Here is a 54,071-nt window from a genome sequence, read left to right as displayed (position 1 = left end):
CCACGAGATCAGCGCCACCACGGCGCCGGCCCCGATCTCGATGAGCGGAAGCGCGCGCGCCGCGCCGCTGCCGCCGGCGAACTGGGCGAGCGTCCCCTCGCGCATCGTCACCGCCGCGACGGCGACCGCCACCGTCACGCTCGCCGTGCCGAGCGCCATCGCCACCGCCCCCGCGACGCCCTGCCAGACGAGATCCATGCGCCAGGTGAGGATCAGCAGGAAAAGCGCGCCGGTGCAGGGCCGGATCGCCACCGCGGCCACGAGAAGCGCGGCATCGCGGAGGTTCGACACCTCGCCCGCCTCTTCCATGCTGGGGCCGTGGCGGTGCCCGCAGGAGCTGCAGGCGCCCTCCGGCCCGTGGCCCTGGCGATGGTGGCCGTGATCGTCGCCCGGCCGGGCCTGCGGCCGGCGCCAGAGCTTGCGCGCCCCGCGCGCCACCAGCCAGAGGCCGATCAGCCCGATCGCGGCGTAGGACAGCGGCGCCATCCACGCCTCGGCCGCGCCCACCATCTGCTGGCGCGTCCAGCCGAGCGCCCAGACACCCGCATAGACCAGCGCGACCGCCGTGCCCGCCTGCGCTAGGCTCGAGGCCAGCGCGAGGCCCGAAAGGCGCAGGACCGGCACCCGCCGCGCGACCCCGTAGCCGCCGATCAGCAGCTTGCCGTGGCCCGGCCCGGCGGCGTGGAAGAACCCGTAGGCGAAGCAGAGCCCCCAGAGCGTGGCGAGCGCGCCGGGCTCGCCCGCGCGGAGCGCCCGAAGCGCCCCGGCCATCGCGCGCTGCGCCTCCTGCTGGCCCGCGGCCGCCCAGCGCGCGACGTCGTCCGCCCCGCCCCAGAGCCAGAGCCACGCGGCCAGCGCGGCGATGGCGGCCATGGCCGTCAGGAGGACGAGGCGCATGTGATCCGGGCCTTGTCGGCGTAGAGATGCCCGATCTCGAGCGTCTCGAAGGTAAGCTCGTCGACCTCTCCGACGATCTCGGCGACCCGCGCATCGGCCTCTTCCGGGTCGGCCTCCGTGATGGGCGCCGCGCAGCGTTCCGGCAGGCGCACGCCGACGAGTTCGTAGGCGACGTAGAAGGTCGGGTCGTAGGCCTCGATCACGGTGCCCTCCGCCGGGAAGGGCGTCACGTCACGCCGGTGGGAGGCCACGATCCGGCCTTCCTCCACCGCGACCCCGGTGGCGGTGGGCAAGCCGATCTCCGCCGTCTCGTCACCGTTGACGAGGTAGAGGTCGCCCTCGAACCAGTCGGGCCATTCCACGAGGTCGAAGCCGCGAAGCTCGTCGAGCTCGGCCTCGGTGAGCACGCCGTCGGCCTCGGGGTCGAGCCCCATGTCCTCGAGGATGAGAAGGGTGAAGAAATCGTCGTAGACCCAGGTGACCTCCACCCCGGTGATCATGCCGGCATCGCCCAGCTCGACCTTCACGGTCGCGTCGACGAAGATGTGGGGATGGGCCCCGAGCGCCCCGGGCAGGCTGGTCACGAGGGCAAGGATGGCTGTGCGGAACATGGGCGAAACCTACGCTGCACGGGCGAGACCGGCAACCGGCGACCAGCCTGCGCCGCGCGGATTTCCGCCAGCGTGCCGGTCCCGGCCGCGCTGCGGTCCGAAGGTCTGCATCGCCCGGCCCCTGCCCCGTGCCGCCGCAGAGCGCCGCGCGACCGGCACGGCGCGCGCGGGCACACCCGGGCCGGAAACCCTTGGACCTGTCCGAAAAGGATCGAGTCTCCGGAAAGCGGGGACATTCCCGCCGTCACCGCGGGCGAGATAGACGATACCTGCCGGCACCGCGATGCGATGCGCGCGTAGCCCCGACAGGACGGCCCCGCCCCCGACGGCGCCCGGAAAGCCGCTTTTCCCGATGCGCCCGGACTGACATACTGTGCGCCAGGCAAGACAAGAGAGCAGCGAGCATGGCAGACGATCTCCTCGACAGCGTGGAGCCCGGCGACTACGACGCTTCCTCTATCGAGGTGCTCGAGGGGTTGGAGCCGGTGCGCAAGCGCCCCGGCATGTATATCGGCGGCACCGACGAGCGGGCGCTGCACCACATGGTGGCCGAGGTTCTCGACAACGCCATGGACGAGGCGGTGGCGGGCCACGCCAACCGCATCGAGATGGAGCTGGCCGAGGACTACACGCTTACCGTGCGCGACAACGGCCGCGGCATCCCGGTTGACCCGCATCCGAAGTTTCCGGGCAAGTCCGCGCTCGAGGTGATCCTGTGCACGCTGCACTCGGGCGGCAAGTTCTCGGGCAAGGCGTATCAGACCTCGGGCGGGCTGCACGGCGTGGGCGCCTCGGTGGTCAATGCGCTGTCGGAGTCCATGGTGGTGCAGGTGGCGCGCAACCGCACGCTGCACGAGCAGCGGTTTTCCCGTGGCGTGCCCCTCGGCCCGGTGGAAGAGGTGGGCGCCGCGCCCAACCGCCGCGGCACCACCGTGAGCTTCCGTGCCGACCCCGAGATCTTCGGCGCGCATCGGTTCAGGCCGGCGCGGCTTTTCGCCATGGCGCGCTCCAAGGCGTATCTCTTCTCGGGCGTCGAGATCCGTTGGAAATCCGCGGTGGACGACGGCGAGACCCCCGCCGAGGCGACGTTCCACTTTCCCGGCGGGCTTTCCGACTATCTGAAGGAGCGCCTGGCCGGCGCGACCACCTACGCCGAGCGACCTTTCGCGGGGGCTGTCGATTTCGAGGGTCGCTTCGGCACCCCCGGCAAGGTGGAATGGGCGATCAACTGGACGCCCGCGAAGGACGGCTTCGTGCAGAGCTACTGCAACACGGTGCCCACGCCCGAGGGCGGCACGCACGAGCAGGGCTTCTGGGCGGCGATCCTGAAGGGCATCCGGGCCTATGGCGAGCTGGCCAACAACCGCAAGGCCGCGCAGATCACCCGTGAGGATCTGATGGCGGGCGGCTGCGCGCTCGTCTCCTGTTTCATCCGCGAGCCCGAATTCGTGGGCCAGACGAAGGACCGCCTCGCCACGGCCGAGGCCGCGAAGCTGGTGGAAGGCGCGGTCCGCGACCATTTCGACAACTGGCTCGCCGCCGACACCAAAAGCGCGGGCGCGATCCTCGACTTCCTCGTCCTGCGGGCCGAGGAACGGCTGAGGCGCAAGCAGGAGAAGGAGACCGCGCGCAAGACCGCCACGCGCAAGCTGCGCCTGCCCGGCAAGCTGGTGGACTGCACCGTGACGGCGCGCGACGGCACGGAGATCTTCATCGTGGAGGGCGACAGCGCGGGCGGTTCGGCCAAGGCCGCGCGCAACCGCGAAACGCAGGCGCTCCTGCCGCTCCGGGGCAAGATCCTGAACGTGCTGGGCGCGGCGTCCTCGAAGCTCGGCTCGAACGCCGAGATCTCGGACCTCTCCCAGGCGCTGGGCGTGGGGCTCGGCACGAAATTCCGCCTCGACGACCTGCGCTACGACAGGGTCATCATCATGACCGACGCTGACGTGGACGGGGCGCATATCGCCGCGCTTTTGATGACCTTCTTCTTCACCCAGATGCGGCCGATGATCGACGCGGGCCACCTCTATCTCGCCTGCCCGCCGCTCTATCGCCTGACCCAGGGCGCCAAGCGCGTCTACGCCCTCGACGAGGCGGAGCGCGAGGCGTGGCTGCGGCGCGGGCTCGGCGGCAAGGGAAAGATAGAGGTCGCGCGCTTCAAGGGTCTGGGCGAGATGGACGCCAAGGACCTGAAGGAAACGACGATGGACCCGACCTCGCGCCGGCTCATCCGCGTGACCATCGACGAGGACGAGCCCGGCGAGACGGGCGACCTCGTGGAGCGGCTGATGGGCAAGAAACCGGAACTGCGCTTCCAGTATATCAGCGAGAACGCGAGGTTCGTGGAGGAGTTGGACGTGTGATCGGCGCTTGGCGCGGACCGGAGAAGAAACCCGCAGCCCGGCAGTGGAGAAAGGGTTCACGCCATCATCGGTAGCGCTGCAGCGTCGATGGCGCCGCTGACCTCGAATGACGCGCGTCGGCCCGGCGACGGGGTATCCGGCGCGATCCATGGGTCATGGCCCGGCTGCAGCGCGATGCAGCCTCATGGGCAATTCGAGTATCCCGAATGGCCCGGGCGAGACCGCCGCGAGGAGCAAAAAGCGGTCGGCTCGACAGGTCGCCGCAACCCTCACGGAATTTTCCGGCCGGCGGACCCTACTTGGGCCTTGAGCCGGAGCGCAAAAGCTCCCACCAGCGGTATTTGAGAAGGCGCCTCCAGAAAACCCATCTTGGCATCAAATCCCTGTATTTCAGGATAAATGCTCGCTTGCTTCTGATAGTCTTGCTGAGGCGAAATCCGTCGTGCTGCCTGGCGAAAACCACAGCTTCCGGCGCAATCGCAATTTTCTCACCCGCACGCAGAATCTCTATCGCCAGCGCGCGATCTTCCGAGATCGCCAGCTCCTCGTCAAAGCCTCCGACAGCAAGAAACAGGTCCTTTTCAATAAACAGATTGATGCCGCCCGTCCCGGGATTTCGCCAAAGCAGCGCATCGACGGATATCTCGCCTTGCGTCAAATTATGATGTTCGTATACCTGCCCATTTCTGGAGCGCAGAATTCTCCCGTAAACGCAACGCACCGAGTCCCGCCTGCAGGCATTGAAGGCTTCGAACAGGAAGTTCTCGTCCCACCAGTCATCGTCATCTAGGAAGGCCAGATGCGTACCGGTGGAGAGAGACGCGCCGAGGTTTCGCGCCCTCGAGGGCCCTATACGGGGCTGTTCTCGAAAGAGCTTGATGCCGGACGGAAGGTCGGACCGCGCGACTTCGCGGGTTCCGTTGTCGATGACAAGCACCTCGAGGGGCGGCAAGCTCTGCTTCAGAACCGACGCAATGGCCTCCCGCAGCCAGTCAATCCTCCGGTCGCAGGTCGGTATGACGACCGAAACGCAAGGGTCCGGCGTGGTGCTTTCTTCCGGCTTCGACATCATGCTGCGGCATCACTCTCCATAGCGCCGAGACGGGGCCGTGCTAGCTGCGCACGGAGTCGAAGCTTACCGGAAGCGGCGGCTTGGTTCGACACCGTGGGCACGCCCCCGCGAAACTCCTCCTCGGGCCCTGCGTCCTGCCACACCTTGAGTGATGCTGTCCGCGTCCCTTCGACGATCGCCGGCGCAACGCCCGAACCGTGGGCGCTGCCCCCCAGGGACGCATGTCGGCGCAAGACCACGTCGCCCGATCCCCGTGGCTTCTGGGAACGGTCGACTGCAACCTAGCGATACGGCATTTGTCGGACGTAGGACTCGCGAAGCTTCTCGATACGTTGTTGAAGCTGCTGGCGACGGTCGTCTTTCAACCCCGGCGTTGTCGCCCAGTCCATGTAGGTCACGATCGCCATCCTCACATCATAGTCCCTCGGAATACCATCGTCGAGGCCCGGTATTTCCTGCGAGTCGCATTCGAAAAGGCCGATATCGGGAATGCCCGCGCAGTGAAGCATGTCCCGCGTGCGAACACATTTCAAACACTTTCCACAATTTCCGCCGGTCGAGGTGTCCCTCCAGCAGACGGAGAGCTGGCGCACCAGCTCGGGATCCGCATCATGGATCGCCCGCACCCGCTCGCCCCGGCGGAGCGTGTGTCCGAAAGCCACCAAGGGCAGATCGCCCCGACCGAAGATATCCATCAGGATACTACTGTTACCCCACGGGTGTTGAAAGACGTCATGGATTGGAGGAAGGTCTAGCGCATATGAAGCCTCGCAAAACTCTTTGCCAATATAATTCAGGCACATCGCCAGGATGAAGGAGTGCTGAAGCTCCCAATGCATCGGCATGTTGCGAAAGTCCGTTTCTGCAACGATCAGATCAAGTCCGATAATGTCCGAAATTCGCTCGACACGCGACCGAAGGTCGATGAAACCCGGATGATCGGCCGTCGGGTAATCCGCGCCCGCGACAAGAAGACTATGGCTGTATTCTGCCTCTGCCTTCGCGGCGACCGCAGAGGATGTGCTATCGACGCCGCCGGACAAACAAATGACCTTGTGATCTTTCCGTCTTGATACCGAACCGGCATCAACGATATTCTCCAAAATCAGTCGCGGCGGCGAAAGCGAAGGAATGCTCCACAGTGTGTAGGCATAGTTCAACGTCTCGACCATTCGCGCGGCTGCCGCGCTCACGGGGGCATCGACTCGAATGGTGCGATTGGTCCGGGAGGAAATCGCGGCAAGCCCGAAGAGAGCGAAATCCCAGATCTCCGGTGCCTTGCACACCGCGTCCGACCTGATGAAGAAGGACCGGTTGCCAACCTTTACCACGACGCGATCCTTATCCCACGCACAGGTGGCATCGTCTTTACCATCGGAGGTCTGTCGGGTACGGAACTCCGCCATCTTCGCCCAGCCGGGTGCGGCAGACCGCAGCTTGCGAATCTGTGTCAAACGCCTGCTGAAACCCTTCGTCGACACCGGCAACTCCCATCGGTTTCCGCAAGATGCCTGACGCAGTAGAACAGGGTTTGGAGGAAGGCAACGCCTCCATGGTCTGGCCGATAGTCGTGCTTTCGCTTCCTGGCGAAGAGGTGCGGCGACGCCCGCTGTTGACCGCGCTGGCGCGGTTCGCCCTCGATTATGAGGTCTTTCTCGGGGTCGATGGCCGAAATGGTCTGTCGGCATGCTGGGAACGCGACATCGATCGATCCGCCGCAAGGTTCAATATTGGACGCGACCTGACCGATGGTGAATTCGCCTGTGCCCTGTCCCACCGCGAAATCTATCGCAAAATCGAGCGCAAAGGCTGGCAGGGCGCCGTGGTTCTCGAAGACGATGCCATTATCGACCGTCGTTTTGCGGATTTCGTGCGCGGGGAACTGTTCCGGCGAGCGGACTTGATAATGCTCGACCATTCGAAAGCATATGTGCGCAGTAAAGAATTGGATATCATGAAGGGCGTGACGATGCGCCGGCTGGCGCTCGCCTCTTACCTGACGACGGGGTATTCGATTTCCGCGGCCGGCGCACGATCTCTGCTGGCGTCCTCCCGACCGGTGTCTGCCACGGCCGATTGGCCTGGCGATATCGTGTCGCTGGGCGCAATGGCGCTGGAGCCCAGAATTGTCGATCATCCCGACAAGTTTACCGGCACTTCGCACCTGCGCGACGCGCGCGTCAAAATCGTCTCGGGCCACGGCGGCAAGCGCGGGTCAGCGAAGAGGCGGCGCGCCACGACCTATTGGAAGCGCTGGCTGATCAAAAGACTTTCATCCAAAATCAGTTGAACTCTTGAACTTCCCTCAATGCCTCGGTGAAGCTCTTTGCCATGAAGGGTGGATGATCGCCGGGCCAAGTGTTGATGTAATTGAAGACTTTTCCATACTGGTTGTCCAGAACGACGTGTGTTTTTCCCATCAAGCTACACAGGATATGACCATGCAAGCGGTCGGTGACGACGCGATGGCCTTGGGCGAGAAGATCGATCCCACGCCGCAGTTCTTTTTCGGCCTTCAATCGATAGGCTCTCTCCAGCCAGGACATAAGCGTCCTGCTCGGAAGGGGCGCAGATCGCGTTAACCGCTCGGCAATTTTCCCGGCCCATGGAAGATTGTAGGGTTCTATCCAATCCGTCACGCGAACGCTGTCCCGCGCTGTGGTCTCCTGGCTGCGGCTCGCGTGTCTTTCCTGATCGTCGCGCATCAGGGCCAGAACGGCGACTTCAGGCCTGGTGTCCGTGTGCAATGGCCCGAGGGCAAATGCCATGTCCGGACAAAGATAAACCGGACAGTCGAAATTCTCGCGCGCGAAGTCCAGGCTCGCGGTGTCGCGCACCATCATGGTGAAATCGGGATGCCGTGCGATCGCGCGCCTCGTTTCCTTCAAGGGGAGCGACTCAGAACACGAAAAGTGTATCGACTGAGGCATTTGCACGATCTTGCGATGCTGGAATTCGTCCAGTATGGCAACGCGGTTCTCCCAGAACCCTGGCCACAGGTCTCCGAAATTGCCTCCGCCGTGAAGCAGGAGAGAGCCCTCAGGCATCACCTGGTCGAGGTGAATGGGAAAAGCCTTGTGGCGCGAAACATATGCCGGAAACGATCCAAGTCGTTTCCGAAGCTTCGCGAGCGTTCCAAGCCATATGGCACTGTCACCGATATTCGAGTGCGCAGGAAAATCCAGCAGGGCGTAGGGGTGCGGCGCGCACCGACCGAGCGCCTCGTCCAGGGTATCGTCGATTCTTGCAGTAATGGAATGAGTATCCATGTTCATCCCGCTCCAGACGCGCCAGGAAACAGCCGGCGGCGCCGGGCGTGCGGTCGTCTCGTAGCTCGGGGCCTTCGATGCACCCTCATCCCGACCCTTTGGTTGAGAGGCGGCCACATGCGACGACGCTCGTGCAGGTGACCGGACATCCCGGAAAGCGACCCTCACGACGTATCACGGATGCATCGCGGCAGAAGTCGGATCGTCATGGAATCATTCCGAGACTGCGCGCCGTTGCACGGGCACCACGCGCCCGCGAAAGCCCACCTTGCCCCGCACCGCCGATCGGTGAAGCCGCGCCGCATCGCCGTGCCAGACCCGGTCGCGCCTTGAGCGAATCCTTGCCGCCCCCTCCCTCTCGGCTAACCTCGCGACCATGCGCGCCGCCTTCCTTCTCACCCTCCTGCTTCTGACCGCCTGCGGGCGGCCGCTGACGGAGGGCGAGCGGGCGCTGGCGCGGGTCACCCATGGCGACGCGGTCGATCTCGAGCGCATCCGCTTCCATGACGGGGCGCTCGTGGGCTCCTATGTCTGGGAGCGGCCGGCGCGGCCGCGCACCTCCTGCCGGGAGCGGATCTGGCCGCCGGGCCGACCTGGCGAGCGCGTCGAGGTCTCTCCCGGCGCCATCGCGCTTTTCAACCGCGTGTTCTACCGGACGGATCTTTACCGGCCCGACTACGCGCCCGGCTTCCCAGACCGCATCTTCCTCGCCGAGGCGATGCTCTTCGCCCACGAGCTCACCCATGTCTGGCAGTGGCAGAACCGCGCGCGGACGGGCTATCACCCGTTCCTTGCGGTGCACGAACACAACCGCTCTCCCGATCCCTACCTCTTCGACCTCGAAACCGCGGATTTCCTCTCCTACGGCTACGAGCAGCAGGGCGCGATCATGGAGGAATACGTCTGTTGCACGGTGCTCGACCCGGCCGCGCCGCGCACCGGGCGGCTGCGCCGGATGCTCGCGCGCGAGATCCCGATCGGCGATCTGGACGCGGCACTCGGCGAGGCGCAGGTGATCGTCCCGTGGGACGGCGTGACGGCTCGCGGGATCTGCTCGGACTAGCCGTCCGCCTGGACGCTCCGAAGCCAGGCCACGAGATCGGCCACCGCCTCGGAGGTCATGATCGGCTGGCCGGAGGGCGCCTTGAGTCCGACCGACGCACCGCCCTCGAAGAAGTCGCCGTAAACCGGCATCGGGCTGCCATGGGCCACCAGCGGGTCGCGCCCGTCGATGCGCTTGACCACACGCTCCAGCGGGAAGACGCCGCCATTGTCGGCCGAAAGCGCGGTGAGGTCCGTCGGCTTGATCGTGAGAACCCCGCGCATCGGCCCTTCGCCCATCGCGTCGATGCCGTGGCAGCTCGCGCAATGCGTCCGATAGAGGGCCTGCCCCGCCTCGGGGTCCTCGGCCGCGAGGGGCGCGGCCGCGAGGCCGAGCGCGGTGCAAAGGGCGATGTGGGCTTTGCGGTGCATGAATGTCTCCTTGGGACGTGGGATCATTTCTGGATGCTTTCGAGATGGAACAGGATCGCGGCCAGCGGTCGCGGTACCGGCGACATGATCCCGTCCCCCGTGTCCACCGGCACGGTTTCGCCGCGCAACAGCAACCCGAACTCGGGCATGTCGGGTCCCTGCGCCTTGTCCCCTCGCGTGTAGCCGTCGATGGTGGACAGCACTTCGGCGCGCGGGAAGGTTCCGCCGGACCGCGCCGAGATCGTGGTCAGGTCCGGCGGCGGCGGGGTCAGATCGCCGGCGAGCGGGCCGTCGCCGCGCCCGCCGCTTCCGTGGCAGCCCGCGCAATTCTCCGCGAAGAGCGCGGCGCCTTCGGAGGGTTCCGGCATGGCGGTCATCGCCGCGCAGGCGACGAGCCCGGCCGGGGCGAGGACAAGGGCGGCGAGGCGAAGATCACGGAGTGCGGGCATCTGCTTTCCTGGAGGATTTCGAGAGGGACGGTGGACGGGCGTGGTGCGCCGGGGCCTGCGGCGCGGGAGGCGAGATGGCGGGCGCCGCCGGCAGGACGCCGGCCGGATGCGCGCGGCGCGGTCCGGCAAAACGCGGGCCGGGCTGGATCATGCCTGCTCCTCCTCGTGGTCTTTGGCCGCGCGCGTCGGACGCGACGCCCGGCCCATCATTGAGCCACAGCATAGCGCCGTGACAAGCCCCGTGCGAGAGGCGATGCTCGCACCGTCAGTGAAAGGGAGACGGTGGGCAATGCTGAGCGTGACCGAGGCAGAGGAAATCCTTGCGGAGAATTTCGCGCCGTGGGTGCGGGCGCTCGCGCCCGTGGTGGAAGAGACCGCGCCCGATGGAATTCGGATGCGGATGCCCGTCACGCCCGAGATCGCCCGCGTGGGCGGCATCGTGTCGGGTCAGGCGCTGGCCGCCCTCGCCGACACGGCCATGGTGCTCGCGGCCTGCGCGCAGGCGGGCCGCTTCGTGCCGGTGGCCACGACGAACCTCGACCTGCAGTTCCTGCGGCCGGGCGGAGGCGAGGCGATCCTGTGCGACGCCGAGATCGTGCGCGCGGGCCGGGCGCTCGTCTTCGCGCGCGCCACGCTCACCGCGATGCCCGCCGGCAAGGCGGTGGCGGTCGCCACGGCCACGTTCTACGCGCCGTGACGGCCCGCCGCCCGGTCGCCGCGGGATGGGGGCGGGCGCTCAGCTTATCCGGCCGGCGTCCAGATGAAGCTGGCGGTCCATGCGGGCGGCCAGGGCGAGATTGTGGGTGGCGATGAGCGCGGCGAGACCGGTCTCGCGCACCAGGTCCATGAGCGCCGCGAACACCCGGTCCGAGGTTTCGGGGTCGAGGTTGCCGGTGGGCTCGTCCGCGAGCAGAAGCCGCGGCGCGTTCGCGAGCGCCCGGCAGAAGGCCACGCGCTGCTGTTCGCCGCCCGAAAGCGCGGCGGGACGGTGATCGGCGCGGGGCGCGACACCCACGCTGTCGAGCAGCCGGCGCGCCCGCGCCTCCGCCGCGCCGCGCGCGATCCCGTCGGCCAGCTGGGGCAGGACCACGTTCTCGAGCGCGGTGAACTCGGGCAGCAGGTGGTGGAACTGGTAGACGAAGCCCACCTCGCGGCGACGCACCCGGGTGCGGGCCCGGTCGCCCTGCCCGCCCATGTCCTTGCCCCCGATCTCCACCCGGCCGGCGTCGGCCACGTCGAGAAGCCCCGCGATGTGCAGCAGCGTGGACTTTCCCGCCCCCGAGGGCGCGACGAGCGCCACCACCTCGCCGGGCGCGAGCGTGAGCGACGCGCCGCGCAGCACCGCCACCTCGCTTTCGAGGCCCTTGTTGTAGGTCTTCTCGACGCCCTCGAGGCGCAGCGCGGCCTCACTCATAGCGCAGCGCCTCGACCGGGTTCATCCGCGCCGCCCGGCGCGCGGGGAAGATCGTCACGACGAAGCTGAGGCCGAGCGAGAGGGCCACCGCGGACAGCACGTCCGCCGCCTCGAGCCTAGCGGGGAGCTGGTAGATGCCGCGCACCGCCGGGTCCCAGACGCCGCCGCCCATCGCGTAGTTCACGAAGGAGAAGATCGGGTCGATGTAGATGGCGAAGAGACAGCCCAGGATCACCCCCGCCACGGTGCCGATGAGCCCGGTGAAGGCGCCGCAGATGAAGAAGACGCGCAGCACCGAGCCTTCGGTCAGGCCCATGGTGCGCAGGATGCCGATGTCGCGACCCTTGTTCTTCACCAGCATGATCAGCCCCGAGACGATGTTCATGGCCGCGATCAGCACGAGGATCGACAGGATCACGAACATCACGTTGTCCTCGACCTCGAGCGCGCGGAGGAAGGAGCCGGAGGCATCCTGCCACGTCCAGACCTGCCCGCTCTCTCCGGCTGCGCGGAGGATGGGCAGCGCGTAGTCGTCCACGCGCTCCGGGTCCGTGACCATCACCTCGATCTCGTCGGCCGCGCCCTCGCGGTTGAAGAAGCTCTGCGCCTCGGCGAAGGGCATGTAGAGGCGCGTGCGGTCGATGTCGTAGCGCCCGGCGGTGAAGATGTAGGTGACCTCGTAGGCCTTGACGCGGGGGCTCGTGCCGAAGGCCGTCTTCACCCCGTCGGGCGAGATGAGCGTGATCCGGTCGCCCGGGCCGAGGCCGAGCTCGCGCGCCACGCCTGAGCCGATGGCCACCCCCTCCCCGAAGCGGCCGATATCGCCGAACGCGGCTTCGGGATCGGCGATCCGCGGCAGCGTGGCGAGGTCCCTCGCGGCGATGCCGTAGACCTCGACGCCGGTATTGCGCCCCGAAGCGCTGGCCATCACCTGCCCCTTCACCAGCGGCGCGGCACGCGTGACGCCGGCAACCTCGGCGATACGCGCCGCCATCGCCTCGTAGTCCGCGATCTCCCGGGTGACGCGACCCGAGGCGTCCACCTGCCCGGCCGAATAGACGGTCACATGCGCGTTGGCGCCGAGGATCGTGTCCACGAACTCCGCGCGGAAGCCCGAGCGCACGGCAAGCGTGGCAATGAGCGCGAAGACGGCGAGCGTGATCCCGACGAGGCTGATCCAGGTCATCACGCTCACGCCGCCCTCGGCGCGCCTCGCGCGCAGGTAGCGCCAGGCGATCATCCATTCGAACGGCGCGAAGGGGGCTGGGGTACGGGCCATGAACTCTCCGGGGGAACGGCTCGCGCGGACACTGGTCCGGGCGGCCGGCAGGGTCAAGCCGGCGCTAGCGCAGCCCGGTCTCTTCCAGCAGCCCGAGGCGCTTGGCCTCGTAGTAGTAGCCCCGCGCGTACCACATCACCGCGCGGTCGATGTCCCCGCCCGAGACGAGCCAGGCGCCGCGCAGGTAGCGGCCGGCATATTCGAGATTGGTCTCGGCGTCGAAGAGCCGCTCCGCGGGGCCGGAAAAGCCCATGCTGCGCGCGGTGGCTGGCAGGATCTGCATCAGCCCGTAATAGGGACCTGCCCCGTTGAAGGCGCGCGGGTTGTAGTCGCTTTCGCGCTGGATCACCCGGTGAAGAAGCGCCGGCGGGATGGCGTGGACCTCGGCATAGGTTTCGACCAGCCGGCGCATCTGCGGCGTCTCGCCGGGATAGAGCGACGGCATGAACTGCGCGCTTCGTGTGGCGAGTTCGGCCGTCCTGTCGTTGCCGCCCGCGCCGCAGGCCGCAAGCGGCACGGCAAGCATCAGGGCGAGCGCGGCGCGGCGCGAATGGATGGTCATGGGGTCGTGCCTCCGATCCTGTCCCGACAGCGCCCATACCCCGGTTCGCGGCCCGGGCAAAGCCGGGTGCGGACGCATGGGCGGGCCTCCGCCCATGCGACGGCCCACGCAAGCCGGGCGGAACGCACCGGAAAGGCGGGCATCGGGGCCGAACGCCGACGGCCGGCGCGCACGGCTCCGGGGCACCTTCGCAGGGCGCTTCCCGCAAGATTGCGCCCGCACCGGCCCGTCCGGCATGAGCCCGTGGCGTGCCGGCTTGCCCGGCGGCGCGCGGCGCGTCTATGGTCGCGGCCATGACCACGCCCCGCCTGACCCCGCTCGCCACGTCGCTGCCCTCCACCGTGCCCTTCGTGGGCCCCGAAACCCAGGAGCGCGAGCGCGGCGCCCCGTTCCGCGCCCGGCTTGGCGCGAATGAAAGCGTCTTCGGCCCCTCGCCCGAGGCGGTGGCGGCCATGCGCGTCGCGGCGGCCGAGATCTGGAAATACGGCGACAGCGCAAGCCACGATCTGCGCCACGCGCTTGCTGACCACCACGGCGTGGCCCCGGACAACGTGATCGTGGGCGAGGGGATCGACGGGCTTCTGGGCTATCTCGTCCGGCTGACAGTCGCGCAGGGCGACGCGGTGGTCACCTCGGACGGCGCCTACCCCACCTTCAACTACCACGTGGCGGGTCATGGCGGGACGCTTCACAAGGTGCCCTTCCGCGAGGACCGGGAAGACCCCGGGGCGCTTCTGGCCCGCGCGGCGGAGGTGGACGCCAAGCTCGTCTACCTGTCCAACCCCGACAATCCGATGGGCAGCTGGCATGGCGCCGACGCGGTGGAGGCGATGATCGAGGCGCTGCCCGAGGGCACGCTCATGGTGCTCGACGAGGCCTATATCGACTACGCGCCCCAGGGCACCGCGGCGCGGGTGGCCGCGGACGATCCGCGGGTGATCCGGATGCGCACCTTTTCCAAGGCCTACGGCATGGCCGGCGCGCGCGTGGGCTACGCGCTGGCCGCCGCCCCGCTCATCTCGGCCTTCGACAAGATCCGGAACCATTTCGGCATGAACCGTTCCGCGCAGGCCGGGGCGCTCGCGGCGCTCCGCGACCAGGGCTGGCTCGCCCATGTCGTCGCCGAGGCCGCGAAGAGCCGCGAGGAGATCGCCCGGATCGCGGAGGCGAACGGCCTCGCGGCCCTGCCCTCGGCCACGAACTTCGTCGCGGTGGACTGCGGCGGCGGCGGCGCGCGGGCGCGCGCGGTTCTCAACGGGCTGATCGCGCGGGGCATCTTCGTGCGGATGCCAGGGGTCGCGCCGCTCGACCGCTGCATCCGCATCGGCACCGGCACCGAGGCCGAGATGGCCGCCCTCGCGGAGGCGTTGCCCAGCGCCCTGGCCGAGGCGCGTGAACGCGCATGACCGAAAGGGCCGGGCTTCAGGCGCCCTCGTCGTCGAACTGCATCCGGTAAAGCTCGGAATAGACGCCGCCGCGCGCGATCAGCGCCTCGTGGCTGCCCGCGTCGAGCACCCGGCCCTGGTCCATCACCACGATCTTGTCCGCGCTCCGCACCGTGGACAGCCTGTGCGCGATCACGAGGGTGGTGCGCCCGGCGCTCAGGCTCTCGAGCGCGCCCTGGACCGCCTGCTCGGACGCGGTGTCGAGCGCCGAGGTGGCCTCGTCGAGCAGAAGCACCGGCGTGTCGCGCAAAAGCGCCCGCGCGATCGCGACGCGCTGGCGCTGCCCGCCCGACAGGTTGGAGCCGCGCGGCCCGACCTGCGTGTCCAGACCGGCCGCGAGCCGGGGCAGGAAGCCGCTGACATGCGCGGCGTCGAGCACCGCGGCCAGGCGTTCGTCGGACACGTCCTCGCGCCCGAGCAGGATGTTCTCGCGCAGCGTGTCGTCGAAGAGAAGCGCCTCCTGGCTCACCACCGAAAAGAGGGCGCGCAGCTCCGGCAGCGCCATCCGGTCCACCGGCACCCCGCCGACCGTCACCTCCCCCGACTGCGGATCGACGAGCCGCGTGATGAGGTTGAAGACCGAGGACTTGCCCGCGCCCGACGGGCCCACCAGCGCCGTCGTCTTTCCCGCTTCGGCGGTGAAGGAGCAGCCGCGCAGCGCGGCCGCGTCGCCGAAACTCAGATGCACGTCGCGCAATGCGATCTCGGGCACGCCCTCCGGGGCCGGGACGGGGGTCGCGGGCGCACGCAGCGTCGGTTCCTCGCTCAGCAGCTCGCGGATGCGCTCGATGCTCGCGGCGGCGATCTGCCAGACGCCGCTCAGCTCGCCGAGGCGCCGCACCGGCTCGAAGGCGAGGCCGATAGCGGTGAAGAACGCCATGAAATCGCCCACCGTCTTCTCCCCGGCGACGATCTCGCGCCCGCCGAAGAAAAGCACGCCCATGAAACCCACCCCCGCCATCAGGTCGATGAGCCCCGGGATCATGGCCTGGCCCGCCGCCGCACGCGTCTGCAGCCGCACGCGCTCTCGGGTGAGCCGGCCGTAGCTGCCGGACTGGTAATCCTCGAGGCGGTTGAGCTTGATCGGCTGGATGCCGTGGAAGATCTCGTTGAGCCGCGTAGAAAGCCGTGCCGCCACGTCGCGCGCCAGCCGCGCGTTCCGGCGCACGAAGCGCTGCAGCGAGACGGACGGTGCCAGCACCACCGGCGCGCCCAGAAGCGCGACCAGCGTCCAGCGCCAATCCACCGAAAACGCCACGGCCATGAGCGAGATCACCGCCATGGCATCCCGCCCGACGCCGGTGAGGATGGTGCGCCAGACACGGCTGATCGCCGCGACGTCGCCCTCCACCCGCTGCATGAGGTAGCCCGGTGAATGCACCTGGTGGAACGCGCTGTCGAGGCGCATCAGGTGGCCGACGAGGTCCTTGCGGATCTCCGCCGCCGTCACTTCCGACAGGCGGGTCAGAAGCACCTTCTGGATCACGCTGGCCGAGGCGCGCGTCACGAAAATGCCCAGGAAGGCCAGCGCGACCCAGCCTATGGCCTGCGTCTCGCCGCCCACGAAGACCCGGTCGAACATCGGGCGCATCATCCAGCTCAGCAGGCCGAGCATGCCGCCCTCGAGCGCCATGAACAGCATCGCCACCCCCAGAAGCGGCGCGTGCCGCCTCAGGTAGCTGCGCCAGAGCCAGCGGAAGAGGCCCGGCGCGTGCTCGGCCGCGGTGTCGCTCATGCCAGCTCGGCGGCGGGCCGGCGGGCCGCGAAGGCCGCCCGGATCGCCCTGTCGTCGTATTCGGTGGCGATCCACTCCTCGAACCCGATCGTGCCGCGCGCCAGCCTCGCCTCGTAGATGTCGAGGATGTAGTCCTGCACGCCCGTCTCCGTCGATTTCAGGTGCCAGTAGCGCCAGGAAAGCTGCGCCTTCGCCTCGGCCACGGGCACGCCCCGGAACACCATGAGATAGGTCGCCGCGGCGAAGCCCGCCCGGTCCGCCCCGGACTTGCAGTGGAACAGGAACGGCCCCTCGACCGTGCGCATCGCCTCGATCATGGCCAGAAGGTTCTCGCGCGGGGCGGGCTTGCGCGCCCAGATGCGGTTGCTCACGAGGGCCAGGCCCAGCGCCTCGCAGCTTTCGCGCTCGAACCGGTAGGACGGCTGATCGCTCGGTCCGCGCAGGTTGATGATCGTGCGGATGCCCATGTCGCGGTAGCGGCGCAGGCGGGCGTGATCGGGCTGGTTGGAGCGGTAGACCCCCGGGGCGATCTCGTAGAGGTTGGTCCAGAACACGCGCAGGAAGGCGTGGTCGAAAAGGTGGTAGTGCAGCAGCGCCGCGCGCCGGCCCGCGGGCGTGGACAGGTCGCGCCCGAAGGAGCGGCGCCATTGCCGCTCGCGCTCATCCACCCATGTCCGGAACCTGTCGATCATGCCGCGCCCTTCGCCGTCCGCCGCGACTTAGTGGCTGCGGCGGAGCGAAGCAAGCACGGCCTCCGCGCGCCGCGCGGCGTTGACGCCGCAGCGCACGCGGCTAACCTCGCGCCGCCGCCATCCGCGGACGATCCCGGAGATGCTCATGACGCTTGCCAACGGCCGCCCCTACCTCGCCATTCCCGGCCCCTCCGTGATGCCCGAGGAGGTGCTGCGCGCCATGCATCGCGGCGCGCCCAACATCTACGAGGGCGCGCTTCCCGACATGGTGGCGGGGCTCGTTCCGGACCTGCGCGCCGTGGCGCGAACCTCCGGGCACGTCGCAATCTACATCGCGAACGGCCACGGCGCCTGGGAGGCGGCGCTCGCCAACACCGTGGCGCCGGGCGCGCGGGTTCTGGTGCCTGCCACGGGCCGCTTCGGCCATGGCTGGGCGGAGATCGCCGAGGCGCTCGGCATCGAGGCCGAGGTGATCGACCACGGCAAGCGTGCGCCGGTGGACGTGTCACGGCTGGCCGAGACGCTCGCCGCCGACCGCGCGCACACCATCAAGGCCGTGCTCGCCACCCATGTGGACACCTCCACCTCGATCCGGAACGACATCGCGGCCCTGCGCGCGGCGATCGACGAGGCCGGGCATCCCGCGCTTCTCATGGCCGACTGCATCGCCTCGCTCGCCTGCGACCGGTTCGAGATGGACGCGTGGGGCGTGGACGTGATGGTGGCGGCAAGCCAGAAGGGGCTGATGGTGCCGCCGGGCCTCGGCTTCGTGTTCTTCTCCGACAAGGCCGCCGCGGCCCGCGCCGCGCTGCCACGCGTGAGCCGCTACTGGGACTGGGCGCCGCGCGCGGACCCGCAGATGTTCTACCAGTATTTCGGCGGCACCGCGCCCACGCACCACCTTTACGGGCTCCGCGCGGCGCTCGACATGATCGGCGCGGAGGGGATGGAGGCGATCTGGTCGCGCCACGCGACGCTCGCCCGCGCCATCTGGGCCGCCTGCGAGCGTTGGGGCGCGGACGGCCCGCTGGAGCTCAACGTGGCGGATCCGGCGCTGCGCAGTCACGCCGTCACCGCGCTGCGGATCGGCGCGCCGCACGGCACGCGGCTGCGCGACTGGGTGGCGCGCGAGGCGGGCGTGACGCTCGGCATCGGTCTCGGCATGGCCGAGCCGGGCAGCGCGGAGTGGCACGGCTTCTTCCGCTTCGGCCACATGGGCCACGTCAACGCGCACATGATCCTCGGTCTTCTGGGCAGCGTGGAGGCGGGAATGCGCGCGCTCGACATCCCGTTCGGCCGGGGCGCGCTGGACGCGGCGGCCGAGGTCGTGGCCGGGGGCTGCCCCGCCCCTCCGGTTCAGCCGGCGAATACGGCCTCGACCGGACGGCGCGGCGCCTCTGCCGCGTCGCTCGACGGGTAGCCGATGCGCAGCACGGTCTGCGGCGCCCCCTCGGGGCGGAGGAGCGCGCGCAGCTTGGTGCGAAGCTCCGGCACCTGCACCGGCTGGTTGAGATAGGACGCCTGCAGGCCGGCCTCGGCGGCGGCGAGCAGCACCCGCTCGAGCGCCTGGCCGGCCGCGAGCCAGTCCGCCTCCTCGTCGCCCCCCGTGCCCAGCACCACGAGCATCGGCGCCGCCTTCGCAAGATCGCCGTCATGCGCACCGACACGTTCGCCGAGATCGACCCTGCGCACCGCGAAGCGCGCGAGCGGCACGGCGATCCCAGGCAGGGACAGCCCGTCGCCCTGCCGGCGGGGATGCATCCAGGCCGCAAGCTCGCGGCGCCAGCGCGGATCGGCCCATTGCGCCGCGTCGCCCTCCTCCACGAGATCGGCCAGCGCGGCGCGCCGCTCCGGCTGCTCCACGGGATCGAGCCAGGCGCCCTCCGCCTCGGCGGCGGCGGCGAGCGCGGCGTGCACTTCCTCGGCCGGGGGGCGCGCGGCGAACGCCTTCCGGAAAGTGCGGCGGCCCTCGATCTGGCGCGCGAGCGCGGCCAGCCTGCCGTCCGCCGCGCCCTCGAGGGACACCACCGCCAGAAGGTCGGGATCGTCGTCCTCGGGCAGTAGCGTCACCCTTGCGCCCAGGCCCTCGGCCGCCGCGGCGGCGCGCAGGTTGAAAAGCGCGCAGCCGCAGCTGATCGTCAGTTCGCGGTCCTCGGGATCGTTCACCGGCAAGGCCCGGGTGCGGTCGGCGAGCAACCGAAGGGCCCCGCCTTCGGCCTCGAAGATCCAGGGCTGGGTGTTGTGGCTCGACGGCGCGCGCACGGCGGCGGCGACAAGACGCTCGAGACGGCTGGTGTCGGACATGTCGAAACGCTCCCCTTCCGCTGACCCGGTCGCGGCCCATGGTGCCGAAGGTGCGCGGCGCGCGCATTGACCTTGCGCAAACCGCACACCGGCCAGCATCAGAGCGGCGGGATGTCGCCCTCGGCCCGGGCGGCGTGAAACCGCGCCTCCCACGCAGCGAAGGTGCCGTCGGCGATGGCGTCGCGCATGCCCTGCATGAGGTCCTGGTAGTAGCGCAGGTTGTGCCAGGTCAGCAGCATCGCCGAGAGGATCTCGCCCGCGCGGAAGAGGTGGTGGAGGTAGGCGCGGGAGTAGTCCCGGCAGGCGGGACAGCCGCAGTCCTCGTCGATCGGGCGCGGATCGTCCTGGTGGCGGGCGTTCTTGATGTTCACCACGCCGCGGCGCGTGAACACCTGCCCGGTCCGCCCGGACCGCGTGGGCAGCACGCAGTCCATCATGTCGATCCCGCGCTTCACCGCGCCGACGATGTCGTCGGGCTTGCCCACGCCCATGAGATAGCGCGGCCTGTCCTCGGGCAGCATGGCGGGCGCGTGATCGAGCACGCCGAACATCGCCTCCTGCCCTTCGCCCACGGCGAGGCCGCCCACGGCATAGCCGTCGAAACCGATGGCCCGGAGTGCCGCCGCGCTTTCCTCGCGCAGGTCACGCTCCAGCCCGCCCTGCTGGATACCGAAGAGCGCGTGGCCGGGCCGGTCGCCGAACGCCTCTTTCGACCGCGCCGCCCAGCGCATCGACAGCCGCATCGACTCCGCGATCCGTTCGCGCGAGGCCGGCAGCGCCGGGCATTCGTCAAAGGCCATCACGATGTCGGAGCCCAGAAGCCTCTGGATCTCCATCGACCGCTCGGGGGTGAGTTCGTGGCGCGCACCGTCGATGTGGCTGCGGAAGGTCACGCCGGTCTCGGTCAGCTTGCGCAGCTCCGCGAGGCTCATCACCTGGAAGCCGCCCGAGTCGGTCAGGATCGGGCGATCCCAGTTCATGAAGCGGTGCAGCCCGCCGAGCGCCGCGACGCGCTCCGCCGTGGGCCGCAGCATCAGGTGGTAGGTGTTGCCCAGCAGGATGTCCGCTCCGGTGGCCGCCACGCTTTCGGGCATCATCGCCTTCACGGTGCCCGCGGTTCCCACCGGCATGAAGGCGGGCGTGCGGATGCGCCCGCGCGGCGTCTCGATCTCGCCGAGGCGCGCCGCGCCGTCCGTCGCCTTGAGTCGGAACGCGAAAGCTGTTGTCATCCTGACCTCCCGTCGGCAAAGCGTCCCCGTATCCGACACTTCCGGCCAGATGCCAAGGAGACCCGAATGAACGAGCCGTCCGATCCCGCCACCAACCTGATCCGCTTCGGTTGGGAGGAATGGGTGTCCCTGCCGGACCTCGGCCTGCCGGCGCTGCGCGCCAAGGTCGATACGGGCGCGCGCACCTCGGCGCTCCATGCCTTCGACATCGAGACCTTCGGCCCCGTGTCGAAGCCGCGCGTGCGTTTCACCGTGCACCCGATCCCGGGGCGCGAGGACCTCGTAATCCCCTGTTCGGCCGAGATCGTGGACCGCAGGACGGTGACGTCCTCGAACGGCGAAAGCGAAAGCCGCTTCGTCATCTCCTCCACCCTGCGCGTCGCCGAGCAGAGCTGGCGCATCGAGCTGACCCTGACCAACCGGGCGACCATGGCCAGCCGGATGCTTCTCGGGCGCGAGGCGCTCAAGGATCATATCGCCATCGTGGCCACGGACCGCTTCCTTCAGCCCGAACTGAGCTACGACGTCTACCACACGAGCCGGATGCGCGAGCAGGCGCCGAACCGGGCGCTGCGCGTGGCCGTTCTGTCGCGGGAGGACAACTATTCCACCCGCCGCCTCGTGGAGGAGGGCGAGTCGCGCGGCCACACGGTCGAGGTCATCAACACCACGCGGTGCTACATGGCGATCAACGCGCTGTCGCCCGAGGTGCATTACGACGGGCAGCGCCTGCCGCGCTACGACGTTGTGATCCCCCGTATCGGCGCCTCGATCACGCCCTACGGCACCGCGGTCGTGCGCCAGTTCGAGACGCTCGGCACCTTCTGCATCAACGGCTCGGAAGGGATCGCCGCGAGCCGCGACAAGCTTTACGCGCACCAGCTCATGGCGCGGCACCGCATCGGGATGCCCAACACCGCCTTCGCGGCCAGCCCCAAGGACACCGACAGCCTGATCCGGCTCGTGGGCACGGCGCCCCTCATCGTGAAGCTTCTGGAATCGACGCAAGGAAAGGGCGTGGTGCTGGCCGAGACGCGCAAGGCCGCGCAATCGGTGATCGACGCCTTCCGGGGGCTCAAGGCCAATTTCCTCGTGCAGGCCTTCGTGAAGGAGGCCGCGGGCGAGGACATCCGCTGCCTCGTCGTGGGTCACAAGGTGGTGGCCTCGATGAAGCGGACGGGCGCGGAGGGGGATTTCCGATCGAACCTGCACCGCGGCGGCTCGGCGATGCGCGTGCGGATCACCAAGACGGAGCGCGAGGCGGCGCTCCGGGCGGCGCGTGCGTTCAACCTCAACCTCGCGGGCGTCGACCTGCTGCGTTCGGAGGATGGGCCCAAGGTGCTCGAGGTGAACTCCTCGCCCGGGCTCGAGGGAATCGAGACCGTGTCCGGCAAGAACGTGGCCGGCCTTCTCTACGACGAGATAGAGCGGCGCGTGCGGCCGACCCCCGTGCGCAAGCGCCGCGCGAGCGCGCGCGACGGCGGCGCCGGCTGAGGCACGGGGCGGGCCGCTGCGCCGCCGCCGCGGCGTGCCGGTCAGGGGCGTCCGGGAGGCGACGCGCGCCGTGCCTTCCGCCGCGCGTCGCCGCGCGGAGACCGGGGTGACGGGCCGCCGGCGCCTCGCGGCACGCGGAGGTCGAGATAGGGATGCGACGGCCCCCAGACCCGCCGCACGTCCTGGGCGAGGCGTTCGGCCTCGATACGGCTCATCTCGCGCCGGGCCATGACCTCGTCGCCGCCGCAACGCCGCAGCACCCGGCGCCAGATCCGCAGCGCCGAGCGCGGCGACCACGGCATTGCCGCCTCGGCCAGCCACTGGCGCAGCGGCGCGGGCAGGCGGTCGAATTCGGCAAGCGGATCGCGCCCCGAGGGTCCGAGCAGGGACGAGCCCGCGGCGTTCGGGCCGGCACGGCGCCGCACGGGCCGAACGAGCGTTCGGGCCAACCGGGTGAGGGCGCGGGCGATACGGCGGCGCATTGGCGGCATCCCTCGTGATGCCGCAAGGATAACCCGGCGCGAACGCCCGGCAAGCCGGACCGCCGCCGCTCCCTTTACGACGGGCCGGCAATTTCCTATATCTTTGGTCGGAATTCATGCCGCGAGGCCAAACATGAACGATGCAGCTCAACCGCTCGAGGGAACGCCCCTCATCCAGCCCTCCTCCACGGATCATCCGCTCTACGATCAGGTGGTCGAGGCATGCCGGGGCGTTTACGACCCCGAGATCCCGGTCAACATCTTCGATCTCGGGCTGATCTACACGATCGACATCGACGAGGAGAGCGCGGTCCGGATCATCATGACGCTCACCGCGCCGGGCTGCCCGGTGGCGGGCGAGATGCCGGGCTGGGTGGCCGATGCGATCGAGCCGGTTCCAGGCGTCAAGCAGGTGGATGTCGAGCTGACCTGGGAGCCGCCCTGGGGCATGGACATGATGAGCGACGAAGCGCGCCTCGAACTCGGCTTCATGTAGGCTTTCCGGGACCGGCCATTGAGCGCGGGGCGGTGAAAGCTTAGGTTCAGCCCAAAGGCAATGGAGTTCCCATGTTCGGCATTCCCGGAAAATCCCCGGTCACCCTCACACCAGCCGCGGCGTCGCAAATCGTGCGGCTGATGACACGCGACGGGCGGCACGGCCTGCGTATCGGCGTCAAGAAGGGCGGCTGCGCGGGTATGGAATACACGATGGAATACGTCGACGAGCCCGATCCCCATGACGAGGTGGTCGAGCAGGACGGCGCCCGCGTGCTCATCGCGCCCATGGCGCAGATGTTCCTCTTCGGCACGGAGATCGACTACGAGACGTCGCTTCTGGAGGCCGGCTTCCGCTTCAACAATCCCAACGTGACGGATGCCTGCGGTTGCGGCGAATCGATCAAGTTCAAGGACGCCGAGGAACTCCGCGCCGAGCAGGAACGGTGAACGCACCCGCGACGGCGGCGCATCCCGCCGCGCACCCTCCCATCATGTCTCCGGACATGACGCGCCGCGTTGGCGCCGGAATGGGTCCCGCGCCCCTGACCCACTGACGTCTGTCGCCTTCGTAGGACCGTCGCGCATCCGCGACGCGGGTATCGCCCACGGGCGTCTGCCCCCCGCCCGGCGCGGCACGTCGGCCGCGCGGCGCAAGCGGGGTTGACCTCTCCTTGTGCGGGCGAAACATACGATGGGTCAGGAAAAACGAGGGCGGGACATGCGGCGCGGACTGGCGGCGGGGAACTGGAAGATGCACGGAACCGGCGCGGACCTGGCGGAGATCACCGCGCTCGCCGAGGCGTGTCCGTCGCCGGGCTGCGACATCGTGCTCTGCCCGCCCGCCACGCTGCTGGCCCGCGCGGCGGCGCGGGCGGGCAATTCCCTCACGCTTGGCGGGCAGGACTGCCACATCGCGGCCGAGGGGGCGCACACCGGCGACATCTCCGCCGCGATGCTGCGCGACGCCGGCGCGGGCTACGTCATCCTCGGCCACTCCGAACGCCGGTCTGACCACGGCGAAAGCGACGAGACGGTGCGCGCCAAGGCCCGCGCGGCGCATGAGGCCGGGCTCGCCGTGATCCTCTGCGTGGGCGAGCATCTCTCCGAGCGCGAGGCCGCCAACACGCTCGACATCATCGGCGGGCAGCTCGCCGGGTCGATCCCCGACGGCGCCACCGGGCACAATCTCGTCGTGGCCTACGAGCCGGTCTGGGCCATCGGGTCCGGGCGCACGCCCTCGCCCGACGAGATCGGCGAGGTGCACGACTTCATCCGCGCCCGCCTCGAACGCCGCTTCGGCGCGGGCGTCGGCCGCTCGGTGCGGCTGATCTACGGCGGCTCGGTGAAACCCGGGAACGCGGCCCGCATCTTCGGGGTGTCCAACGTCGACGGCGCGCTGGTCGGCGGGGCAAGCCTGCGGGCCGAGAGTTTCCGGCCCATCATCGCGGCGCTGGAGGCCGCGGGATGAAACGCGCGCGGCCTCTCGGCTCCTTCGAGCCCGTGCTTTCGGGCGCGGCGCTCGCGGTGGCCGCGCTCTGCGTGCTGCCGATGCTCGCCGTGGCGCTGGCCGCGGTCATGGGCTCCACCGAGACGCTGGCCCATCTCGCCGACACGGTACTGTGGCGCTACACCGCCACCACGCTCCAGCTCGTCGCGGTCGTGAGCGTAGGCACCGCGGCGATCGGCACAGGGGCCGCGTGGCTCGTGACGATGACGCGCTTTCCCGGCGTCCGGCTGCTGGAGGTCATGCTGGCCCTGCCGCTGGCCTTCCCCGCCTACGTGATGGGCTACGCCTACACCGATTTCCTCGACCACCCCGGCGCGTTGCAGACGCTCCTGCGCGAGGTCACCGGCTGGGGCCCGCGCGACTACTGGTTCCCCGAGGTCCGGTCCACCACGGGCGCGGCGATCATGCTGATCCTCGTGCTCTACCCTTATGTCTACCTGCTCGCGCGGGCGGCCTTCCTGCAGCAATCGGCGACCGCGAACCTCGCCGCGCGCGCGCTCGGGCAGGGCCCCTGGGGCGCCTTCTTCAGGGTATCCCTGCCCATGGCGCGGCCGGCCATCGCCGGCGGCGTGCTGCTCGCCGTCATGGAGACCATCGCGGATTTCGGCACCGTCAGCTATTTCGGCGTCCAGACCTTCGCGGTGGGGATCTACCAGAGCTGGTTCTCCATGGCCGACCGCGCGGCGGCGGCGCAGCTCGCGCTTTGCCTTCTGGTCTTCGCGCTCTTCCTCGCCACGCTCGAGCGGGTCAGCCGGGGGGACGCGCGCCACCATGCCGCCGGGCGGCGCTTCGAGCGCCCGCCGCCGGCCGAGCTTCGGGGCGCGGCGCGCTGGGGCGCCCTGGTGTTCTGCACGCTGCCGGTGCTCTTCGGGTTCCTGCTGCCGGTCACGCTGCTCCTCGAGATGGCGGTCGGTTCGGGACAGGACCTGCTCTCGGGGCGCTATCTGGCCTTCCTTCGCAATTCCGTGACCCTCGCCGGCATCGCGGCGGTGCTGACCGTGGCGGCCGCGGTCCTTCTGGGGCTCTTCAACCGCCTTCGCCCCGGAAAGATCTCGGCCGGCGCGTCCAACGTCGCCCGGATCGGCTACGCGGTGCCGGGCGGGGTGATCGCGGTGGGCCTGCTCGTGCCCTTCGCGGCTTTCGACAATGCCATCGACGCCTTCATGGAGGCGCGCTTCGGGATCGACACGGGCCTTCTTTTCACCGGCTCCATCTGGCTGCTCGTGGCCGCCTACATGATCCGGTTCATGGCCGCGGCGCTCAACGCCTATGATGGCGGGCAGGCCACGATCCATCCGCACATGGATGCCGTGGCACGGACGCTGGGCGCGACGCCCGCGGGGCTCGTCCGCCGGGTGCACCTGCCGCTTCTGCGCCCCTCGGTGATGACCGCCCTGCTGATCGTCTTCGTGGACGTAATGAAGGAGCTTCCGGCCACGCTCATCATGCGGCCCTTCAACTTCGACACCCTCGCGGTGCAGGCGCACCGGCTGGCCGCGGACGAACGCCTCTCCGGGGCGGCGGTGCCGTCGCTGGTGATCGTGGCGGTGGGGCTGCTGCCCGTCCTCCTCGTCTGCCGGGCCCTGGGGCGGCGCCGCGAGGAGGTGCCGCGCGCGACGCCCGCCCCCGTCGCCGAGGCGGCGGAATGAGCCGTCCGGGCGGCGCACGCTGCCCCGCGCACGCGAAAAGGCCCCGGCGTTTCCACCGGGGCCTTCCGCCGCATCGTCGCGGGCCGGGAGTTACTTCCAGCCCACCTCGTTGAAGATCCGCTGCGCGGCCGGCACGTTCTTGGCCACCTCGGAGAGGTCCACGTCGTCGGGCTTGAAGAAGCCCAGCTCGGCCACCGACGGGCTCAGCGCCACGCCCGGCACGGCCGGGTATTCGTCATTGCCCGCCGAGAAGTATTCCTGCGCCTGGTCGCTCGCCAGGTATTCGAGGAAGGCGATGGCGTTCTCGCGGTTCGGGGCGTTCGCGGCCACGCCGCCGCCCGACAGGTTCATGTGCGCGCCGATGTCATTCTGGTTGGGAAAGACCCAGCCGATCATGTCGAGGCTGTCCGAAAGGCCGTCAACGTCCTTCCGGATGGCCCGGGCGAAGTAGTAGGTGTTGGACATCGCGATGTCGCACTCGCCCGAGACGATGCCGCGCAGCTGATCGGTGTCGCCCCCCTGCGGATCACGGGCGAAGTTGCCGACCACTGCCCCGGCCCAGTCTTTCGCCGCGTCCTCGCCAAGGTGCTCGATCAGTGCGGCGAGGATCGTCTGCGAGTAGACGTTGGTGCCCGAACGGATGCACACCATGCCCTCGTATTCGGGGTTGGCGAGATCCTGGTAGGTGCGCGGGGGGTTCTCGACCTCGTTCTTGTCGTAGAAGAGGATGCGCGCCCGCTGGCTGAAACCGAACCATTCGTTCCCCGCATCCTGGAGGTATTCCGGGATCCGCGCCTCGAGCACGTCGGACTCGACCGGTTGAAGAAGGCCCATCTCCTTCGCGCGTTCCAGCCGCGAGGTGTCCACCGTCAGCAGCACGTCGGCCGGCGAGTTTTCGCCCTCGGCCTGCATCCGGGCGAGCAACTCGTCGGCATTGCCCTCGATCCGGTTCACGGTGATGCCCGTCATATCCTCGAACTCGGAATAGAGCCGCTCGTCGGTGTCGTAATGGCGCGAGGAGTAGAGGTTGACTTCACCGTTGGCGAAAAGCGCGGGCGCCGAGGTGGCGGCGATCAGCGCGGCAAGCGCGCCGGTCAGGGCGGGCTTCGGAAACTTGGTCATGGGATGCTCCCTTCTTGGCGTTCGCGTCGTGATATCCGACACAAATACTCGGATACCGGATGACGCGGACAGGTCAACAGTTTTCCGATCCTTTCTGTCGACTTTCTTGATCCCCTTGCGCTTTGCCTGTCCCATCCGCGATGCAGGGTCATGGACCGTTTCCACCAATCCCCCACCGATCCCGCCTTCGTTCAGGACCCCTACCCGGCCTATGCCGCCGCGCGCAGGCGCGGGTCGCTCCACTGGTGGGACGCGTACGCGATGCCGGCCGCCTTCGATTTCGCGACGGTGGACGCGGTGCTGCGCGACCGGCGATTCGGCCGCGAGACACCGCGGGAACTGGCGGAGGCGCCGCCCGCGCATCTCGTGCCGTTTTACGCGATCGACGACCACTCCATGCTGGAGCTCGAGCCGCCCCGGCACACGCGGCTGCGAAAGCTGGTGCTGCGCGCCTTCACGACGCGCCGGATCGCTGCGCTCGCGCCCGAGATCGAGGCGCTCTGCCATGACCTGATCGACGGTTTCCCCGAGGGCGCGTTCGACCTGCTGCCTGCCTACTGCGAAAGGCTGCCGGTGATCGTCATCGCGCGGCTTCTCGGTGTGCCCGAAGCGATGGCACCCCAGCTTCTCGCCTGGTCGCACGCCATGGTGGCGATGTATCAGGCCCGCCGCGACCGCGCCGCGGAGGAGTCTGCGGCGCAAGCCGCGGGCGAGTTCGCCGATTTCCTGCGCCGCCATGCCGAAGCGCGCCGCGCGCGTCCGGCCGACGACCTCATCTCCCATCTCGTCGCCGCCGAGGACGCGGGCGACACGCTTTCCACCGAAGAGCTGATCGCCACCTGCGTGCTGCTGCTGAACGCCGGGCACGAGGCCACCGTCCACACGCTGGGCAACGGCGTGAAGGCGATCCTCGAGCACGCGGCGCAGGACGCGCTCGCGCCCGACCGGGTCGAGGGAACCGTCGAGGAAATCCTGCGATTCGACCCGCCGCTGCACATGTTCACGCGCTGGGCCTACGAGGATGCGGAGATCGCCGGCCACCGTTTCGCCCGGGGCGACCGGATCGCGCTCCTGCTCGGCGCGGCCAACCGCGACCCCGCCCGCTGGCACGCGCCGGAGCGCTTCGACCCCGCGCGCCCCGTCCGGCCCAACGCCGCCTTCGGCGCGGGGCTTCATTTCTGCGTGGGCGCGCCGCTTGCGCGGCTCGAGCTTCGGATCGGGCTGGCCACGCTCTTCGCGCGCTGTCCGAAGCTTCGGCTCGCCGCGCCGCCGCGCTACGCGGATCTCTACCACTTCCACGGGCTGGAGCGGCTTACGGTCCGGCGATGACCGGCCGCGCCGTCAGATCGGCAGCGCGGTCGTGGCCTTGATCTCTTCCATGGACAGCAGCGCGGTGACGTTGTGCACCTTCACCCGGGCGATGAGCGACTGGTAGAACGCGTCGTAGGCGCGCGCATTCCTCACCCTGACCTTCAGGATATAATCCACGTCGCCCGCAAGGCGGTGCGCCTCCTGCACCTCGGGCCGCTCGCGCAGCGCCTGAAGGAACTCCGCCTGCCACTCCGCCTCGTGCTCGGAGGTGCGGATCAGAACGAAGAAACAGGCCTCGAACCCCAGCGCCTCGGCGTCCAGGACGACGGTCTGCCGGCCCACGACCCCGGCCTCGCGCATCTTGCGGATGCGGTTCCAGACCGGCGTCTTGGACGAGCCGACGGCGCGCGCGATCTCCTCCAGAGACTGCCCGGCATCCTCTTGAAGCTGCCGCAGGATCCTCATGTCAAGCTCGTCGAGCCGTGACGCCATCCCTGATCTCCCCACCGCTCTGGAAATTTTCCCAGTGTTCAACATAGCGGACATCGCCCCGGCCTCCAGCGACGCGTGCGAAAAACTCCGAAGCTGCCGCGACCGGCCGCCGCCATCCCCTTTTCCTGACATGAATCAATGTCTAGACAGGGGTGCAGGTTTAAGCCCTTGGACATGACAGTGACCGACCCCAGCCCCGCGACCCCGGCCCAGACGGGCCCAGCCCCCGCCCTGCCAGATGCGGCCACAGTGACCGACGTGACCCACTGGACGGACCGGTTGTTCTCGTTCCGGGTGGAGCGGCCGAAAAGCCTGCGCTTCCGGTCGGGGGAATTCGTGATGATCGGCCTGCTGAAGGACGACGGCAAGCCGCTCCTGCGCGCCTATTCCATCGCGAGCCCGGCCTGGGCCGACGAGCTCGAGTTCTACTCGATCAAGGTGCAGGACGGGCCGCTCACCTCGCGACTGCAGCACATCCAGCCGGGCGACCAGATCATCCTGCGTCCGAAACCCGTGGGCACGCTCGTGCACGACGCGCTGCTGCCCGGCAAGCGGATCTGGTTCTTTTCCACCGGCACCGGGCTCGCGCCCTTCGCCTCGCTCATCCGCGACCCGCAGACCTACGAGGATTACGATCAGGTCATCCTGACCCATACCTGCCGCGAGGTGGCGGAGCTGGAATACGGGCGCCGGCTGGTCGAGAGCCTCTCGGAGGATCCACTCATCGGCGAGATGGTGGGCGGGAAGCTCGCCTACTACCCCACGACCACGCGCGAGGAGAGCGCGAAGATGGGCCGAATCACCACACTGATGGAAGACGGCACGCTGTTTTCGGATCTTTGCGTGGCGGATTTCGGCCCCGAAACGGATCGCGCGATGGTCTGCGGATCGCTCGGCTTCAACACCGACATGAAGGCGCTGCTGGAACGGGCGGGCCTGCGCGAAGGCGCGAATTCCGAGCCCGCGGAGTATGTCGTCGAGAAAGCCTTCGTCGGTTGAGGCGGCAGGCCCGCGCGACGGCGGGCCCGCCCTCCGATCAGAGGCCGAGCGCCTCGCGCACGCGCTCGAGCGCGGATTGCAGCAGCTCCGGATCGCCCTGCGCCTCGCGGACCACCAGTTTCAGCGTGGTCTTTTCCATCTCGCCCAGCGACGAATTGTCGATGATCTCTTCCACACGGTCGTAGTCGAAATCCTCGGCGGTCAGCGCGTCCGGCACCTCGCCCTCCTCCGTCGCGGTCTCGGACGCGGTGTCGGCGGCGTCCTCGGCCGCCGGGCCCTCCGGCGTCGTCTCTTCCGTGGCGGTGTCGGCTGCATCCTCGGCGGCCGCGCTTTCGGCGGTGTCCGCGGCGGTATCTGCAGCTTCCCCGTCCGCTCCGACGGCGTCTTCGACCGCGCCTTCCACGGTTTCCGCGGTATCCTCGGCCGTCTCGGTCGCGGTATCCACGGCGTCCTCGGCCGCTTCGGTGGCGGTCTGCGCCGTATCCTCGGCGGTCTCGGTCGTGGTCTCCATCGCCTCTCCGGCCGTGTCGGCCGCGCTCTCCGCGGCGTCCTGTACGGCCTCGACGGCAGCGCCCGCGGCCTCCTCGGCCTGCTCGAGAACGGTCCCGGCCTCTTCCGCGGCCTCGGAGGTTGCATCCTCCACGGCCTCGGCCACATCGGACGGCTCCTCGGCCGTCAGGAAGAAGTATCCGCCGATGGCCACGGCCGCGGCGATCAGTATCAGGATCAGGTTTCGCATTGGGGCATCCTCCTTGCGCGACCGCCGCGAACCGGCCGGTCACATCGCATGACATCGTGCGCCGGGACGTCCGGCGCAAGTAAAAGCCTTCCCGAACGGCGTTTTGCAGCCGACTCCACGCTTGAATCGGACCGGAGCCGCGTTTAACTTGCCGCTTCGCAATCCTGTCACCGCCGAAGGAACAAAACCATAGCCCGAAGACCTCATAACGCGCCGCCGACGCGCGACACCGGACCCCGCGTGAACGACCGTATCCGTGCGCCCGAAATCCGCCTGATCGGCGCCGATGGCGAGAATGTCGGCGTGGTGACGCCCAGCCGGGGGCTTGAACTGGCCGAACAGGCCGGTCTCGACCTCGTCGAGATCTCGCCGAACGCCAATCCCCCGGTCTGCAAGATCATGGATTTCGGCAAGTTCAAGTACGAGCAGCAGAAGCGCGAGGCCGAAGCCAAGAAGAAGCAGAAGGTCATCGAGGTCAAGGAAGTCAAGTTCCGGCCCAACACCGACATTCACGACTACGCCGTCAAGATGCGCAACGTGGTCAAGTTCCTGGAAAAAGGGGACAAGGTGAAGGTGACGCTGCGCTTCCGCGGCCGTGAAATGGCGCACCAGAACCTCGGGCGGGAACTCCTCGAACGCGTCGCGGAGGACGTCAAGGAGATCGGCAAGGTCGAGAACATGCCGAAGATGGAGGGCCGGCAGATGATCATGATGATCGGCCCCGTGAGCCGGTGAACGATGGCGCCTCCTCGCGGTGGGAGGCGCGTTTCAGCACGCCCGATTACCTTTTCGGAACCGATCCCGCGGCCTTCCTCCTCGATCATGCCCATCTGCTGACACCGGGCGCCAGCGCGCTTTCCGTCGCCGACGGCGAGGGGCGCAACTCGGTGTTCATGGCCGGCCGCGGGCTGCACGTGACAGCGATGGAATACGCGCCGTCGGCCATCGCCAAGGCGCGCCGCCTAGCCCGGGACCGGGGCGTGACGGTCGATTTCGTGGAGGCCGACGTGCTTTCCGAAGATTGGGGCGGCCCCTACGACATCGTCGTGGCGATCTTCGTCCAGTTCGCGGGTCCGGAGGATCGCGCGCGGCTCTTCGCGAAGATGCAGGAGGCCACGCGCGCCGACGGCCTGCTGCTGCTGCACGGTTACACGCCCGATCAGGTCGGGCGCGGCACGGGCGGCCCGCCCGACCCCGAGAACATGTACACCGAGGACATGCTCGCACGGGCGTTCGTGGGGTGGGAGATCCTGGAGAACCGCGCCCATGAAAGGGACATCCGCGAGGGCGCGGGCCACGCCGGCCTCTCCGCCCTGATCGATTTCGTCGCCCGGAAACCGCGCTGACGGCCCGCCTTTCCGGGCCGCCTTTTCGCAAGCACTGGGCGTGAAGGCCGCCTTCGCGGCGGATAGCCTTCGACCCTGTTCAGAACCGCGCGTCCAAGAACGCGCCCAGCGCCTCCCAGCTGCCCCGGTCGGCCTGCACGTCGTAGTCGTTCGAGCCCCAGACCGTGAAGGAATGCCGCGCGCCGCCGAAGACGCGCGCCTCGTGCGGCACGCCGGCCTCCTGAAGCTCGTCGAGCAGTGCGGCGAGGTCGGTCATGCCCGACACCGGGTCGGCGGAGCCATGCAGGATCAGGACCGGCGCGTCCTGCCCCGCGTAGCCCTGGCCCTCGGGCGTGCCGAGCCCGCCGTGGAAGCTGACGAAGCCCACCGCGTCGGTCCCCGCCCGCGCCATCTCGAGCGTTCCGGCGCCGCCGAAGCAGTAGCCCATCACGACCACCGCCTCGCTGGCCCCGGGCTGCGCGCGCGCGGCCTCGAGCCCTGCGGCGAGACGTTCGCGGAAAGTCTCCCGGTCGCCGTACATCGCCCCCGAGAGGGCGCGGTATTCGTCGACGGACTGCGGGTCCGTGTCCTTGCCGTAGACATCGAGCGCAAAGGCGGCGTAGCCCTCTGCGGCCAGCATCTCGGCGCGGCGCTCCTCGTAGTCGGTCATGCCGTTCCAGTCGTGGATGATGAGAACCGTGCCGCGGGCCTCCTCGAGATCGGTGTTGCGCGCGTAGTAGCCCTCCAGAGTGGTGTCGCCGACGGCGTACTCCACGTACCGGCCCTCGATCCCGGCATCCGCGGTCCCCGCGGCGGCGCAAAGCGCCGCGGCGGTCAGCAGGCCCGTCATCTTCGTCGCTGTCATGGCATGTCTCCCTGTCATGGTGATGAGTGCGTCGGTTGCCGCGCACCCTCCTTTTCCCTGCGCGCCCGGGCCGCACGCGGCTGCGGACGCGTGGGAATTTCCTTCAGCAGCCCGCCGACGCCCATCCGGGCGATGTCGTCGGCCGTGACCTCGATTCCGCAGGCCACCCGCGCCAGCACCCAGTCCGCGCCATTGAGCGCGGGGCTGCGCGCGCAGCCCGGCAGGCCGATCACCGGACGCCCGCCCTGGCGGCCGAGAAAGAGCAGGTTGCCGGGGTCGACGGGCATGCCGAAGCGGTCCACCCGGCCCCCGGCGGCGCGCACGGCCTCGGGGGCCACGTCCCGCGGATCCGAGGTGGCGGATCCGGTAAGGATCAGCACCAAATCGCCCGGCGCCTCCGCCACCGCGCGGGCGATGGCGCCCGTTTCGTGCGGCACCAGGACCGGCGCCTCCATGGCGATCCCCAGCGCGTCGAGACGTCCCTGCACCGCGGGCACGCCCTTCTCGCCCGCGCCTCCGGCGATCTCGCTCACCACCAGCGCGGCGCGCGAGATCGCGGGCCGCGCGAGCCGGATCGCGCCCTGCGCGGCCTCGCAGGCTTCCGCCACGCGCGCACCATCCACGCCGTAGGAAATGATCTTCACCGTCCCGACCATGCCACCCGGCGCCATCTGCTGGAAAGGCGGCACGGTGGCGAGCGTGATCATCGGGTCCACGCGGTTGACGGCCGTGAGCCGCGCCTCGTCCATGGCCACGACCCCCGGGTGATCGGCGATCAGGTTGACCCGTCCGGTGAACGGATCGGTCAGGCGCAGGCCCGCGGCCCCGGGATCGGGCACCAGCGCGCGGGCAAGCGCCAGCGCCGCCTCGTTCTCGGCCATGTCGCCGGGATCGAGCCGCGCCACCGTCACCCGCTCCGCGCCTTCGGCGCGGAGCGCGGCCAGATCCTCTGCGGACAGGACGCGGCCCTTCGCGAGCTTGCCGGACGAAAGGCGCACCGAATGGGCCAGCATGGCCCCCTCGGCCTCGTCGAGCGGCATCGCCCCGAACCTCATGCCCCCTGCCTCAGGACGCGCGTCATCTCGGCCAGGATCGCGACGGCGATCTCGGCCGGGCCCGCGGCGCCGATGTCGAGGCCGACCGGCGCGTGGATGCGCGCGATCTCATCTTGCGAAAAACCGGCCTCGGCCAGCCGCGCCACGCGCTTGGCATGCGTCCGGGTCGAGCCCAGGGCACCGATGTAGAACACGTCCGAGCGCAGCGCGCGTGCCAGTGCCGGGTCGTCGAGCTTCGGGTCGTGGGTCAGCAGAACGAGCGCGGTGCGCTGGTCGAGGCCGATCGCGTCCACGGCGTCGTCGGGCCAGTCGTGCAGGAGGCGTTCGCCGGGAAAACGCGCCTCCGAGGCGAACGCCTCACGCGGGTCCACGAGGACGGGATCGTATCCGGCGATACGGGCCATGGGCACCAGGGCCTGCGCGATGTGCACAGCGCCCACCACGACGAGGCGCAGGGGCGGGTTGTGAATGGCAACGAAGGTGCGCGCGTCCTCGACACCGGAGCGATCCATGCGGAAGCGTTCGGCGAAGCCCTCGGTGGTCAGGCGGCGCGTCCCGCCCTCCAGATCGACGACATAGGCGACGGGGCGCCGCGCCGCGCGGTGATCCACGAGTTCGGTGAGCATCGCCTCGGGCAGCACGCGGCCCACGGGCTCGACCAGGACGCGGATCGTCCCGCCGCAGGCGAGGCCGACGGCGAAGGCATCCGCGTCCGAGACGCCGAACTCGAGAAGGCGGGCCTGGCCTTCCTCGATCGCCTCGAGCGCCTCGGCGACCACCGCGCCCTCGACGCAGCCGCCCGAGACCGAGCCCTCGATCGCGCCCTCGCCCGAGACGGCGAGCTGCGCGCCGACGCGCCGGGGCGCGCTGCCCCAGGTCTCGACCACGGTGGCGAGCGCCGCGCCGCGCCCCTCGCGATGCCAGGCGAGCGCGGTCTCCGGGATGTGGTCGAAACGGTCCATCGGCATCTCCCGTCACGGATCCTGTCGTGAAGGTAAGGCCGCAGAGCGCAAACGCAAAGGGGCCGCGCCCTGCAAGGGCGCGGCCCCTGTCGGTCAGGCCGGTGCCTGCGCGGCGCCGGTCACTCCGCCGGCACGCTCTCTCCGGCCTGCCGGCCCTCGCCCAGAGGGCGGTCGGGCAGCACGAAGGCCACCGCGACGAAGGCGAGGCCGAGCACGATGCCGAGCACGTCGCCCGGCAAGCCGGTCACGCCCGCGTAGCCCGAGCCCGGAACGGTCCCGAGGGTCACCTTGCCCCCGAAGATGTCGTCCAGAAGCCCGTTGGCCTGCCACCACGGGTAGCTCACCATGTAGGCGGCGGCGCCGAGCAGGCCGCCGGCGATGAAGAAGAGCGCGTCCTTGCGCCCCGTCGCCGCGGCGGCGACGCCCGTGCCCGGGCAGAAGCCCGAGGCGGCCCAGCCCGCGCCGAGCAGCACCCCGCCGATGAAGACACCGGCATAGGCGGCCTTCACCGACATGTGGCCGACATCGACGAGGCCCAGCATCTGCCCGCCGAACATCAGCACCGAGCCTGTGCCGATGGCGAGCAGGATGGTCTTCATCAGGTGCAGGTGCTTCAGGCTCAGCATGCGCCAGATCCAGTCGGGGTTGGTGGCCCCGATCCGGTCGAGGGTGAAGCCGAACGCGGCTCCGATCGCGATCGCGAGAATGATGCTTGTCATGGGTCAGGCCTCCCGCTTGTACATCATGAGTGCCACCGGCACGGCGGCGGCGAAGGCGCCGAGGGCGAAGATGTAGCCCGACAAGGCGGTCTGCATCATGCCGGACATCATGTGCCCCGACGTGCAGCCCCCCGCGAGGCGCGCGCCGTAGAGCACGACGAAGCCGCCCGCGAAGGCCACGGCGTAGCGCTTCCACGCGCCGTCGCCGAAATTCGCGCGCCAGAGCGCGGGCGCGCTCCGCTCCTCCCGTGGCACCCAGCCCCGCGCCATGGCCGACAGGAAGGCGCCGAGCGCCATGGCAAGGACGAACACAAAGCTGTAGTTCAGCGGGTTGGCCGCGTTCGCCGCGTATTTCCCGCCCGACTTGGCGAGATAGGCGTTGGACGAGGTGTAGCCCTCCGCCGTCTGCTCGATGAGCGACGGGTTGAAGGCGCTGCCGACGATGCCGTCGAGAATCACGAACTGCGTCGAGACCCCGATGGGCTTCACCAGAAGCACCGCGAGGAAGAACACGAAGCCCAGCAGGACCCCGCCCGTTTTCCAGTTGAGTGGCATGACATTTCCCTTTCGCCGGTTGCGAAACACATTCCTTATTTGGAATACGGCTTCGCGCCCGCAAGGGCCTTGATGCAGATCAAGCCGCTCCTGGGGCGAGAGCAGACATGAGCCGCGCCCGCTCTCCGGCATCCTCGGGGGCGCAAAGCGCGGCGGCGAGCTCCTCGAGGGTGGCGATGGAATGGCCCGCGCGCATGCTGTCCACATGGGGCAGCATGGCGCGGATCCCCTGCGCCTTCGGCGCGAACTCTCCGAAGCGCAGGAGAGGGTTCACCCAGACGAGCCGGCGCGCCGTGAGCCTGAGCCGCTCCATCTCACGCTCGAGCCGCTCCGGGTCGCCGCGCTCCAGCCCGTCGGTGATCAGCAGCACCACCGCGCCCTGGCCCATCACGCGCCGCGACCAGTCGCGGTTGAAGGCGTGCAGGCAGTCGCCGATGCGCGTGCCGCCCTCCCAGTCCTGCGCCTCCGCCCCCGCGGCGGCGAGCGCGGCGTCCACGTCCCGCGCGCGCAGGTGGCGCGTGATGTTGGTGAGCCGCGTGCCGAAGGTGAAGGCGTGCACCTCCGACCAGCCCGCGCCCTTGCGGTTGGAGACCGAGTGGAGGAAATGCAGGATCACCCGGCTGTACTGGCTCATGGAACCCGAGATGTCGCAGAGCGCCACGAGGTTCGGCCAGCGGGGCCTCGGCCTTGCGTGGTGAAGGCGCTGCATCTCGCCGCCGGTGCGGATCGCCGCGCGCAGCGTCCTGCGCCGGTCGATGGCGCGGCCGGACGGCGCGCCCACGGCGCGGCGCGAGGGGATCGGGCGGACGGGCAGCGTCAAGCCCGCGAGGATCCGCCGCGCCCTGGCGATCTCGTCGGCGCTCATCTGCTCGAAATCCAGCATGCGCAGCCGTTCCTCGGCGGACATGGTGAGCGAGGCGTCGATCTCGAACTCGGTCTCGCCCTCCTCCTTTTCCTCGCGCTGCGGCGTCGCCGGCGGCTCGGCGCCGTGAAGGAGCGCCTCGGCGGCGCGCTTCTCGGCGGCCTCGGCCTGCCGCTCCTCGGCGACACCGCGCAAAGCGGGAAGCATCATCGCCATCATGTGCTCCATGAAGCGCGGATCGCGCCAGAACAGCCGGAAGACCTGCGCAAAGACACGCCGCTCCTCTGGACGGGAGACGAAGCACGCCTCGAGCACGTGATAGAAGTCGCGCCGGTCGGTGAAGCCCGCCGCCTCCACCGCGCGGGTCGCATCGGCCACGCGGCCCGTACCCACCCGCAGTCCCGCCTTGCGGAGCGCGCGGGCGAAATGCACGAGGTTCGCCACCAGCCGGGGATGCTCGGGCAGTTCGAGAGGCACGTGTTCGGGCATCGGCGACCTAGAGGACCGGCCGACGGACCGGGGGCGCTGCCCCCGGACCCCCGGAGTATTTTCCGCCAAGAAGAAGACGGGGGCGGGGCGATCCGGGGCGGCGCCCCCGCGGGCGTGTGCGCCGGGCCGCGGGCGCGCTCATGCCGGCGCCAGTTCCGCGCGGGCTTCGTCGAGGATGCGCCTGGCCTCCGAGCCCTGCAGTTTCGCGATGTCGTCCTGGTATTTCAGGATCGCGCCGAGCGTGTCCGCGATCACCTGCGGCGAGAGCTCGATCATGTCGAGCGCGAGCAGGCATTTCGCCCAGTCGATGGTCTCGGCCACCCCCGGTTTCTTGAAGAGATCCTCGGTCCGCAGGCGCTGGACGAAAGCCACGACCTCGCGCGAGAGCGCCTCGGACGCCTCGGGCACGCGCTCGCCCAGGATCGCCAGCTCGCGGTCGAAATCCGGGTAATCCACCCAGTGGTAGAGGCAGCGGCGCTTGAGCGCGTCGTGCACCTCTCGCGTGCGGTTGGAGGTGATGACCGTGATCGGCGGGGCAGGCGCGCGCACGGTGCCGAGCTCGGGGATGGTGACCTGGAAATCGGAAAGCGCCTCGAGCAGGAAGGCCTCGAAGGGCGCGTCGGTGCGGTCGAGCTCGTCGATGAGCAGGACCGGCGGCCCGCCATCCTGCGGCGACATCGCCTCGAGAAGCGGGCGGCGGATCAGGAACCGCTCGGAGAAGAGCTCGTCGGTGAGCGTCTCGCGGTCGGTTCCCTCCACCGCCTCGGCGGTACGGATCGCGACCATCTGGGCGGGAAAGTTCCATTCGTAGACGGCCGAGGCCGCGTCGAGCCCCTCGTAGCACTGGAGCCGGATGAGCCTGCGGCCCAGCGCGGCGGAGAGCGCCTTGGCGATCTCGGTCTTGCCGACGCCGGCCTCGCCCTCGAGAAAGAGCGGCCGGCCGAGGCGCAGGGACAGGAACACCACCGTCGCCAGCGCGCGCCCGCAGACATAGCCTTCGCCCGCGAGCAGCCGCTCCACGTCGTCGATCGAACCCGGCATCGCCATGGCATGTCCTCCTCATTGCCCAAGAGGGCACGGGGCGCGGCGCGGGTCAAGCGGCCGGCCTAGTTCGCCTTCGCGAAGGCGCCGGCGATGACGGAGAAGCCCTCGCGCGGCAGCGCACGGGGCTCGACCTCGAAGCGGGCCATGCGGCCCCGCGTCTCCGCGACGTCGAGGAAGCGCTCGATGGCGTGATAGGCGCGCCGGTTCACGTAGTCGTCGAAGAGCAGCGTCAGCGGCCTTGTCGTCAGCAGCATCGTCGTCAGCGCGCAGGCGAGGCGGAATCGCCCGTCGATCAGCACGAGATCGGGCTGCACGAAGTCGGGTCGCTCCCAGACCGAGACCGGGTAGCGATGGTAGCGGCGAAAGCCCGCGCCGTCGGCGGGCCGGCCCCACTTGCCTGTCGGGCCGATATCCACGTGGTGCAGGCGGACCGTCGCGGGGTATTCACCCGCCTCGAGCACCGCCTGCATGCTCTCTGCCCAGGCCTTGTCGCTTTCGACGGAAAACACGGTCTTGCCCGGCATCCCGGCGGCGAGGATCGTGGAGCCGCCGCTGCCGTATTCGAGGATCACCCGTGCCGCGGCATAGCGTTCGCGCACCCAGTCGGCCACACGCGGCGGAAAGGTGAGAACCGGCGGCGCGATCATCCCGGCGGACCGTCGCGGCTCAGGCGGCGCGGCGGCGGCGCGCGCCCAGCGCCGAGGTCAGCACGTCGAGTTCCGGATCCATCCGCATCGAGGCGGCCTTGCGCCGGTGCCAGTCGAGCGCGCGGGCGTGGAGTTCGGCGAGGACCGGATCGGCGTGCAGTTCCGTGCGGATCGCTTCCGTCGCGGCGTCGTAGCGCGCGATGCTGGTGTCGGGCGCCTCGTTCAGATCGAAACGGTCCCAGTACTCGACACCGAGCACGTGGTGGGAGTGGTTGGCACGGCCGCGCGCCCGCTTGACGAGGAAGCTGTCCATGGAGCGCAGCGCGTAGTGGTTGACCTGGGCGAGATCGAAGACGGGCGGGTTGCCGGTGCGGGTGCCGCCGACATGGTAGCGCGCGCCGCCCGGGAGCACCGCGATCTCCTCTCCGCGGCGATCCTTCGGCATCACCGGCGCGTGAAGGCCCATGCGGCCGAACTTTTCCTGGTTGGTGAAGATCGACTTCACGAACTTGCCGGTGTCGGGCCGCGAAACCGGGTCGTGGGGCAGTTCGGCCATGCGGAACTGGCCGGTCACCGGCGCGTCGGCGATCCGCTCGATCCCGGCGGAGCCGAAAATGCGCCACGGCACCGAGATCACGTCGGCCCCGACGCCCGAGCCCTCGACCAGCGCCCGCACCGACCCGTCGCCCATGTGGATGTTCAGAAACTCGTCCACGTCGCAGACGAAGACCCAGCGCGCTTCCTGCACCTCCTTGTAGTGGCGCGCCTGACGCAGCGCGCTGCGGTGGATGCCGCCGGTGCGGATCGCGGTCGGATGGTGGCGCACCAGCCCCATCGCCTCGAGCCGTTGCAGGATCTCGACGGTGGTATCGGCGCAGTCGTTGGTGCAGACGACGACCCGGTCGAAGCCCAGCGCACGGTAATGGGCCATCCATTCGAGTATGTAGGGGCCCTCGTTCTTCATGGTCGAGACGACCGTGTAGAGGTCTCTGCTCATGCCATCTGCCCGGGCGGCCCTTCTGTTTTCCGTTCAGCCTGCCGTTAACCAGATTAGCACCCCAGAGCTTGCGGAACAACGCCGGAGCGACGCTTCATGTAGAAGTATGGCGTTTCGGCACGGTGAAGAAGAAATCTTCCGGCATCGTCCCGTTCAGCACGGCGTCGGGGATCGCGTCGGGCCCGGCGAGGAAGACGCCCGCGCCGAAATGGCGGTGCAGGCGCGAAAGCCTGCGCAGGCGTGCCCCGGTGAGGGCGGCATAAAGCGCGGCGTAGTCCTCGCGCGTCTTCAGCTCCGCGATCTTGCGGCGATGGCGCGCCACCGAACGGGCGTGGGCGTCGCGGATCTCCGGGTCTTCCATCAGGCGCGCGAATTCCGCCTCGGCCATGGGAAGCCGCGCCTGGATCGAGCGATCCTCCTCGGCGTTGTTGTTCATGCGGAACCAGTAGGCGAGGCCCTGGTCGCGATCGACGTGGTTCACCCGGCCCCGCTCGCGCTTGACGAGGAAGCTCTCCGCCGAGCGCACCGCGTAGTGGTTGAGCGTCACGAGATCGTAGCCCACGGTCTCGGCGGTGGAACGCCAGGCGTTGCGCCACTCCGTCTCGGGCACGGGACGCCCCGAGCCGTTCACCCAGTCGATCTGGTCGACCAGCTGCGGGCGCAGTCCCTTCGGCCGGTGGACGCCGAGCTTCTTGAAGATGCCGAGATTGCGGAAAAGCGTCTTGAACCCCCAGGCCTGGTGCGGCTTGCGCGTCATCACGGGGGCGCAGCGGGTGAAGCGGCGGGTGATGAACTCGTCGCGGAACCCGGTCACGTCGGCGTTGCCGAAAAGCCGCCAGGTCATGGAGATCAGGTTGGCCCGGGGAACGGCGGCGAAGAGATCCTCGAGACGGCCCCCGCCCACATGGACGTTGATGAACTCGTCGACGTCCATGCAGACGATCCAGCCCGCGCCCCGGACCACGGGCTCGGCCTCCGCGGCGGCCAGGGCGGCGTGCTGGGGCTTCAGCCCGGTGCCACGGAACGGGTTCTCGCGGTGCTGGACGAGACCCTTGCGCTGGAGAAGCTCGAGCAGGGTGTCGGTGCCGTCGGTGCAGTCGTTGGTGTAGACGAGGAAATCGTCCACCCCGATGGCGCGGTGATAGGCCAGCCATTCGAGGATGAAGGGCCCCTCGTTCTTCATCGTCGTCACGGCGACCACCCGGTCGCCTTGCGCCTCGGGCGGCGTCGGGTCGATGGCCGGCATCCGCAGGGGGCGGGCGCCGAGTTCCTCCGCGATGCCGAGCAACGCGGGCGCCTCCACGAGGCTGGATTTCGGCACCAGGCGCGAGACCTTGGCCGCCTCCTTGCCCGTCTCTCCGTATCGCACGGCCATGCACCGGTAGAAACCGAGATAGGTCATCGGCACGGCCGCGCCCACGACCCGGATCATGCGCCACACCGCGTCCCATGGCGCGACGTCCGGCGCGATGCACCAGCGCCGGTGGCGGCTGGTGTCGTCGAAGCGCAGGCAGGTATGATCGCCATGCCCTGCACGGGCGCCCTTGCGCAGGCCCCAAGGATAGGCGCGCCGGCCGAGCAGAAGCACCGTCCCCTGCGGCGCCGCCACGGCCTGGTCGAAAAGCGTGGCCTCCGCCGGGACCGCCGGCGCCCCCTTCAGACGGCCGAGCGCCCCCGGCATCGCCGGCACGAGATCGGTGACGTCGAGCGCGGCCACCGCCCGCGCCCGCGCGAGAAAGCGCCAGCGGACCAGTTCGTGGAAGGATTGCAGGCCGAGCGCGGAACGCCACGGATCGGGCGCGGGCGGCGTCATGCGATCCTTGCCCGGCGCGTCGGGCGCGTGGAAGGGATGCGCCTCGGCGCCGAGCCCCGGCTTGCCGAGCGGGATCGGCGCGCGCAGGAGGACGACCACGAGATCGTCGCACCCGGCCTCCGCCAGCCTTTCGCGCAAGGCTCCGGCGAAGACGGCCGCCTCTTCGGGCGGCGCGCGGTCGAGGATCACCGCGCCGCCGGCCCCGTGCACCCGGCGGTGCCATCCCAGCCAGTCGCCCACGGCGGCGGGCGATTCCCCGTTGCGCTCTCCGAGCAGGCAGTTGCGGCCGGAGAAGAGCGCGGTTTCCGGCGCGACCGGGGACAGCGCGCCCGGGTCCGGGGCGAGGCGGGGAACCGGACCGGGGGCCAGCGTCACGACCTCCGCGCCGCCCAGCGTCCGGCGCTCGAGGATCCGCGCGGTGTCCGGACCGGCAAATTCCAGCGGCGCGGTGCCGGGCGCGGAAAACATGCGGAAGACGTCGCCGCCGGGGCTTTCGGGATCGGGCGCGATGCAGTCGAGCAGGTACCCGCCCGGCACGCGGCGCGCGCCCAGTTCGCGTTCCAGGACCGTCATCGCGTCCGCCGTTCCGCCGCCCGCCTCATGCGCTCAGCACCTTCACGCCCGGCATCCGGCGCAGGGCGGCGAGGTCGCGCTCGTAGCTGTCGGCGAGCCTGCGCACGAAATCCTCGTCCCATCCGGGCACCGAGATCACCTGGTAAAGCTGCTCGGGCGGCACGAACTTGTCGACATAGGCCTCGAACACGCCGGCGAGGAAGGCGGGATCGAGATTGTCCTTTGCCGCGAGGAACGTCTCGAGGCTTTGCAACGCCTCCGCGGGCAGCAGGTCGGCCAGGCCGTCGCAGAGCCCATCCGTCACGACCATCTCGGGAAGGCCCGCGGCGACATGCATCAGCACCGGCCAGGTGTAGGGCTGCTCCTCGCGGGACCAGACGACGACCGGCACGCCCGGGTTGGCCTCCACGAGGCGGCCGATCACCTCCGCCCAGCTCAGCGCCCGCGGGTCGGCCGAGGCGATCTCGGCGCGCAGCCGGGCCGTGGCGTCGGCCTGCGGGTCGCGGGCGAGCGCCGCGCTCACGAGGGCGAGCGGCTGCGCGACCGCGACCATCAGGGTGCAGGGGATCTCGCCGAACATCGCCCGCCACCAGGTCGGCCTCAGATGCGCGTCGGGCAGAAGCCGCCCATCCCCGAGCAGCCGGTCCGCCCCCCCGAGAAGGGTCGCGTCCGAGAAGAAGCCGTGGCGCGGCTCGTCCGGCAGCCGCAGCCGCTTCCAGATGTCGGACAGTTCCTCGCGGGGCGCCGCCGCGCCCTCCAGCCTTTCGGCGAGCGCCCGGAACTGGCGCCGGTAGTACCGCGGCAGCGGCACGTCGATCCCGAGCGCCTGCAGGAGGGCCGTGTTCCGGCGCAGCGCCGCAAGAAGCGGCACCTCCACCCCGTCGTCGGCGCCCACGAAAAGCGTCGCGCTGAAGCGCGCCGTCACCTCGCCATCCCCGCTTGCCGCCACCGGCCCTGTCGCGCCGTCCATGCCGCATGTCCCCTCAAAGCCGTTCGCCGTCCGCCCGGGCGGCGGCGAGCATGTCGTCGAGAGCCGGACGCGTGCGCCGGATCTCGTTGTCGATCCTGCGCGTATAGGGCACGTCGCGCAACTCGGGCATCGTGCGCTCCAGCATGAGGTCGTTGACGTGGAACGCGTCGCGGATCGGCGGGGGCAGCGAGATGAAGGCCTCGAGTATCGCCCTGTCCGCGCTCGGCGTGCCGTAGAAGTTCCGGTTCGTGGCGTAGAAAAGCGCGCCCTGCCCGTGGGTCCGGAAATGTTCCAGGCTCGCGAAATCGAGCGCGCGCCGCCGCGCGGGCTCCGGCAGTGTCCCGAGCCAGCCTGCATAGGCGTTCCTGAACCAGGGGTCGGTTTCCGCCCAGTCATGGCCGATCATCAGCATCCGGACGCCGATCGTGGTGCTGTGCGCCCGCCCGCGCGAGCGGTTGAATTCCGCGATGCCCTTTCGACGCCAGAGAACGGCCTTGGACAGGTCCGTGACGTTGCCGCGCAGCACCGTGCCGCCCGGGGGCAGCGCCTGGCGCACCTCGATCTCGGGCTTCTTCTCGCCCGGCCCGCCCGGCAGCAACCCAAGCGCGATGCGCTGGCGCGCGTTCATCCGCGCGGCGAAACGCTTCGATGTGCGAAGGCCCGTCTCCTCCACAACATCGATCCGGCGCAGCGCGATGCCGGCGCGCGTCGCAAGCTCGCCCGCGATGCGCATGTCCATCATGGTGTTGAAGTTGGTCCGATGCACGAAGGCAAGGTCGATCCGGTCGAGGAACGGGGCGCAGAACGCCAGCAGCAGCCGCGCGTCGGCGCCGCCCGTCAGCGGAAGCATGGCGGGCGTGATCGCCTCTGTCAGGGCGCCCAGAACCTGCCGGTGGCGCAGGACGGCGCGGTCGATCCGCTCTTCCACCGCATCGCGGTCGAGCGGACAGGTGAAATCGGCATCCGGTGCGGGCCAGTGCCGGTGCGCGACGAAAGGGCCAAGATCCAGAAAGTGGTTGCACATCAGGCGCTTCACGTGGCGATCGGGGGTATGCCCGAAGGCGAAGCGCCCGCCCGCGCCGGGCCCGGCGATGTCGAGCGCGGGATAGTCCGTGTTCGGCTCGACGGGCCTGTCGAGCGCCATGTAGAGCGTCGCGCCGACCAGGCGCGCGCGCGGCTCGTAGACCGCGCCCAGACAGCCGCTCGGATCGAGATAGAGCCGCGCGAGCGCCGGCGCGACGATGACGAAAGCGTAGCGCCCCCCGCAGGCCGAAAGTGCCTCGGCCAGTCGCGACGGGTCGCGCGCCCGCGCAAGGTGATCCGCGAGAACCGCATCGGTCACGAACCGCCCCGCCCCGTCCACCGCCTGCCCCATGAGCGCGACGTGCAGCCCGGCCTCCGGCAGCGCTGCGCGCGCCACCGGCAAGGCGGGCCCGTGGTGGAGGTGCCAGCGGCCGAGCGGAACATGGGAAAAACCGGGCAGATCGGCGTGGGGCGTTTCGGCCAGCACCCATTGCTGGCTGAAGCCGTCGCGGAAATTGTGGCCTTCCGCCTCGCAAAGCGCGACGGCCTGAAGGCGCAGGATGCGCGTGGCGGGGGCCGCGCCCTCCCTCGCCATGCGCTACCCCCCGCGCCGGCGCAGCTCGGCCTGCGCTGCGCGCATCGCCTTGCGGAAATGCGGCGCCCGGCGGCGCGCCAGGATCGCCTCGCAGTAGCGGATCACCAGGCGGGGGCGGTTGCGCGCCTCGATCCGGCGCAGAAGTTCCTTTTCGTAGCGCGGGTTGCCCCGTCGCGCGCGCATGTGGCGGTAGAACCGCAGGGGCGTCAGGCGGTTCTCGACGCAGTCCAGAACGACCGGCTTCAGGATGCCGAGCCTCAGCCAGAGCGAAGCGATCCTGTGGCCCATGTGCCGGCAGTAGAATTTCCTGACATTGCCGCCCTGGAAAAGCGCCGCGTGCATCGCGTCGAGCTGAGACGACGGGTCGAAGAAGAGATGCACCCGGCGCGCCGCCGCCGTCATCTCCGGCGCGAAGCCGTAGCGGCCGGTGAAATCGCGCCGCCAGACCCGGTGATAGCGCGTTTCCCAGCTTGCGACCTCCCGCGAAAGCGTGGCCTGCGGCGAGATCGCGATCACCGTGGCGCCGGGCGCTGCGGCCGAGAAGACGCAGGCCGCGTAGCCGCCCATCGACGCGCCGTAGAAGACCACGCGCTCGAAGCGGTCGAAGAACCCCGCGTCGCGGAGCCGGTCGAAGAAATCGAACACCGCCGCGTCGCGGTACCAGGTCCAGCCATGCGCCATGAGGCCCAGCATCGACCAGCCCTGCGCGTCGACGAAGCCGTAGCCCCAGGGCATCCGGTTGGCGGCGTTGTCGCGCACGTGGTCGAGGTTCTCGAAGGTGACGATCAGGGTGCCGCCCGCCTCCACGAAAAGCGCCGAGTGCTCCGACCCGATCTCCTCGTAGAAGCCGCGCTCCGCGCCGATCCGCGCCAGCGCCGCCCGCATCTCCGCGCGTGCCGCGGCCGGGGTGTCCGCCGGGGTCTCTAGCGCCTCGGACACGGGCTCAGCCGGCCTTCTCTATGAGCACGCGGCGGCGGTTGCCGCGCCGGTCGATCTCGCGCAGCGCGCCGAGATGGGCGAGCTCCGCGCACTGGGGCGCGAACCGGCCCTCGCGCAGGTCGAGAACGACGCGCCCGCCCGGCGCGACGTTGCGCTCGAAAAAGCGCATGTAGGCCGCGACCGGAAAGTGGAACCCGCAGGCCAGAAGGCTCACCGCGAGATCCACCTCGCCAAGGGCGTGCACGTCCTCCCGCTCCGGGTTGAGCGTGCGCACCCGCTCCGCCGGCACGCCGTTGCGGGTGAGGAACGCCCTTGCCCGGGCCAGGTCGGAGTAGGCCGCGCCCTCTTCGGCGAAACCGAAATGCCGGCGATCGTTCGCCTCGATGTCGATCAGGATCACCTCCGCGCCCGCCTCGCGCGCTGCGAAAAGGTCGAAGACGCCGTAGCCGCACCCGATATCGGCGACCCGGCGGGGCGCCGGGGCGCCGAGCGCGGCCATGAGCGCGCGGTATTCCGCGCCGATGTCCGCCACGACGCGGGCGGGGATGTCCGCGCCCTTCTCGGCCACCGCCGCCTCCAGCGGGGCGGCATCACCTTGCGTCCACGCCTTGACGAGGCGTCCGACGCGCTTCACGTCCCACAGCACCTCGGATCGCTGAAGCACGAATTTCAGGTGATCGTCGGGACCGAACATCGCGTAGTCGAGCGTGTCGGGCGCGATCGTCCCCGGGCCGGCAAGGGCGTCTGGCGTCATGTCCCCGATCCTTCCGCGGCCGCGTCGCGAAAGAGCTCGGTCGCGCCCTGCTCGATCCGCTCGCGGCACGCCTTCACGAAACGCTCGTCGACCGCGTGGCGGCGGCAGAGTTGACCGACGCTTTCCTCGCCCCGCAGCGCCGCAAGCCCGATCTCGGCGCGGAACGCGGGGTCGTCGCGCCGCGCGGCGGCGGGCCGCGCCTTGGGCGGGATGGGCGCCGAGCCCGGGTCGATCCCGTGCTTCGCGATGAGGCCCTCCATGTAGCTGCCCCGGCGCGGGCGGTTGCCCTCCTTCTCCTCGAGGCGCGGCTTCATGCGCCGGGCCCAGAAATGCACCCCCCGCGTCTCGGGGCCGAGGCGGGAGGGGATGTCGAACCGGCTCTGGATCATGTGGTTCCGGTGCTTGAAGGAGACCGGGTAGAACACGTTCTGCGGCCGGGCGTGGCCGATCTCCCCGGCCTCGCGCAGGAACCACGTGACGGCGGCCGGGCCGGTGAACCCCCAGTCCTGCTCGGTCATGTGCACGGGCGTCCCGGCATCGCGCGCGGCCTCCAGCTCCTGCCGCTGCCAGGGCTTGAGCCAGGGCGCGATGGCGTACTCGTCGCGGAAGAAGTCGAGCAAGCCGTTGAGCGTGGGCGAGTCCGGCGGCAGCCCCAGCACCGCGTTGCACACCAGCCCCTCCTTCTCCCATCCGAAGACGTGCGGCGTCTCGAAATCGAAGGGCCTGTGGCAGTACATGTCCGCGTCCACCCAGATCTTGCGCGTGTTGCGCAGGAGGTGAAGGCGCCAGAGATCGGCGTGGATCGCCGGGCTTCCGGTCCGGGCGTGGCGCAGCATCGGCTCGCCCGGAAAGATCTCGGCGGCGTTGCCGGGATGGACGCCGGGGGGCAGGTTGCCGACGGGCGCGTAGCTGTAAAGGGTCACGTGGTGGCCCGCGTCGGCAAAGGACTTCAGGCAGAGCTGCTCGAGCCAGGAGAGCCGCCCGCCGATCCAGAGGCTCGCAATTTCCGGGAGTGCCGCCATCCGCGCCCGTATACCGCCCTCTTCGCGCCTGCCATCGTGTCGAACCGCCGCCGCTCCGCGTGGCCTGCGCCGATCTGTCGGGCGCTTCCCCGCCTCTTGGCGTATAGTGCCGGAAGCGGCAGTCTGCGGCAACCGTCCGATTCGCGGCCCGGTCACGGCGCGGCGCGGATCGGCCCGCAATTTCGCCGCAAAACGGCACTACCCCCTCGGCCAGAGGCCGGCGACAGACCGACGAACGAGTGATCCGATGCCCGACGCCCCCCTGCGCGACACCGAGCTCCTGAGCGGCCTCGACAGGCCGGAATGGCTCAGGCAGTTCGCGGCGATCACCCGCGCGAACGGGCATTTCCAGGTGCTCGATACGCGCCACCTGGCCGCCTACGTCGATCATGGCGCGACGCTTCTCGTCACCTTCGAGACGCTCGAGGGCATCCGCGCGCTCTCCGAACGCCACGAGCCGCTTGGCTGGGATTTCGTGCGCGCGGATGGCTGGTCGCATCTCGCGATCATCAGCGACGGCGATACATGGTTCCGGTCCCAGGGCGTCTACGATTACGTCGACACGCTGATCGACGAGGCCTTCTTCGACGATTTCGAGCGCGTTGTCGTCTACGGGGCCGGCCCATGCGGTTACGCCGCGGCAGCCTTCTCGGTCGCGGCGCCCGGTTCGGTGATCCTCGCCGTCCAGCCCCAGGCGACGCTCGACCCCGAGATTGCCGGCTGGGACGACCGCTTCGTCGAGATGCGACGGACCGATTTCACCGACCGCTTCGGCTTCGCGCCCCGGATGGCCGAGGGTGCCGAGGAGGTGTTCCTGATCTACGACCCCTTCGAGCGGCTCGACGCGATGCACGCGGCGCTTTTCCAGTCGGACCAGGTCGCGCGCCTCAAGATGCGCCACATGGGCGATGCATTGCAGACCGATCTCATGGAGATGCGGCTTCTGACCCCGCTGCTGCGGGCCGCCGCCGACGGCGCGCTCGACGCGAGCCTTTTCCACGAATTGCTGCGCGCGCGGCGCGAGCATCTGCCCTACCTGCGCCGGCTTCTCGCCAAGCTCACCCAGGACCGCCGCGACGGCCTCGCGCGGCGGCTTTGCGCCAACGTGACCGCGCGGCTGAACGCGCCGCGTTTCGCCCGGCGCCTCGAAGCGCTGGAGGCGGCCGCCACGGCGGAGAAGGTGGGCGCCGACTGAGCCGCGGGCCGCGGGCTCTGGCGCGCCGCGGCGGGATTGTGTAAGCGCCGCACCCATGACCGAAACGCTGACGCTTCGCCGGCCCGACGACTGGCACCTCCACCTGCGCGACGGCGCGGTGCTGCGCGCCGTGCTGCCGGAAACCGCGCGCCACTTCGCCCGGGCGATCGTGATGCCGAACCTCGTGCCGCCGGTGATGACGGCGGCCGACGCGCGGGCCTACCGCGACCGGATCCTCGCCGCCCTGCCGGCGGACATGTCGTTCGAGCCGCTGATGACGCTCTACCTGACAGAGGACACAGATCCCGACGATGTGGTGAGCGCCCATGCCGAGGGCCTCGTGACCGCGGTGAAGCTCTACCCGGCCGGCGCCACCACGAACTCCGCCTCGGGGGTGCGCGATTTCGGGCGCGTAAGCGGGGTGCTAGAGCGCATGGCCGAGGCGGGCGTGCCGCTCTGCGTGCATGGCGAGGTGACCGATCCCGACATCGACATCTTCGACCGCGAGGCGGTCTTTATCGACCGCGTGCTCGACCCGATCCGTCGCGCGACGCCGGGCCTGCGGGTGATCATGGAGCACGTGACCACCGCCGACGCGGTCGATTACGTGACATCGGCCGCGCGTGACCTCGGCGCCACGATCACCACGCATCACCTCGTGATCAACCGCAACCACATCCTCGCCGGGGGCATCCGTCCCCATTACTACTGCCTGCCCGTGGCCAAGCGCGAGGCGCATCGCCGGGCGCTGCGTGCCGCGGCCACCTCCGGCGATCCCCGCTTCTTCCTGGGCACCGACAGCGCGCCCCACGTCGACGCGGCGAAGGAAACCGCCTGCGGCTGTGCCGGGATCTTCACCGCGACCAACACGCTTTCGATCCTCGCCCATGTCTTCGAGGAGGACGGGGCGCTGGACCGGCTGGAAGGATTCGCCTCCCTGCACGGCCCGGCCTTCTACGGGCTCGCGCCGAACGCGGACACGATAACGCTGAAGAAGGGCGCGCCCACCGCCTGTCCGGAAAGGATCGAGACGGCCGACGGCCCGGTGACGGTGTTCGACCCCGGTTTCGACCTGCACTGGCGGGTGGCATGAGCGCGCACACGTCTTTCAAGACGTGTGGCAAGGGGCTTCGAAGCCCCTTGCACGCCCCGCCCAGGCGCCGCCCCCGGACCGAAACGATGCGAGGAAACAGCCGATGATCCCCACCGCCGCCCCGCCCCGCGAAGAGATCGCGCGCCTCGCGGCGCGCATGCTGCTCGAGGTCCGGGCCGTCCATTTCAACGCGGAGGAGCCCTTCATCCTGGCCTCGGGCCTGCCTTCGCCCACCTACATCGACTGCCGCAAGCTGATCTCCTTTCCGCGGGTGCGCGCGGCGCTCATGGACTACCTCGCCGCGACCGTGCTGCGCGAGGCGGGCTTCGAGGCCTTCGACGTGGTCGCGGGCGGCGAGACGGCGGGCATTCCCTTCGCCGCGCTCATCGCCGAGCGGCTGGCGCTGCCCATGGCCTATGTCCGCAAGAAGCCCAAGGGGTATGGCCGCAACGCCCGCATCGAGGGGGTCGTGGCAGAGGGCGACCGGGTTCTGCTGGTCGAGGACCTGACCACCGACGGCGGCTCCAAGCTTTCCTTCGTCGACGCGATCCGCGAGACGGGGGCATCCTGCGCGCACACGGCCGTGATCTTCTCCTACGGGATCTTCCCGGAGACCGAGACGCGGCTGGCCGGGCACGGCGTACGGCTTCACGCGCTCACCACATGGCCCGACGTTCTGGCCGAGGCGCGCGCGCAGGGCGCCTTCGATCGCGCGACGCTCGACGAGGTCGAGTCGTTCCTGGCCGACCCCCGGGCGTGGCAGGCGGCACGGGCCGGCACCCCTCCGCCGCCCGAGAAGACATCCTGAACTTGCGATATCTTGTTGCGGCTTCCTGCCGATACGCAGGATGTTGAGAAATTTATTTCACAGGAAATCCACAGAAACATACAATTTGCCCGCGCGACGACGGCTCGCCTAGACAGGCCGCACACAAGAACAAGAGGGCAGTCATGACCGAACTCGCGGCGATCAATCCGACCGGGGCCGAGATCGAGGCCCCGGAAACCATGCCGCACTCGATCGAGGCCGAGCAGCAGCTTCTGGGCGCGATCCTGACCAACAACGACGTCTACGACCGCGTGGCCAACCTGATCGGCCCACAGCACTTCTACGAACCCGTGCACGCGCGGATCTTCGAGCTCGCCGCGGCGCGCATCGCCAAGAACAACCTCGCCTCGCCGGTCACGCTCAAGGCCTTCATGGAAGACGACGAGGGGCTGAAGGAGCTGGGCGGGCCGGCCTACCTCGCACGTCTCGCAGGCGCCGCCATCGCGGCCTTCGCGGTGCGCGACTACGCGCAGCTCATCTACGACCTGGCGGTGCGGCGCGAGCTCATCGCGCTTGGCCGCGACATCGCCGCGCGCGCCGCGCGGGTCGACGTGGCCGAGGAGCCGCGCGAGCAGATCGTGGTCGCGGAACAGGCGCTTTACAGCCTCGCCGAGCAGGGACAGGCGCAGTCGGGCTTCCAGTCCTTCCTGAGCGCGGTCACCGACGCGGTGAAGGTCGCCAACGCCGCCTACCAGCGCGAGGGAGGGCTGGCGGGGGTGTCCACCGGGCTTGCGGATCTCGACGCGAAGCTGGGCGGGCTGCACAAGTCGGACCTGCTGATCCTCGCGGGGCGGCCCTCCATGGGCAAGACCTCTCTCGCGACCAACATCGCCTTCAACATCGCCAGGGCCTACCGGCGCGGTGCGCTGTCGGACGGGACAGAGGGCGCGGTCGACGGCGGCGTGGTCGGCTTCTACAGCCTCGAGATGAGCGCCGAACAGCTCGCCGCGCGGGTGCTCTCGGAGGCGGCCGAGGTGCCCTCCGAGCAGATCCGCAAGGGCGACATGACCGAGGAGGAGTTCCGCCGCTTCGTCGAGGCGGCCAAGGCGCTCGAGGCCTGTCCGCTCTACATCGACGACACCCCGGCCCTGCCCATCGCGCAGCTCGCCGCGCGGGCGCGCAGGCTAAAGCGGACCCACGGGCTCGACGTGCTGATCGTGGACTATCTCCAGCTCGTGCGCGGCACCGGCCGCTCGGAGAACCGGGTGAACGAGATTTCCGAGATCACCCAGGGCCTCAAGGCCATCGCCAAGGAGCTCGACATCCCGGTGATCGCGCTCTCGCAGCTCTCGCGCCAGGTGGAGTCCCGGGAGGACAAGCGCCCGCAGCTGTCCGATCTGCGCGAATCGGGCTCGATCGAGCAGGACGCCGACGTGGTGATGTTCGTCTTCCGCGAGGAATACTACAAGGAGCGCGAAAAGCCGGGCGACCACGACCTCGAGGCGATGGCCCGCTGGCAGGAAGAGATGGAACGGCTGCACGGCCGCGCCGAGGTGGTCATCGGCAAGCAGCGCCACGGCCCCATCGGCACGGTGGAACTTGCCTTCGACGGCCGCTTCACCCGCTTCAGCAACCTCGCGAAGCCCTGGCAGCGCCCCGCCGGGGAGAATTTCTGAGCAAGGCACGCGATGCCGCGCGGCCGCACGGCGATGTGACTGGACAGACGCGCCACCCCTTGCGCCAATGGGCCATGCGGTTCGCAGCCCTCATCGCGCTTGCCCTCTGGCCCGCAGCCGCCGCGGCGTGGGAGCCGGACGGCGTGGAGGTGGACCTCGAACTCGTGCTCGCGGTGGACGTCTCGCGCTCGATGTCCCCCGAAGAGCTGGAAATCCAGCGCCGGGGCTATGCCGAGGCGCTGCGCTCGCCCGAGGTGATCGCCGCGATCGAGGGCGGGCTGATCGGGCGGATCGCGCTCACCTACGTCGAGTGGGCCGGGCAGTACGCCCAGCGCGGCGCCGTCGACTGGGCCCTGATCGACGGGGCGGCGGCCGCGGACGCCTTCGCGGACCGGATCGGCGCGCATCTCGAGCCCGCGATGCGGCGCACCTCGATCTCGGGGGCGCTGCTCTACTCCGCCACGCTTTTCGAGCGGAACGGCTTCGACGGGTTGCGGCGCGTGATCGACATCTCGGGCGACGGCCCCAACAACGAGGGCCGGCCCGTGCCCGCCGCGCGCGACTCCGTGCTCTCGCGCGGGATCACGATCAACGGGTTGCCGCTGATGACGCCGGAAGACCGGCTTCAGGTCTGGGACATCGCCGATCTCGACGCGTATTACGAGGCATGCGTGATCGGCGGGCCCGGTGCCTTCGTCATTCCCGTGGTGGGCTGGGACCAGTTCGCCGACGCGGTGCGCCGCAAGATGGTGCTGGAGATCGCGGGGACCGGGCCCGCGCGGTTGTGGCAGGCACAAGGCCGCGCAGACTACGACTGCCTCGTGGGCGAGAAGATCTGGGAACGCTACCGGCGTTACTGGGGCGAGCCCTGAAGAGCCACGAGCCCGCCGAAGGCCGGGCTTTCCTCCCACGCGCCGGGGATGCCATGCAGATGCCGCGCCGCCTTGATCGTCCCGGCATGGGTCACGACGAGCGTGCCGTCCCCGGGCGCCGCGGCCAGCGCCGCCGCCACCCGGTCGCGCAGCTCGGCCACGCTTTCCCC

The 54,071-nt window shown here is 69.7% G+C and carries 54 protein-coding genes (2 of these 54 cut by a window edge); 20 read left to right on the top strand and 34 right to left on the bottom strand.

The window, feature by feature from the left end; all coding sequences use genetic code 11:
• Together AB6A69_RS04815 and AB6A69_RS04810 are read right to left on the bottom strand one after the other, a co-directional pair.
• A protein-coding gene (locus AB6A69_RS04815) for a nickel/cobalt transporter (protein ID WP_371059933.1) crosses the window boundary here: on the bottom strand, positions 1–897 show its 5' portion. It extends 24 nt beyond the left edge of the window; 897 of the gene's 921 nt are visible here — the first part of the coding sequence; its start codon is at positions 895–897; the stop codon falls past the left edge of the window.
• Positions 879–1,508 (bottom strand): DUF1007 family protein, encoded by a 630-nt coding sequence (locus AB6A69_RS04810; protein WP_371059932.1) that lies wholly within the window; start codon positions 1,506–1,508, stop codon positions 879–881. Before AB6A69_RS04810 ends, AB6A69_RS04815 begins: the two co-directional genes overlap by 19 nt.
• 404 nt (positions 1,509–1,912) lie before the next feature.
• Here AB6A69_RS04810 and parE point away from each other — a divergent pair, with 404 nt between their 5' ends.
• On the top strand, positions 1,913–3,871 hold the full coding sequence (gene parE, locus AB6A69_RS04805) for a DNA topoisomerase IV subunit B (protein WP_371059931.1): 1,959 nt from the start codon (positions 1,913–1,915) through the stop codon (positions 3,869–3,871).
• A 295-nt stretch (positions 3,872–4,166) separates the two neighbouring features.
• Here parE and AB6A69_RS04800 read toward each other — a convergent pair whose 3' ends face one another.
• Both AB6A69_RS04800 and AB6A69_RS04795 read right to left on the bottom strand, forming a co-directional pair.
• Positions 4,167–4,943 carry a glycosyltransferase family 2 protein gene (locus AB6A69_RS04800; protein WP_371059930.1) on the bottom strand — a complete coding sequence of 259 codons (777 nt, stop codon included), beginning with the start codon at positions 4,941–4,943 and terminating at the stop codon, positions 4,167–4,169.
• A 281-nt stretch (positions 4,944–5,224) separates the two neighbouring features.
• Positions 5,225–6,424, bottom strand: coding sequence for a hypothetical protein (locus AB6A69_RS04795; protein WP_371059929.1), 1,200 nt, complete (start codon positions 6,422–6,424; stop codon positions 5,225–5,227).
• Between the two features lie 26 nt (positions 6,425–6,450).
• Between AB6A69_RS04795 and AB6A69_RS04790 the strand changes: the two genes are divergently transcribed.
• Complete coding sequence (locus AB6A69_RS04790) at positions 6,451–7,233, top strand: glycosyltransferase family 25 protein (RefSeq protein WP_371059928.1); 783 nt, start codon at positions 6,451–6,453, stop codon at positions 7,231–7,233.
• Here AB6A69_RS04790 and AB6A69_RS04785 read toward each other — a convergent pair.
• Positions 7,226–8,212, bottom strand: coding sequence for a polysaccharide pyruvyl transferase family protein (locus tag AB6A69_RS04785; protein WP_371059927.1), 987 nt, complete (start codon positions 8,210–8,212; stop codon positions 7,226–7,228). The two genes, AB6A69_RS04790 and AB6A69_RS04785, sit on opposite strands and share 8 nt — an antisense overlap.
• Before the next feature lie 376 nt (positions 8,213–8,588).
• Between AB6A69_RS04785 and AB6A69_RS04780 the strand changes: the two genes are divergently transcribed.
• The gene (locus AB6A69_RS04780) at positions 8,589–9,275 is read left to right on the top strand and encodes a hypothetical protein (protein ID WP_371059926.1); all 687 of its coding nucleotides are present in this window, start codon (positions 8,589–8,591) and stop codon (positions 9,273–9,275) included.
• On the opposite strand, the gene AB6A69_RS04775 is transcribed toward AB6A69_RS04780, so the two are convergent.
• Positions 9,272–9,685, bottom strand: coding sequence for a cytochrome c (locus tag AB6A69_RS04775; protein WP_371059925.1), 414 nt, complete (start codon positions 9,683–9,685; stop codon positions 9,272–9,274). The genes AB6A69_RS04780 and AB6A69_RS04775 overlap by 4 nt on opposite strands.
• A 23-nt stretch (positions 9,686–9,708) precedes the next feature.
• Positions 9,709–10,134 carry a c-type cytochrome gene (locus tag AB6A69_RS04770; protein WP_371059924.1) on the bottom strand — a complete coding sequence of 142 codons (426 nt, stop codon included), beginning with the start codon at positions 10,132–10,134 and terminating at the stop codon, positions 9,709–9,711.
• 289 nt (positions 10,135–10,423) lie between these two features.
• On the opposite strand from AB6A69_RS04770, the gene AB6A69_RS04765 reads away from it, so the two are divergent.
• Positions 10,424–10,831: a PaaI family thioesterase gene (locus AB6A69_RS04765; RefSeq protein WP_371036884.1), complete on the top strand. Its 408-nt coding sequence runs from the start codon at positions 10,424–10,426 to the stop codon at positions 10,829–10,831.
• 39 nt (positions 10,832–10,870) lie between these two features.
• On the opposite strand, the gene AB6A69_RS04760 is transcribed toward AB6A69_RS04765, so the two are convergent.
• From AB6A69_RS04760 to AB6A69_RS04750, 3 genes are all read right to left on the bottom strand, one after another.
• Positions 10,871–11,548, bottom strand: a complete 678-nt coding sequence (locus AB6A69_RS04760; protein ID WP_371036885.1) for an ABC transporter ATP-binding protein — start codon at positions 11,546–11,548, stop codon at positions 10,871–10,873.
• Positions 11,541–12,827: a lipoprotein-releasing ABC transporter permease subunit gene (locus AB6A69_RS04755; protein WP_371036886.1), complete on the bottom strand. Its 1,287-nt coding sequence runs from the start codon at positions 12,825–12,827 to the stop codon at positions 11,541–11,543. Before AB6A69_RS04755 ends, AB6A69_RS04760 begins: the two co-directional genes overlap by 8 nt.
• Before the next feature lie 64 nt (positions 12,828–12,891).
• Positions 12,892–13,389: a lytic transglycosylase domain-containing protein gene (locus AB6A69_RS04750; protein WP_371059923.1), complete on the bottom strand. Its 498-nt coding sequence runs from the start codon at positions 13,387–13,389 to the stop codon at positions 12,892–12,894.
• A 293-nt stretch (positions 13,390–13,682) separates the two neighbouring features.
• Here AB6A69_RS04750 and AB6A69_RS04745 point away from each other — a divergent pair, with 293 nt between their 5' ends.
• Positions 13,683–14,795, top strand: a complete 1,113-nt coding sequence (locus AB6A69_RS04745; RefSeq protein ID WP_371059922.1) for a pyridoxal phosphate-dependent aminotransferase — start codon at positions 13,683–13,685, stop codon at positions 14,793–14,795.
• Positions 14,796–14,811: 16 nt separating this feature from the next.
• On the opposite strand, the gene AB6A69_RS04740 is transcribed toward AB6A69_RS04745, so the two are convergent.
• Positions 14,812–16,569 (bottom strand): ABC transporter ATP-binding protein, encoded by a 1,758-nt coding sequence (locus AB6A69_RS04740; protein ID WP_371036889.1) that lies wholly within the window; start codon positions 16,567–16,569, stop codon positions 14,812–14,814.
• Complete coding sequence (locus AB6A69_RS04735) at positions 16,566–17,261, bottom strand: tyrosine-protein phosphatase (protein ID WP_371036890.1); 696 nt, start codon at positions 17,259–17,261, stop codon at positions 16,566–16,568. Before AB6A69_RS04735 ends, AB6A69_RS04740 begins: the two co-directional genes overlap by 4 nt.
• 145 nt (positions 17,262–17,406) lie before the next feature.
• On the opposite strand from AB6A69_RS04735, the gene AB6A69_RS04730 reads away from it, so the two are divergent.
• Entirely contained in the window at positions 17,407–18,681 is a 1,275-nt protein-coding gene (locus tag AB6A69_RS04730; protein ID WP_371059921.1) for an alanine--glyoxylate aminotransferase family protein, read from the top strand.
• Here AB6A69_RS04730 and AB6A69_RS04725 read toward each other — a convergent pair.
• The gene (locus tag AB6A69_RS04725) at positions 18,618–19,565 is read right to left on the bottom strand and encodes a hypothetical protein (protein WP_371059920.1); all 948 of its coding nucleotides are present in this window, start codon (positions 19,563–19,565) and stop codon (positions 18,618–18,620) included. The genes AB6A69_RS04730 and AB6A69_RS04725 overlap by 64 nt on opposite strands.
• Positions 19,566–19,663: 98 nt before the next feature.
• A complete protein-coding gene (gene tgt, locus AB6A69_RS04720) occupies positions 19,664–20,794 on the bottom strand; it encodes a tRNA guanosine(34) transglycosylase Tgt (protein ID WP_371059919.1) in 1,131 nt (376 codons plus the stop codon).
• Between the two features lie 66 nt (positions 20,795–20,860).
• Between tgt and rimK the strand changes: the two genes are divergently transcribed.
• Entirely contained in the window at positions 20,861–22,288 is a 1,428-nt protein-coding gene (gene rimK / locus AB6A69_RS04715) for a 30S ribosomal protein S6--L-glutamate ligase (protein WP_371059918.1), read from the top strand.
• 41 nt (positions 22,289–22,329) lie between these two features.
• Here the strand turns inward: rimK and AB6A69_RS04710 are convergent, their stop codons facing one another.
• A complete protein-coding gene (locus AB6A69_RS04710; RefSeq protein WP_371059917.1) occupies positions 22,330–22,770 on the bottom strand; it encodes a DUF6525 family protein in 441 nt (146 codons plus the stop codon).
• A gap of 133 nt (positions 22,771–22,903) precedes the next feature.
• On the opposite strand from AB6A69_RS04710, the gene AB6A69_RS04705 reads away from it, so the two are divergent.
• The 4 genes from AB6A69_RS04705 (at position 22,904) to AB6A69_RS04690 (ending at position 26,424) form a co-directional block, all read left to right on the top strand.
• The gene (locus AB6A69_RS04705; protein ID WP_371036896.1) at positions 22,904–23,266 is read left to right on the top strand and encodes an SUF system Fe-S cluster assembly protein; all 363 of its coding nucleotides are present in this window, start codon (positions 22,904–22,906) and stop codon (positions 23,264–23,266) included.
• Positions 23,267–23,337: 71 nt separating this feature from the next.
• Entirely contained in the window at positions 23,338–23,715 is a 378-nt protein-coding gene (locus AB6A69_RS04700) for a HesB/IscA family protein (protein ID WP_371059916.1), read from the top strand.
• A gap of 271 nt (positions 23,716–23,986) precedes the next feature.
• Positions 23,987–24,736, top strand: a complete 750-nt coding sequence (gene tpiA, locus AB6A69_RS04695) for a triose-phosphate isomerase (protein ID WP_371036898.1) — start codon at positions 23,987–23,989, stop codon at positions 24,734–24,736.
• Positions 24,733–26,424: an ABC transporter permease gene (locus AB6A69_RS04690; protein ID WP_371059915.1), complete on the top strand. Its 1,692-nt coding sequence runs from the start codon at positions 24,733–24,735 to the stop codon at positions 26,422–26,424. The genes tpiA and AB6A69_RS04690 overlap by 4 nt, the downstream gene beginning before the upstream one ends.
• Positions 26,425–26,514: 90 nt before the next feature.
• Here the strand turns inward: AB6A69_RS04690 and AB6A69_RS04685 are convergent, their stop codons facing one another.
• Positions 26,515–27,546 (bottom strand): Fe(3+) ABC transporter substrate-binding protein, encoded by a 1,032-nt coding sequence (locus tag AB6A69_RS04685; RefSeq protein ID WP_371059914.1) that lies wholly within the window; start codon positions 27,544–27,546, stop codon positions 26,515–26,517.
• A gap of 150 nt (positions 27,547–27,696) precedes the next feature.
• Here AB6A69_RS04685 and AB6A69_RS04680 point away from each other — a divergent pair, with 150 nt between their 5' ends.
• Positions 27,697–28,875 carry a cytochrome P450 gene (locus AB6A69_RS04680; RefSeq protein WP_371059913.1) on the top strand — a complete coding sequence of 393 codons (1,179 nt, stop codon included), beginning with the start codon at positions 27,697–27,699 and terminating at the stop codon, positions 28,873–28,875.
• 12 nt (positions 28,876–28,887) lie between these two features.
• On the opposite strand, the gene AB6A69_RS04675 is transcribed toward AB6A69_RS04680, so the two are convergent.
• A complete protein-coding gene (locus AB6A69_RS04675) occupies positions 28,888–29,349 on the bottom strand; it encodes an Lrp/AsnC family transcriptional regulator (RefSeq protein WP_371036902.1) in 462 nt (153 codons plus the stop codon).
• Positions 29,350–29,523: 174 nt separating this feature from the next.
• Between AB6A69_RS04675 and AB6A69_RS04670 the strand changes: the two genes are divergently transcribed.
• Complete coding sequence (locus tag AB6A69_RS04670; protein ID WP_371059912.1) at positions 29,524–30,348, top strand: ferredoxin--NADP reductase; 825 nt, start codon at positions 29,524–29,526, stop codon at positions 30,346–30,348.
• A gap of 37 nt (positions 30,349–30,385) precedes the next feature.
• Here the strand turns inward: AB6A69_RS04670 and AB6A69_RS04665 are convergent, their stop codons facing one another.
• Positions 30,386–31,087, bottom strand: a complete 702-nt coding sequence (locus AB6A69_RS04665; RefSeq protein ID WP_371059911.1) for a translation initiation factor 3 — start codon at positions 31,085–31,087, stop codon at positions 30,386–30,388.
• Between the two features lie 189 nt (positions 31,088–31,276).
• Here AB6A69_RS04665 and infC point away from each other — a divergent pair, with 189 nt between their 5' ends.
• Complete coding sequence (gene infC, locus AB6A69_RS04660) at positions 31,277–31,822, top strand: translation initiation factor IF-3 (protein WP_371037239.1); 546 nt, start codon at positions 31,277–31,279, stop codon at positions 31,820–31,822.
• The gene (locus tag AB6A69_RS04655) at positions 31,819–32,433 is read left to right on the top strand and encodes a cyclopropane-fatty-acyl-phospholipid synthase family protein (RefSeq protein ID WP_371059910.1); all 615 of its coding nucleotides are present in this window, start codon (positions 31,819–31,821) and stop codon (positions 32,431–32,433) included. Before infC ends, AB6A69_RS04655 begins: the two co-directional genes overlap by 4 nt.
• A 79-nt stretch (positions 32,434–32,512) precedes the next feature.
• On the opposite strand, the gene AB6A69_RS04650 is transcribed toward AB6A69_RS04655, so the two are convergent.
• The 15 genes from AB6A69_RS04650 to AB6A69_RS04580 all read right to left on the bottom strand — a co-directional run bounded on the left by AB6A69_RS04650 (position 32,513) and on the right by AB6A69_RS04580 (position 48,296).
• Positions 32,513–33,277 (bottom strand): dienelactone hydrolase family protein, encoded by a 765-nt coding sequence (locus AB6A69_RS04650; protein WP_371059909.1) that lies wholly within the window; start codon positions 33,275–33,277, stop codon positions 32,513–32,515.
• 14 nt (positions 33,278–33,291) lie between these two features.
• Positions 33,292–34,332 carry a molybdopterin-binding protein gene (locus AB6A69_RS04645; protein ID WP_371059908.1) on the bottom strand — a complete coding sequence of 347 codons (1,041 nt, stop codon included), beginning with the start codon at positions 34,330–34,332 and terminating at the stop codon, positions 33,292–33,294.
• Positions 34,329–35,294 carry an XdhC family protein gene (locus AB6A69_RS04640; protein ID WP_371059907.1) on the bottom strand — a complete coding sequence of 322 codons (966 nt, stop codon included), beginning with the start codon at positions 35,292–35,294 and terminating at the stop codon, positions 34,329–34,331. Before AB6A69_RS04640 ends, AB6A69_RS04645 begins: the two co-directional genes overlap by 4 nt.
• A gap of 119 nt (positions 35,295–35,413) precedes the next feature.
• Positions 35,414–36,013: a YeeE/YedE thiosulfate transporter family protein gene (locus tag AB6A69_RS04635; RefSeq protein WP_371036908.1), complete on the bottom strand. Its 600-nt coding sequence runs from the start codon at positions 36,011–36,013 to the stop codon at positions 35,414–35,416.
• A 3-nt stretch (positions 36,014–36,016) separates the two neighbouring features.
• A complete protein-coding gene (locus AB6A69_RS04630; protein ID WP_371056092.1) occupies positions 36,017–36,568 on the bottom strand; it encodes a YeeE/YedE thiosulfate transporter family protein in 552 nt (183 codons plus the stop codon).
• 79 nt (positions 36,569–36,647) lie between these two features.
• Entirely contained in the window at positions 36,648–37,919 is a 1,272-nt protein-coding gene (locus AB6A69_RS04625; RefSeq protein WP_371059906.1) for a VWA domain-containing protein, read from the bottom strand.
• A 138-nt stretch (positions 37,920–38,057) separates the two neighbouring features.
• Positions 38,058–38,966, bottom strand: a complete 909-nt coding sequence (locus AB6A69_RS04620; RefSeq protein WP_371059905.1) for an AAA family ATPase — start codon at positions 38,964–38,966, stop codon at positions 38,058–38,060.
• A 59-nt stretch (positions 38,967–39,025) separates the two neighbouring features.
• Positions 39,026–39,610: a hypothetical protein gene (locus AB6A69_RS04615; protein WP_371036912.1), complete on the bottom strand. Its 585-nt coding sequence runs from the start codon at positions 39,608–39,610 to the stop codon at positions 39,026–39,028.
• A gap of 19 nt (positions 39,611–39,629) precedes the next feature.
• A complete protein-coding gene (locus tag AB6A69_RS04610; protein WP_371059904.1) occupies positions 39,630–40,607 on the bottom strand; it encodes a glycosyltransferase family 2 protein in 978 nt (325 codons plus the stop codon).
• 94 nt (positions 40,608–40,701) lie between these two features.
• Positions 40,702–42,993 carry a glycosyltransferase family 2 protein gene (locus tag AB6A69_RS04605; RefSeq protein ID WP_371059903.1) on the bottom strand — a complete coding sequence of 764 codons (2,292 nt, stop codon included), beginning with the start codon at positions 42,991–42,993 and terminating at the stop codon, positions 40,702–40,704.
• 25 nt (positions 42,994–43,018) lie between these two features.
• Positions 43,019–43,963, bottom strand: coding sequence for a hypothetical protein (locus AB6A69_RS04600; protein ID WP_371059902.1), 945 nt, complete (start codon positions 43,961–43,963; stop codon positions 43,019–43,021).
• Positions 43,964–43,976: 13 nt separating this feature from the next.
• Positions 43,977–45,581, bottom strand: a complete 1,605-nt coding sequence (locus AB6A69_RS04595) for a hypothetical protein (RefSeq protein WP_371059901.1) — start codon at positions 45,579–45,581, stop codon at positions 43,977–43,979.
• A gap of 3 nt (positions 45,582–45,584) precedes the next feature.
• Positions 45,585–46,520, bottom strand: coding sequence for a phosphoadenosine phosphosulfate reductase (locus AB6A69_RS04590; RefSeq protein ID WP_371059900.1), 936 nt, complete (start codon positions 46,518–46,520; stop codon positions 45,585–45,587).
• 4 nt (positions 46,521–46,524) lie between these two features.
• The gene (locus tag AB6A69_RS04585) at positions 46,525–47,274 is read right to left on the bottom strand and encodes a cyclopropane-fatty-acyl-phospholipid synthase family protein (protein WP_371059899.1); all 750 of its coding nucleotides are present in this window, start codon (positions 47,272–47,274) and stop codon (positions 46,525–46,527) included.
• Positions 47,271–48,296 carry a hypothetical protein gene (locus AB6A69_RS04580; protein ID WP_371059898.1) on the bottom strand — a complete coding sequence of 342 codons (1,026 nt, stop codon included), beginning with the start codon at positions 48,294–48,296 and terminating at the stop codon, positions 47,271–47,273. The genes AB6A69_RS04585 and AB6A69_RS04580 overlap by 4 nt, the downstream gene beginning before the upstream one ends.
• A gap of 247 nt (positions 48,297–48,543) precedes the next feature.
• On the opposite strand from AB6A69_RS04580, the gene AB6A69_RS04575 reads away from it, so the two are divergent.
• The 5 genes from AB6A69_RS04575 to AB6A69_RS04555 all read left to right on the top strand — a co-directional run bounded on the left by AB6A69_RS04575 (position 48,544) and on the right by AB6A69_RS04555 (position 53,901).
• Positions 48,544–49,491: a phosphoadenosine phosphosulfate reductase gene (locus tag AB6A69_RS04575; protein ID WP_371059897.1), complete on the top strand. Its 948-nt coding sequence runs from the start codon at positions 48,544–48,546 to the stop codon at positions 49,489–49,491.
• 55 nt (positions 49,492–49,546) lie between these two features.
• Entirely contained in the window at positions 49,547–50,584 is a 1,038-nt protein-coding gene (pyrC, locus tag AB6A69_RS04570) for a dihydroorotase (RefSeq protein ID WP_371059896.1), read from the top strand.
• Positions 50,585–50,687: 103 nt separating this feature from the next.
• Positions 50,688–51,392 carry an orotate phosphoribosyltransferase gene (locus tag AB6A69_RS04565; protein ID WP_371059895.1) on the top strand — a complete coding sequence of 235 codons (705 nt, stop codon included), beginning with the start codon at positions 50,688–50,690 and terminating at the stop codon, positions 51,390–51,392.
• A 143-nt stretch (positions 51,393–51,535) separates the two neighbouring features.
• Positions 51,536–53,029, top strand: a complete 1,494-nt coding sequence (locus tag AB6A69_RS04560; RefSeq protein ID WP_371059894.1) for a replicative DNA helicase — start codon at positions 51,536–51,538, stop codon at positions 53,027–53,029.
• Positions 53,030–53,103: 74 nt separating this feature from the next.
• The gene (locus AB6A69_RS04555; RefSeq protein WP_371036924.1) at positions 53,104–53,901 is read left to right on the top strand and encodes a DUF1194 domain-containing protein; all 798 of its coding nucleotides are present in this window, start codon (positions 53,104–53,106) and stop codon (positions 53,899–53,901) included.
• Here the strand turns inward: AB6A69_RS04555 and AB6A69_RS04550 are convergent.
• Positions 53,883–54,071 carry the 3' portion of a histidine phosphatase family protein gene (locus AB6A69_RS04550; protein ID WP_371059893.1) on the bottom strand. It continues 333 nt past the right edge of the window, so the window shows 189 of its 522 coding nt (coding positions 334–522); its start codon lies off the right edge, out of view; it ends in the stop codon at positions 53,883–53,885. The two genes, AB6A69_RS04555 and AB6A69_RS04550, sit on opposite strands and share 19 nt — an antisense overlap.

The organism is Rhodosalinus sp. 5P4 (genome assembly GCF_041365695.1).
Lineage (GTDB): Bacteria > Pseudomonadota > Alphaproteobacteria > Rhodobacterales > Rhodobacteraceae > Rhodosalinus.
This window is presented reverse-complemented; position numbering and strand designations above follow the sequence as displayed.

What these genes read in the sequence shown, in the direction of transcription:
- AB6A69_RS04810 (WP_371059932.1), bottom strand. Translation starts at nt 1,508, where the DNA reads ATGTTCCGCACAGCCATCCTTGCCCTCGTGACCAGCCTGCCCGGGGCG.
- parE (WP_371059931.1), top strand. Translation starts at nt 1,913, where the DNA reads ATGGCAGACGATCTCCTCGACAGCGTGGAGCCCGGCGACTACGACGCT.
- AB6A69_RS04800 (WP_371059930.1), bottom strand. Translation starts at nt 4,943, where the DNA reads ATGATGTCGAAGCCGGAAGAAAGCACCACGCCGGACCCTTGCGTTTCG.
- AB6A69_RS04790 (WP_371059928.1), top strand. Translation starts at nt 6,451, where the DNA reads ATGCCTGACGCAGTAGAACAGGGTTTGGAGGAAGGCAACGCCTCCATG.
- AB6A69_RS04785 (WP_371059927.1), bottom strand. Translation starts at nt 8,212, where the DNA reads ATGGATACTCATTCCATTACTGCAAGAATCGACGATACCCTGGACGAG.
- AB6A69_RS04780 (WP_371059926.1), top strand. Translation starts at nt 8,589, where the DNA reads ATGCGCGCCGCCTTCCTTCTCACCCTCCTGCTTCTGACCGCCTGCGGG.
- AB6A69_RS04775 (WP_371059925.1), bottom strand. Translation starts at nt 9,685, where the DNA reads ATGCACCGCAAAGCCCACATCGCCCTTTGCACCGCGCTCGGCCTCGCG.
- AB6A69_RS04770 (WP_371059924.1), bottom strand. Translation starts at nt 10,134, where the DNA reads ATGCCCGCACTCCGTGATCTTCGCCTCGCCGCCCTTGTCCTCGCCCCG.
- AB6A69_RS04765 (WP_371036884.1), top strand. Translation starts at nt 10,424, where the DNA reads ATGCTGAGCGTGACCGAGGCAGAGGAAATCCTTGCGGAGAATTTCGCG.
- AB6A69_RS04760 (WP_371036885.1), bottom strand. Translation starts at nt 11,548, where the DNA reads ATGAGTGAGGCCGCGCTGCGCCTCGAGGGCGTCGAGAAGACCTACAAC.
- AB6A69_RS04755 (WP_371036886.1), bottom strand. Translation starts at nt 12,827, where the DNA reads ATGGCCCGTACCCCAGCCCCCTTCGCGCCGTTCGAATGGATGATCGCC.
- AB6A69_RS04750 (WP_371059923.1), bottom strand. Translation starts at nt 13,389, where the DNA reads ATGACCATCCATTCGCGCCGCGCCGCGCTCGCCCTGATGCTTGCCGTG.
- AB6A69_RS04745 (WP_371059922.1), top strand. Translation starts at nt 13,683, where the DNA reads ATGACCACGCCCCGCCTGACCCCGCTCGCCACGTCGCTGCCCTCCACC.
- AB6A69_RS04740 (WP_371036889.1), bottom strand. Translation starts at nt 16,569, where the DNA reads ATGAGCGACACCGCGGCCGAGCACGCGCCGGGCCTCTTCCGCTGGCTC.
- AB6A69_RS04735 (WP_371036890.1), bottom strand. Translation starts at nt 17,261, where the DNA reads ATGATCGACAGGTTCCGGACATGGGTGGATGAGCGCGAGCGGCAATGG.
- AB6A69_RS04730 (WP_371059921.1), top strand. Translation starts at nt 17,407, where the DNA reads ATGACGCTTGCCAACGGCCGCCCCTACCTCGCCATTCCCGGCCCCTCC.
- AB6A69_RS04725 (WP_371059920.1), bottom strand. Translation starts at nt 19,565, where the DNA reads ATGTCCGACACCAGCCGTCTCGAGCGTCTTGTCGCCGCCGCCGTGCGC.
- tgt (WP_371059919.1), bottom strand. Translation starts at nt 20,794, where the DNA reads ATGACAACAGCTTTCGCGTTCCGACTCAAGGCGACGGACGGCGCGGCG.
- rimK (WP_371059918.1), top strand. Translation starts at nt 20,861, where the DNA reads ATGAACGAGCCGTCCGATCCCGCCACCAACCTGATCCGCTTCGGTTGG.
- AB6A69_RS04710 (WP_371059917.1), bottom strand. Translation starts at nt 22,770, where the DNA reads ATGCGCCGCCGTATCGCCCGCGCCCTCACCCGGTTGGCCCGAACGCTC.
- AB6A69_RS04705 (WP_371036896.1), top strand. Translation starts at nt 22,904, where the DNA reads ATGAACGATGCAGCTCAACCGCTCGAGGGAACGCCCCTCATCCAGCCC.
- AB6A69_RS04700 (WP_371059916.1), top strand. Translation starts at nt 23,338, where the DNA reads ATGTTCGGCATTCCCGGAAAATCCCCGGTCACCCTCACACCAGCCGCG.
- tpiA (WP_371036898.1), top strand. Translation starts at nt 23,987, where the DNA reads ATGCGGCGCGGACTGGCGGCGGGGAACTGGAAGATGCACGGAACCGGC.
- AB6A69_RS04690 (WP_371059915.1), top strand. Translation starts at nt 24,733, where the DNA reads ATGAAACGCGCGCGGCCTCTCGGCTCCTTCGAGCCCGTGCTTTCGGGC.
- AB6A69_RS04685 (WP_371059914.1), bottom strand. Translation starts at nt 27,546, where the DNA reads ATGACCAAGTTTCCGAAGCCCGCCCTGACCGGCGCGCTTGCCGCGCTG.
- AB6A69_RS04680 (WP_371059913.1), top strand. Translation starts at nt 27,697, where the DNA reads ATGGACCGTTTCCACCAATCCCCCACCGATCCCGCCTTCGTTCAGGAC.
- AB6A69_RS04675 (WP_371036902.1), bottom strand. Translation starts at nt 29,349, where the DNA reads ATGGCGTCACGGCTCGACGAGCTTGACATGAGGATCCTGCGGCAGCTT.
- AB6A69_RS04670 (WP_371059912.1), top strand. Translation starts at nt 29,524, where the DNA reads ATGACAGTGACCGACCCCAGCCCCGCGACCCCGGCCCAGACGGGCCCA.
- AB6A69_RS04665 (WP_371059911.1), bottom strand. Translation starts at nt 31,087, where the DNA reads ATGCGAAACCTGATCCTGATACTGATCGCCGCGGCCGTGGCCATCGGC.
- AB6A69_RS04650 (WP_371059909.1), bottom strand. Translation starts at nt 33,277, where the DNA reads ATGACAGCGACGAAGATGACGGGCCTGCTGACCGCCGCGGCGCTTTGC.
- AB6A69_RS04645 (WP_371059908.1), bottom strand. Translation starts at nt 34,332, where the DNA reads ATGAGGTTCGGGGCGATGCCGCTCGACGAGGCCGAGGGGGCCATGCTG.
- AB6A69_RS04640 (WP_371059907.1), bottom strand. Translation starts at nt 35,294, where the DNA reads ATGGACCGTTTCGACCACATCCCGGAGACCGCGCTCGCCTGGCATCGC.
- AB6A69_RS04635 (WP_371036908.1), bottom strand. Translation starts at nt 36,013, where the DNA reads ATGACAAGCATCATTCTCGCGATCGCGATCGGAGCCGCGTTCGGCTTC.
- AB6A69_RS04630 (WP_371056092.1), bottom strand. Translation starts at nt 36,568, where the DNA reads ATGCCACTCAACTGGAAAACGGGCGGGGTCCTGCTGGGCTTCGTGTTC.
- AB6A69_RS04625 (WP_371059906.1), bottom strand. Translation starts at nt 37,919, where the DNA reads ATGCCCGAACACGTGCCTCTCGAACTGCCCGAGCATCCCCGGCTGGTG.
- AB6A69_RS04620 (WP_371059905.1), bottom strand. Translation starts at nt 38,966, where the DNA reads ATGGCGATGCCGGGTTCGATCGACGACGTGGAGCGGCTGCTCGCGGGC.
- AB6A69_RS04615 (WP_371036912.1), bottom strand. Translation starts at nt 39,610, where the DNA reads ATGATCGCGCCGCCGGTTCTCACCTTTCCGCCGCGTGTGGCCGACTGG.
- AB6A69_RS04610 (WP_371059904.1), bottom strand. Translation starts at nt 40,607, where the DNA reads ATGAGCAGAGACCTCTACACGGTCGTCTCGACCATGAAGAACGAGGGC.
- AB6A69_RS04605 (WP_371059903.1), bottom strand. Translation starts at nt 42,993, where the DNA reads ATGACGGTCCTGGAACGCGAACTGGGCGCGCGCCGCGTGCCGGGCGGG.
- AB6A69_RS04600 (WP_371059902.1), bottom strand. Translation starts at nt 43,963, where the DNA reads ATGGACGGCGCGACAGGGCCGGTGGCGGCAAGCGGGGATGGCGAGGTG.
- AB6A69_RS04595 (WP_371059901.1), bottom strand. Translation starts at nt 45,581, where the DNA reads ATGGCGAGGGAGGGCGCGGCCCCCGCCACGCGCATCCTGCGCCTTCAG.
- AB6A69_RS04585 (WP_371059899.1), bottom strand. Translation starts at nt 47,274, where the DNA reads ATGACGCCAGACGCCCTTGCCGGCCCGGGGACGATCGCGCCCGACACG.
- AB6A69_RS04580 (WP_371059898.1), bottom strand. Translation starts at nt 48,296, where the DNA reads ATGGCGGCACTCCCGGAAATTGCGAGCCTCTGGATCGGCGGGCGGCTC.
- AB6A69_RS04575 (WP_371059897.1), top strand. Translation starts at nt 48,544, where the DNA reads ATGCCCGACGCCCCCCTGCGCGACACCGAGCTCCTGAGCGGCCTCGAC.
- pyrC (WP_371059896.1), top strand. Translation starts at nt 49,547, where the DNA reads ATGACCGAAACGCTGACGCTTCGCCGGCCCGACGACTGGCACCTCCAC.
- AB6A69_RS04565 (WP_371059895.1), top strand. Translation starts at nt 50,688, where the DNA reads ATGATCCCCACCGCCGCCCCGCCCCGCGAAGAGATCGCGCGCCTCGCG.
- AB6A69_RS04560 (WP_371059894.1), top strand. Translation starts at nt 51,536, where the DNA reads ATGACCGAACTCGCGGCGATCAATCCGACCGGGGCCGAGATCGAGGCC.
- AB6A69_RS04555 (WP_371036924.1), top strand. Translation starts at nt 53,104, where the DNA reads ATGCGGTTCGCAGCCCTCATCGCGCTTGCCCTCTGGCCCGCAGCCGCC.